The organism is Vibrio sp. 2304, assembly GCF_033339475.1.
Classification (GTDB): domain Bacteria; phylum Pseudomonadota; class Gammaproteobacteria; order Enterobacterales; family Vibrionaceae; genus Vibrio; species Vibrio alginolyticus.
Genome location: NZ_JAWOUQ010000007.1, coordinates 57,447 through 115,117, shown reverse-complemented (window position 1 = coordinate 115,117; position 57,671 = coordinate 57,447). Strand labels below are relative to the sequence as shown.

52 protein-coding genes and 2 pseudogenes (2 of these 54 cut by a window edge) are annotated in these 57,671 nt (G+C 41.7%); 18 read left to right on the top strand and 36 right to left on the bottom strand.

Features of this window, described 5'->3' with window-relative positions; translation table 11 throughout:
• A protein-coding gene (locus tag R7P64_RS15435; RefSeq protein ID WP_025634162.1) for a hypothetical protein crosses the window boundary here: on the top strand, positions 1 to 199 show its end. It extends 245 nt beyond the left edge of the window; only the last 199 of its 444 coding nucleotides appear in the window; its start codon lies off the left edge, out of view; its stop codon occupies positions 197 to 199.
• A 66-nt stretch (positions 200 to 265) separates the two neighbouring features.
• Here R7P64_RS15435 and R7P64_RS15430 read toward each other — a convergent pair whose 3' ends face one another.
• From R7P64_RS15430 to R7P64_RS15405, 6 genes are read right to left on the bottom strand one after another with little or no spacing between them, the layout of a single operon-like run.
• Positions 266 to 1,042 carry a prepilin peptidase gene (locus tag R7P64_RS15430; RefSeq protein ID WP_213899637.1) on the bottom strand — a complete coding sequence of 259 codons (777 nt, stop codon included), beginning with the start codon at positions 1,040 to 1,042 and terminating at the stop codon, positions 266 to 268.
• A gap of 2 nt (positions 1,043 to 1,044) precedes the next feature.
• Complete coding sequence (locus tag R7P64_RS15425) at positions 1,045 to 7,209, bottom strand: hypothetical protein (protein WP_025634159.1); 6,165 nt, start codon at positions 7,207 to 7,209, stop codon at positions 1,045 to 1,047.
• A gap of 9 nt (positions 7,210 to 7,218) precedes the next feature.
• Positions 7,219 to 8,703 carry a hypothetical protein gene (locus R7P64_RS15420; RefSeq protein ID WP_025767006.1) on the bottom strand — a complete coding sequence of 495 codons (1,485 nt, stop codon included), beginning with the start codon at positions 8,701 to 8,703 and terminating at the stop codon, positions 7,219 to 7,221.
• A gap of 2 nt (positions 8,704 to 8,705) precedes the next feature.
• Positions 8,706 to 9,827, bottom strand: a complete 1,122-nt coding sequence (locus R7P64_RS15415) for a hypothetical protein (protein ID WP_025634156.1) — start codon at positions 9,825 to 9,827, stop codon at positions 8,706 to 8,708.
• A complete protein-coding gene (locus R7P64_RS15410; protein ID WP_025767007.1) occupies positions 9,817 to 10,842 on the bottom strand; it encodes a hypothetical protein in 1,026 nt (341 codons plus the stop codon). The genes R7P64_RS15415 and R7P64_RS15410 overlap by 11 nt, the downstream gene beginning before the upstream one ends.
• On the bottom strand, positions 10,839 to 11,468 hold the full coding sequence (locus R7P64_RS15405) for a hypothetical protein (RefSeq protein ID WP_025767008.1): 630 nt from the start codon (positions 11,466 to 11,468) through the stop codon (positions 10,839 to 10,841). Before R7P64_RS15405 ends, R7P64_RS15410 begins: the two co-directional genes overlap by 4 nt.
• Before the next feature lie 72 nt (positions 11,469 to 11,540).
• Between R7P64_RS15405 and R7P64_RS15400 the strand changes: the two genes are divergently transcribed.
• The gene (locus R7P64_RS15400; protein WP_025634152.1) at positions 11,541 to 12,047 is read left to right on the top strand and encodes a hypothetical protein; all 507 of its coding nucleotides are present in this window, start codon (positions 11,541 to 11,543) and stop codon (positions 12,045 to 12,047) included.
• Positions 12,048 to 12,137: 90 nt separating this feature from the next.
• On the opposite strand, the gene R7P64_RS15395 is transcribed toward R7P64_RS15400, so the two are convergent.
• Genes R7P64_RS15395 through R7P64_RS15380 form a run of 4 tightly spaced genes read right to left on the bottom strand, consistent with a single transcriptional unit; the run spans position 12,138 to position 16,071 of the window.
• Entirely contained in the window at positions 12,138 to 13,445 is a 1,308-nt protein-coding gene (locus R7P64_RS15395) for a hypothetical protein (protein ID WP_025767009.1), read from the bottom strand.
• A 2-nt stretch (positions 13,446 to 13,447) separates the two neighbouring features.
• Positions 13,448 to 14,767: a toprim domain-containing protein gene (locus R7P64_RS15390; protein WP_213899638.1), complete on the bottom strand. Its 1,320-nt coding sequence runs from the start codon at positions 14,765 to 14,767 to the stop codon at positions 13,448 to 13,450.
• 1 nt (position 14,768) lies between these two features.
• On the bottom strand, positions 14,769 to 15,560 hold the full coding sequence (locus R7P64_RS15385; RefSeq protein ID WP_025634147.1) for a hypothetical protein: 792 nt from the start codon (positions 15,558 to 15,560) through the stop codon (positions 14,769 to 14,771).
• A complete protein-coding gene (locus tag R7P64_RS15380) occupies positions 15,553 to 16,071 on the bottom strand; it encodes a hypothetical protein (RefSeq protein WP_025767011.1) in 519 nt (172 codons plus the stop codon). The genes R7P64_RS15385 and R7P64_RS15380 overlap by 8 nt, the downstream gene beginning before the upstream one ends.
• Before the next feature lie 75 nt (positions 16,072 to 16,146).
• Here R7P64_RS15380 and R7P64_RS15375 point away from each other — a divergent pair, with 75 nt between their 5' ends.
• The 8 genes from R7P64_RS15375 to R7P64_RS15340 all read left to right on the top strand — a co-directional run bounded on the left by R7P64_RS15375 (position 16,147) and on the right by R7P64_RS15340 (position 23,675).
• On the top strand, positions 16,147 to 16,470 hold the full coding sequence (locus R7P64_RS15375; protein ID WP_025634145.1) for a hypothetical protein: 324 nt from the start codon (positions 16,147 to 16,149) through the stop codon (positions 16,468 to 16,470).
• 11 nt (positions 16,471 to 16,481) lie between these two features.
• Positions 16,482 to 17,630, top strand: a complete 1,149-nt coding sequence (locus R7P64_RS15370; protein ID WP_025767012.1) for a hypothetical protein — start codon at positions 16,482 to 16,484, stop codon at positions 17,628 to 17,630.
• 2 nt (positions 17,631 to 17,632) lie between these two features.
• The gene (locus R7P64_RS15365) at positions 17,633 to 18,253 is read left to right on the top strand and encodes a hypothetical protein (RefSeq protein ID WP_025767013.1); all 621 of its coding nucleotides are present in this window, start codon (positions 17,633 to 17,635) and stop codon (positions 18,251 to 18,253) included.
• Between the two features lie 8 nt (positions 18,254 to 18,261).
• Positions 18,262 to 20,820 (top strand): DotA/TraY family protein, encoded by a 2,559-nt coding sequence (locus R7P64_RS15360; RefSeq protein WP_086484014.1) that lies wholly within the window; start codon positions 18,262 to 18,264, stop codon positions 20,818 to 20,820.
• A gap of 13 nt (positions 20,821 to 20,833) precedes the next feature.
• The gene (locus R7P64_RS15355) at positions 20,834 to 21,832 is read left to right on the top strand and encodes a hypothetical protein (protein ID WP_083123145.1); all 999 of its coding nucleotides are present in this window, start codon (positions 20,834 to 20,836) and stop codon (positions 21,830 to 21,832) included.
• Entirely contained in the window at positions 21,825 to 22,838 is a 1,014-nt protein-coding gene (rdgC, locus tag R7P64_RS15350; RefSeq protein ID WP_025767016.1) for a recombination-associated protein RdgC, read from the top strand. The genes R7P64_RS15355 and rdgC overlap by 8 nt, the downstream gene beginning before the upstream one ends.
• Before the next feature lie 80 nt (positions 22,839 to 22,918).
• A complete protein-coding gene (locus tag R7P64_RS15345; RefSeq protein ID WP_213899640.1) occupies positions 22,919 to 23,314 on the top strand; it encodes a hypothetical protein in 396 nt (131 codons plus the stop codon).
• A gap of 10 nt (positions 23,315 to 23,324) precedes the next feature.
• Positions 23,325 to 23,675: a hypothetical protein gene (locus R7P64_RS15340; protein ID WP_042776347.1), complete on the top strand. Its 351-nt coding sequence runs from the start codon at positions 23,325 to 23,327 to the stop codon at positions 23,673 to 23,675.
• A gap of 539 nt (positions 23,676 to 24,214) precedes the next feature.
• Here R7P64_RS15340 and R7P64_RS15335 read toward each other — a convergent pair.
• The 13 genes from R7P64_RS15335 to R7P64_RS15275 all read right to left on the bottom strand — a co-directional run bounded on the left by R7P64_RS15335 (position 24,215) and on the right by R7P64_RS15275 (position 37,997).
• The gene (locus R7P64_RS15335) at positions 24,215 to 24,712 is read right to left on the bottom strand and encodes a hypothetical protein (RefSeq protein WP_025634132.1); all 498 of its coding nucleotides are present in this window, start codon (positions 24,710 to 24,712) and stop codon (positions 24,215 to 24,217) included.
• Positions 24,713 to 24,776: 64 nt separating this feature from the next.
• Entirely contained in the window at positions 24,777 to 26,192 is a 1,416-nt protein-coding gene (locus R7P64_RS15330) for a hypothetical protein (RefSeq protein ID WP_148299813.1), read from the bottom strand.
• Positions 26,193 to 26,303: 111 nt separating this feature from the next.
• A complete protein-coding gene (locus R7P64_RS15325; RefSeq protein ID WP_025767018.1) occupies positions 26,304 to 26,888 on the bottom strand; it encodes a hypothetical protein in 585 nt (194 codons plus the stop codon).
• Positions 26,889 to 26,990: 102 nt separating this feature from the next.
• On the bottom strand, positions 26,991 to 28,079 hold the full coding sequence (locus R7P64_RS15320) for a hypothetical protein (RefSeq protein ID WP_025767019.1): 1,089 nt from the start codon (positions 28,077 to 28,079) through the stop codon (positions 26,991 to 26,993).
• Positions 28,080 to 28,082: 3 nt separating this feature from the next.
• Entirely contained in the window at positions 28,083 to 29,906 is a 1,824-nt protein-coding gene (locus R7P64_RS15315) for a GspE/PulE family protein (RefSeq protein WP_025767020.1), read from the bottom strand.
• 7 nt (positions 29,907 to 29,913) lie between these two features.
• The gene (locus R7P64_RS15310; protein ID WP_069489435.1) at positions 29,914 to 30,654 is read right to left on the bottom strand and encodes a hypothetical protein; all 741 of its coding nucleotides are present in this window, start codon (positions 30,652 to 30,654) and stop codon (positions 29,914 to 29,916) included.
• Positions 30,644 to 32,206 carry a hypothetical protein gene (locus R7P64_RS15305; RefSeq protein WP_025767022.1) on the bottom strand — a complete coding sequence of 521 codons (1,563 nt, stop codon included), beginning with the start codon at positions 32,204 to 32,206 and terminating at the stop codon, positions 30,644 to 30,646. The genes R7P64_RS15310 and R7P64_RS15305 overlap by 11 nt, the downstream gene beginning before the upstream one ends.
• A 17-nt stretch (positions 32,207 to 32,223) precedes the next feature.
• Positions 32,224 to 33,861, bottom strand: a complete 1,638-nt coding sequence (locus R7P64_RS15300; RefSeq protein WP_025634122.1) for a hypothetical protein — start codon at positions 33,859 to 33,861, stop codon at positions 32,224 to 32,226.
• Positions 33,861 to 34,508 carry a hypothetical protein gene (locus R7P64_RS15295; RefSeq protein ID WP_025634121.1) on the bottom strand — a complete coding sequence of 216 codons (648 nt, stop codon included), beginning with the start codon at positions 34,506 to 34,508 and terminating at the stop codon, positions 33,861 to 33,863. Before R7P64_RS15295 ends, R7P64_RS15300 begins: the two co-directional genes overlap by 1 nt.
• 376 nt (positions 34,509 to 34,884) lie before the next feature.
• On the bottom strand, positions 34,885 to 36,027 hold the full coding sequence (locus R7P64_RS15290; protein ID WP_025634117.1) for an ATPase, T2SS/T4P/T4SS family: 1,143 nt from the start codon (positions 36,025 to 36,027) through the stop codon (positions 34,885 to 34,887).
• A gap of 8 nt (positions 36,028 to 36,035) precedes the next feature.
• Complete coding sequence (locus R7P64_RS15285; protein WP_025634116.1) at positions 36,036 to 36,965, bottom strand: type IV secretory system conjugative DNA transfer family protein; 930 nt, start codon at positions 36,963 to 36,965, stop codon at positions 36,036 to 36,038.
• The gene (locus R7P64_RS15280) at positions 36,962 to 37,486 is read right to left on the bottom strand and encodes a DotD/TraH family lipoprotein (protein WP_025634114.1); all 525 of its coding nucleotides are present in this window, start codon (positions 37,484 to 37,486) and stop codon (positions 36,962 to 36,964) included. The genes R7P64_RS15285 and R7P64_RS15280 overlap by 4 nt, the downstream gene beginning before the upstream one ends.
• Complete coding sequence (locus R7P64_RS15275; RefSeq protein WP_213899641.1) at positions 37,473 to 37,997, bottom strand: J domain-containing protein; 525 nt, start codon at positions 37,995 to 37,997, stop codon at positions 37,473 to 37,475. The genes R7P64_RS15280 and R7P64_RS15275 overlap by 14 nt, the downstream gene beginning before the upstream one ends.
• Before the next feature lie 344 nt (positions 37,998 to 38,341).
• Between R7P64_RS15275 and R7P64_RS15270 the strand changes: the two genes are divergently transcribed.
• Complete coding sequence (locus tag R7P64_RS15270) at positions 38,342 to 38,833, top strand: hypothetical protein (protein ID WP_213899642.1); 492 nt, start codon at positions 38,342 to 38,344, stop codon at positions 38,831 to 38,833.
• On the opposite strand, the gene R7P64_RS15265 is transcribed toward R7P64_RS15270, so the two are convergent.
• Both R7P64_RS15265 and R7P64_RS15260 read right to left on the bottom strand, forming a co-directional pair.
• Positions 38,830 to 39,267 carry a hypothetical protein gene (locus tag R7P64_RS15265; RefSeq protein WP_025634110.1) on the bottom strand — a complete coding sequence of 146 codons (438 nt, stop codon included), beginning with the start codon at positions 39,265 to 39,267 and terminating at the stop codon, positions 38,830 to 38,832. The two genes, R7P64_RS15270 and R7P64_RS15265, sit on opposite strands and share 4 nt — an antisense overlap.
• A 3-nt stretch (positions 39,268 to 39,270) precedes the next feature.
• Positions 39,271 to 39,633, bottom strand: a complete 363-nt coding sequence (locus R7P64_RS15260) for a hypothetical protein (RefSeq protein ID WP_025634109.1) — start codon at positions 39,631 to 39,633, stop codon at positions 39,271 to 39,273.
• Between the two features lie 178 nt (positions 39,634 to 39,811).
• On the opposite strand from R7P64_RS15260, the gene R7P64_RS15255 reads away from it, so the two are divergent.
• Positions 39,812 to 40,534 carry a hypothetical protein gene (locus tag R7P64_RS15255; protein ID WP_213899643.1) on the top strand — a complete coding sequence of 241 codons (723 nt, stop codon included), beginning with the start codon at positions 39,812 to 39,814 and terminating at the stop codon, positions 40,532 to 40,534.
• Here the strand turns inward: R7P64_RS15255 and R7P64_RS15250 are convergent.
• From R7P64_RS15250 to R7P64_RS15220, 7 genes are all read right to left on the bottom strand, one after another.
• A complete protein-coding gene (locus R7P64_RS15250; RefSeq protein WP_213899644.1) occupies positions 40,531 to 41,688 on the bottom strand; it encodes a tyrosine-type recombinase/integrase in 1,158 nt (385 codons plus the stop codon). The genes R7P64_RS15255 and R7P64_RS15250 overlap by 4 nt on opposite strands.
• Positions 41,689 to 41,996: 308 nt before the next feature.
• Complete coding sequence (locus R7P64_RS15245; RefSeq protein ID WP_025634104.1) at positions 41,997 to 42,413, bottom strand: hypothetical protein; 417 nt, start codon at positions 42,411 to 42,413, stop codon at positions 41,997 to 41,999.
• A 245-nt stretch (positions 42,414 to 42,658) separates the two neighbouring features.
• Positions 42,659 to 43,306: a hypothetical protein gene (locus tag R7P64_RS15240; RefSeq protein ID WP_042776360.1), complete on the bottom strand. Its 648-nt coding sequence runs from the start codon at positions 43,304 to 43,306 to the stop codon at positions 42,659 to 42,661.
• Positions 43,307 to 43,566: 260 nt separating this feature from the next.
• Positions 43,567 to 43,884 (bottom strand): hypothetical protein, encoded by a 318-nt coding sequence (locus tag R7P64_RS15235; protein WP_025634101.1) that lies wholly within the window; start codon positions 43,882 to 43,884, stop codon positions 43,567 to 43,569.
• A gap of 105 nt (positions 43,885 to 43,989) precedes the next feature.
• Positions 43,990 to 45,327, bottom strand: coding sequence for a hypothetical protein (locus tag R7P64_RS15230; protein WP_025634099.1), 1,338 nt, complete (start codon positions 45,325 to 45,327; stop codon positions 43,990 to 43,992).
• Positions 45,328 to 45,338: 11 nt separating this feature from the next.
• Positions 45,339 to 45,677 (bottom strand): hypothetical protein, encoded by a 339-nt coding sequence (locus tag R7P64_RS15225; protein WP_025634098.1) that lies wholly within the window; start codon positions 45,675 to 45,677, stop codon positions 45,339 to 45,341.
• Between the two features lie 11 nt (positions 45,678 to 45,688).
• Positions 45,689 to 46,237, bottom strand: coding sequence for a hypothetical protein (locus R7P64_RS15220; protein ID WP_025634097.1), 549 nt, complete (start codon positions 46,235 to 46,237; stop codon positions 45,689 to 45,691).
• A 753-nt stretch (positions 46,238 to 46,990) separates the two neighbouring features.
• Between R7P64_RS15220 and R7P64_RS15215 the strand changes: the two genes are divergently transcribed.
• The gene (locus R7P64_RS15215) at positions 46,991 to 47,275 is read left to right on the top strand and encodes a hypothetical protein (protein ID WP_138058896.1); all 285 of its coding nucleotides are present in this window, start codon (positions 46,991 to 46,993) and stop codon (positions 47,273 to 47,275) included.
• A gap of 86 nt (positions 47,276 to 47,361) precedes the next feature.
• Positions 47,362 to 47,724, top strand: a complete 363-nt coding sequence (locus R7P64_RS15210) for a hypothetical protein (RefSeq protein ID WP_318123683.1) — start codon at positions 47,362 to 47,364, stop codon at positions 47,722 to 47,724.
• Positions 47,725 to 48,618: 894 nt separating this feature from the next.
• Here the strand turns inward: R7P64_RS15210 and R7P64_RS15205 are convergent.
• Positions 48,619 to 49,131, bottom strand: a complete 513-nt coding sequence (locus R7P64_RS15205) for a hypothetical protein (protein WP_025634090.1) — start codon at positions 49,129 to 49,131, stop codon at positions 48,619 to 48,621.
• 239 nt (positions 49,132 to 49,370) lie between these two features.
• On the opposite strand from R7P64_RS15205, the gene R7P64_RS15200 reads away from it, so the two are divergent.
• Positions 49,371 to 52,388, top strand: coding sequence for a Tn3-like element IS3000 family transposase (locus tag R7P64_RS15200; RefSeq protein ID WP_213899645.1), 3,018 nt, complete (start codon positions 49,371 to 49,373; stop codon positions 52,386 to 52,388).
• Positions 52,389 to 52,838: 450 nt separating this feature from the next.
• Positions 52,839 to 53,288 (top strand): annotated as a pseudogene (locus R7P64_RS15190) (helix-turn-helix domain-containing protein); the annotation flags it as partial.
• A 428-nt stretch (positions 53,289 to 53,716) separates the two neighbouring features.
• On the opposite strand, the gene R7P64_RS15185 reads toward R7P64_RS15190, so the two are convergent.
• A complete protein-coding gene (locus R7P64_RS15185) occupies positions 53,717 to 54,373 on the bottom strand; it encodes a quinolone resistance pentapeptide repeat protein QnrVC1 (RefSeq protein ID WP_000415714.1) in 657 nt (218 codons plus the stop codon).
• Between the two features lie 325 nt (positions 54,374 to 54,698).
• Here R7P64_RS15185 and R7P64_RS15180 point away from each other — a divergent pair.
• Positions 54,699 to 55,931: pseudogene (locus R7P64_RS15180) on the top strand (transposase); the annotation flags it as partial.
• Between the two features lie 2 nt (positions 55,932 to 55,933).
• Positions 55,934 to 56,926, top strand: coding sequence for a TniB family NTP-binding protein (locus R7P64_RS15175; protein ID WP_001381192.1), 993 nt, complete (start codon positions 55,934 to 55,936; stop codon positions 56,924 to 56,926).
• On the opposite strand, the gene R7P64_RS15170 is transcribed toward R7P64_RS15175, so the two are convergent.
• Both R7P64_RS15170 and sul1 read right to left on the bottom strand, forming a co-directional pair.
• Positions 56,895 to 57,395: a GNAT family N-acetyltransferase gene (locus tag R7P64_RS15170; RefSeq protein ID WP_000376623.1), complete on the bottom strand. Its 501-nt coding sequence runs from the start codon at positions 57,393 to 57,395 to the stop codon at positions 56,895 to 56,897. The two genes, R7P64_RS15175 and R7P64_RS15170, sit on opposite strands and share 32 nt — an antisense overlap.
• Before the next feature lie 127 nt (positions 57,396 to 57,522).
• Positions 57,523 to 57,671 carry the final stretch of a sulfonamide-resistant dihydropteroate synthase Sul1 gene (gene sul1, locus R7P64_RS15165; protein ID WP_276441666.1) on the bottom strand. Its footprint extends 691 nt past the window's final position, so the window shows 149 of its 840 coding nt (coding positions 692-840); its start codon lies beyond the right edge, outside the window; it ends in the stop codon at positions 57,523 to 57,525.

Below are 57,671 nucleotides of genomic sequence, written 5' to 3'. Positions count from 1 at the left end.
GTTCGTCGGTTTGTTTCATGCTGCGAAATCTCGTGATAAAACTTCAACAACCACAATGGCACTGTCTAAGCTTACCAAAAAAAGGTTTGATTCCTTATGTAAGAGAGTAGCTAAGTCTTCAACGAATGATGAGTTTTTAAATCTGCTACTCGATTTAGCGGAGACAGAATATGGGTTGGATGAAAGTAACATGAGGTAGTGGTTTGGTAGGGCCCATATTACTATTCATATTAGAAAATAAAGCAGCTACGATAGCTGCTTTAATTTAAAAATTAATAGTTAAAAAACTGGGATTGTTGACTATGAATGCTATGTAAGAGCTTATCACTATATATGGCCCCAGTGGATACTGCCCTCTCGTTCCTCTTATATATGTTATGACGATGAACACAAACATAAAGAGTATTGTGAGCATTGTTATCTCTACGCCAGCCCAAGCCCCTATACCAGCCCCCAGCCTTAAATCACCATTTGCCATTCCAATATTTTTGTAAAGCACTTTATGCATAGTATTGAAAAGGTAAAGAAGCCCATACCCTAATAAAGCACCGCTAAGCGATTCTTCGGAAGATAGATAGCCATACTCTGTACAAGCCAGAACCAAACCAGACCATAAAATGAAATTTGTTAGTTTTTCTGGTAGAAATTGACTCGCTAGGTCAACCAAAAACGCCATTGCTGTTAGGCAAAAGAAAATGAGCATTAAAAGAAACTGCTCAAATGAAGTTGCTATTTGGTATAGAGTCACCGTTGAAGCGGCTACGGTAATTTCTAATACAAATACCTCTTTATAAGTTTGGTTGTTTCCCTTCAGGCCACCAGCAATGCAGGAGAAAGGTACCCAGTATCCAACACTTTTGCATAAGCTAGTGAAGTCAAACCGTCCTTCACGGTTACTTGGTTCTAAAGAGTATTCAGGATAATAGGTGATGAGATCATTTCTGATCTCATCTTCTTCAATTTGTGGCAGAAATCCAGCTATGACATAAGTGATCTTTGCAATGAGACTACCAGTAATTACCAGGAACAGATAAGAAATCATTGTTATCTTGTAATCTCCATAGTTTCTTGCTCTTTGGAGTTCATATCAGAACGCGAACCATCACCTCTTCGCAATGTTGCTCTCCATGGCTTATCTAAATCAATCTCCGTTTTTAAAGGAGTACTAATTTCAGTTAGATTCTCAAATGCTTTAGCTACGAAGTAGCTGTATGGCTCACGTTGATTCTTCTTCGCTGTTCGAGGCATTTCTTTTGCAGCTTGTATTTCACGTTCTGCTACCAAACCAGCTGCTGCAGATTTTAAACTTGAAATCTTTAAGGACTTTTGTGTCCCATCTAGTGGGTCTTCATACAGTAGATTTTGTCTACTACTAGGGTCATTCTCAATAATACCTTTCTCTTTAAGATCGTTAACTACCTTCCTTACTCCAGTTTCGTGCAGTCTGGTAGCAACTTTGTTGTAGTATTTAGATAGTTCACCTGTATTACCCACAGGGCTATTCCATATGCCGAAAAGAGCTTGCCTAAGCGTATCCTCAGGTATTTGACGTTTTTCAATAGCGTCCTTTAGACAAATTCGACTAAAGTATATAGGGTCATTAGCGCCCTTAATTGGGCTTGAAGGCGTGGTAAGATATTCATGTACCTTTGCGTGTAGCTTTTTATCAAGAGCAGAAAATTTCGTCACGTAGCCTTGCTCATTGCGTGTAGATTCGATCATCATCCCCACTCTAGCTTCAGTCGCCAACCAATTGCCTATTTCACTAGCTTTAGATGCATATTCTTGTTTAGCTAAGTTGTCTTCAGGTTTTTTTATTGATACCAATACTTCAAGTGCTTTTTGAGTTAGCTCTTTGGTATCTGATTCTGGAGATGTCTTTGATGCGTATAGGAAGGCTGCTTTCTTTTGTATAGCTGACTGTCCTTTGTCGCCTACAAGTTCATTAGCAAGTTTCACATAAGCTTTTACATCAGGATTATCATCGAAGTCGAAGTCATTAATATTGACCTTTGTTGTCTCCGAGAATGTTTTGGTTACAACCTGGATAGGCTCCTCTGATTGGTTAGTCACTTCTACTTTATGTGGTGTCTCAATTCTACTTGTAACGTCATGGACGTCTATGGCATTTTTGGCTGCACTCTCAGCTATGTTTGTAAGTAGTCCAGTAAGATGGGCCACACTCTCCTTATCTGAGGATTTGAGTGACTGAAGTACTTTTAAAAGTTCCTTTTCTATCTCACTTTGGTGTTGTCCATTTCTGGATTCATCCTTTATCTCGTTTGCAGGAGCTGTATTTTCTATGTCAGGGCTTGTTGTGTCTTTTGACGGTATCGCATCTGAGGATGTCTGTTCACTATTAGGGTTATAGGAAGAGGAAGTACCATCAAGGTCTGGTGCAACATCTAGGTTCGCATTAAAGTTTTGGTTCTCAGAAAGCGCAATTTCCTCAAACATTTCGACTTGCGCCTGGATTGAGTTTGCGGCTCGTTGTTCATTCCAAGCTTTCTGCTTAGATTTATCGAATATAGACGTTAATTGTTCTGTTGTTGGCACATTAACATCTGGAGCTTCTACGTCTACTAAAGGTAAATCGATTTCACTTCTAACATTCAAAGTAGAGGCTTCTACAGTGGTTGTTGATTTCCAATATTTCGAACTATCGGCCCAGGCACCTACCGTCGTAAAGCTTGAAATTCCAACAAAAGTATCTTTTGGTGTGAACTGGTCACTAAAGTTAATACTTGTAGCATTTAGTTCATCTAACACTAGCTGACTTAATGATTTTGCCCCAGTATTAGTTTTTATTACTTGTTCATCGCTGTTTGGTGGTCTTGTTGTAGAGTTGACAAGCACATCTGTCGTTCTATCAATCTTCTCCATAGATTGCTCAGCCAAGGAACGCTCGCCTACCCCTGTAGTTTTCTGATGCTTAAGATCCAGTCCATCGGACTTGGGGTCAACTTGACCCAATTCAATACTTACGTCATTGATTGTCGTATCTATACTGTGTCTTTCTGCTTGACTTACAGATGATGGCTGTTCGTTAGATACGGATTGGACTTCCACTTCTTGGTCAGCTAACTCAAACAAATCTATTGTGCCCTGGTTTTCAACATGTTCTGAGCCAGCAACACTAATGGTTTGCTCTTCCTCATCTATGCCGAAATCATCAAGACCCCATTCAACGTCTTCCATACCTGAAAAATCAGGCATATCGCTCTCTAATGGGTCGATTGTTGAGGGTTTAAACGATGGGGCGTCAAGTTCAGATAATTCATCCAACCAGTCATCTGCATTATCGAGTAATTCTGGGCTATCCGTTTCTGCCTCAACCTCAATGCTCTCTTCCAGGTTATGATTGCCGTGAGTGAGTTCATCGGACCAAGCGTCAGGGTTAGTCAGTTCTTGCTCGTGGTTTACAGGCTCGTTGTCTGTTTCTAGGTCAATAGCATCAACTATATTTTCTTTGAGCTGTTCTAACTGGGCTCCCTCTATTTCAGGTTCCAGTTCATTCATGTCAAGGTTAGCTAATGTGTCAATATCAAAGTTGAAATCATCGACAATGGGTTCTATTTCATGTGTGGTTTCAATAAGATCATGGTCCAAGCCTGTATATTGTTCTCTGAAATCAATATCGAAGCCACCATCGGCAGCAAGCTCTGCGAAGTTGGTACTATCTAAGGTTAATTCATTATCGTTATCTAAACCTTCTGTATGGGCGTTTTCGATGTTGTATAGCTCAATTAAGCTAAGAGTCTTTGTCGGCTCTCCAGTTGATGCATTAACCCAGCTACCCTCTTGGTTCAACATTATCGGGGTATCATTTGATATTGGGAGTTCGTACGTCCCCCAATCTGTTGAATCAATTTGTACTAAGCAGGTTTCTAGTTCTCGAGAAAGTTGACCAGGTTCCTCTTGCAGTGGTGCTTTTGGCTGCAATAGCGGTAAATCCACAGGGTCGATTGTTGTTGATATAGGCGTTTCACCATGCTTTGAAATATAGTAAACGGTTGTAGGTATGGTGAATTTAGTGCCATTCAATGCGTCAATTTTATTCTCTGCAAGAGCCAATGAATCGAACTCATAGTTACCGTTTACAGCTCCATTAGGTGCAAATGATTTAACTGTGTAAGGTTTTGACTGCCGCTCAGCGGGTTCGATATAGAAGTTTTGATCTGCACTAGAAAAAGCAGATGTATCGATATCAATAATGTTTGGTTGAGAGCTGATTCTGTCAAGCTCATAAGCAACTTCATTACTGTCAATTTCTAATTCAGTTACTGGTTCAAGTTCGTTTGTCGTCGTACAATTTATTTTGATTGTCTGATTTGAGTTTTCGAGCTTTGCTTGTATCGACCTTGGGTCCACTAATGTAGACATTACTTCCGATACGCTGAGGCCGAATTCTTCCTCAAATGTCCTTGAAGTAGTTCTGTCTGGCTTACCATCTGCATCAATATCTCGTAATACAAAGTTTTGATCAGTAAGCCACTGATAATTATTGTTACTAAAATATATTGATTCGACTACAGCGTTGATGTCTTGTGCAAGGTCTGCTCTGCTGTTGTATCTCGGTTGTTTCAGCCCTTTACTACCTCCGATAACAAGCTCACCATCTTCAGAAACTCTTATTGGTCTAGCAAATGTTCCCGTTTCATTCTCAACAAGCAAAACGACATCATGGGCCAATTGAATATCCCTAATATCGTTGTATGTATCTGCGGAAGTAAAAGGTACTTTTGATTCCTCGTCAAAGCATCTGTATGTTGAACCAACATATTCGAGAGCTTTGGTGTAAGCACTATCAAGGTTTTTTTCAGCTTGAGAAAACTTCTCATAAGCTATCTGAACTGCGTGTCCCTTTTCAATTTCTAGGTTTATTAAAATTTCTTTAGCGGTGTCTGCTTTCTCAATAGTTTGCCAATCTCCGTCGATGTGACGTTGTAGCGAATATGACACTATTCGTTCTATATTATGTTCATTAGGAGCTACGTTAGCTTCTTGAACAGGTAGCTCAGAGACTCGGTGATCTATTCGCTCTTGTTCTACGGATACTGCTTTTGGAGTTTCGAATTGCATTCCAACGGGAAAGCTAGTGGTTAGTAGGGTCCCATCGATGCCATATGCATCAAAGATATCAGTGAATTTATCTCTTTCTGCATCCAGAAATTTCCTGGGAGCGACATACTCTTTTGATGGTGTAGTATTGTTGCTTATTACCAGCTCTAACTGGTCTCCCATAACTTCTATAGCTTTATCATATTCAAAAATATCGAATAAATTATTGTAGTCTGTAGCCTTAATTGCAGTGGCTTCTGGAAGTACATCTAACTTTTCCCAATCAACGCTAAAGCTTTTTACCCCAAATTCGTCGTAAGCTTGAAGAGCGACCTTCGCGCCTGTATTCAAATTAAGAGCTCTAATCGAGTGTTCACTCGTAGGGGCTTTTAAAAAACAGTCATTATCTGAGGCGTTTAATAGGGGGTTGTTAGGGTAGTCCTGGCTGTACCGCTTTATTGCGTGAGAGATATTATTAGCAAACATCGCACAAACAACAGCAACATCTAAACCACGTTCCTTAGCGGCGATAAACAAAGACCCTCCATTAGCAAAGCCTTCACTCGTTATGATCGTTGTCTTAGGTGTAATATTGCCGAGTTGAACAAAATTGTTTTTCATGTCGTCATTCATGACTTCAAACATTTTGTTAGTGGGATTTTCTTTGTTCCAGGGAGAGCCATTATGGGCTAAGAACTGTAACCCTCTAGTCTCCTCCACATTAGGGCCCATTTGAATGCTAACCGCTGGTTGGTCGTATAAAGATGTTAGTCTCATCAGACCATGGAGTTCTGGATAGTTTAGTAAGGCCTCCAAATGTTTTTTTTGGATATAAGTGCCTTTTACGGAATCTTTAGTGAGTTCTGGTTTTTCGAAATTGGCATCAATTAAGGTTTTAACCTCGATCTCACGTTTAGCGTTAGCTTCAGCTATCTCTTGCATCTTCTGTTGATGCTTAAGCTCTGCTTCTTTTGCGGAGGCAGCTATTTTATCCGCTAGTTCTTTTTGACGAGTTTCGTGAGCAAGACGAGCTTGCTCAGCTGTTAGGTTTGCCTCGTTACCCAAAGGGGCACAAGGTAGACGTTCGCACCAGCCTTTGAAGTCAGGTTTAAAACTGATAAATGTAGAGTCTCGACCTATAAGCGAAATACCGACGGCAAGTGAGACCGTTGGCGTTATGTCACTCGGATTTTTGTCGTTGTAAAAAACCCTAATCCCAGCAGCAACCGACCATTCTGACTTTTTACCGCCTTTGTGGTGGAATTCCTTAGCGATACCTCCGACTTTTGCACCATTTTCACCAATAGTTGGAGAGTCAGCGTATGAGTTTAGGTCAATGTCAAAATCAACGCGCTTACCACTAGAGCTTGTGTACTTTTGACTATCTGCGTAACTTTGTATCTCACTTAAGTGCTCTTGAAACATATTTTTACCAAGAAGCTGCAGTGATTTAGTGTCTGCTTGATACGTTTCGCTCAACATTAGCTCATAAAGTTCAGCTTTGTGTTGATACATTTGAGCAGGATTAGCTAGTTCATTTTCATGAACCCCGTTATTTAGAGACTTTATGTTTTCTCTAACTAGCTTCTCTAATCTAAAAAGTGAAGAATGATCTATGTACCCAAGTTTAACTGCTTGGCTAGAGAACTCACTTAAAAGTGAATCTTGAGCTTTGTGAGTTTTATCTAAGATTGATGCTGAGTTGTGTTCTGGACTAAACCTACGTTGCCATGCTTCATATGCTTTGTTTTTAGCGGCCACATACTCAGGATTTTTATATACATCGTCTCCGGTAGCCCTGAGCTCACTTGCAATTTTTCCGAGCTTTTTACGCTCTTCAAAGAATTCAGAAATACCATTTTTTGAATAGACTTCAAATCCAGATGTTAGATGGATGGCCAATGCAGCGGCTTTAGCCCAATGAACTTCTGCAAATTCCCTCGAATAAGTTTCATTGAGACTTTTTGACTTTCCATTCACGTAATCGGAAAGCTTTAAACTAGCACCCATTGAGTTCTTGGAGCGTCCGAATGGATGTCCATAATCTCTCAAAATAGTTTTGTTACGGTCTTTTTTAGTGGCATAGACCGTGCCTCGGAGACTTGCTTCTAGTCTTTCTACAATGTTACTAGGTGTATTGTGATTCATAGTTCCCCCCTACTCGCTAGTTTCATGTTCAATTTGGATAGGTCTAACGAGTTGCCCAAGTGCATGAGGTTCGCTTTGTCTATAAATAGATTGTTTATACGTGAATTTTTTTAGTGCGCCTGACTCTGTGGCCGAATAAACCCATCCGAACACCATAAAGCCATTTTGTGCTGCAATCAGTGCAGTATTGGCAATGAATTCGCTAGAGATTTCTCCAATTATTAGGAACTGCATACCTGAAGAAGCGTACTGTGAGAGTAAACTATTGATATCACCTGAAAGGTTTGTGTGAACAAGATCTGTTAAGTAGATAGGAAATGAATCTTCATACGCTAGAAATGTATCTCCATTTTCTTCATTCAAATGCTCTCGTACGCTATTGATCATTCCACCAAGTGGATCTTGTTTAATACTCCCGAAGCTTAACTGAACAATTCCCTCTTGAATTTCAGGAGTGCTTGTCTGATTTGTCTCTATCTCAAACTCAGATGTGTACATCATGTCCAAAATTAGGGTATAGCCGCCAGGGATAGGGATTGAGTTTATTTTAATGCCGCATTCAAAGCTTTCATCAGTATGTTCTGATGTAAGCATTTCTATAACCGTGAAACCTGAATACGGGGTTTCATTTAAAGCTTTGGTAGGTATGCCGGATTCTTGCAAAAATAGCTTTAACCCCTGATACATACCTAGAGAAGTCCAATCAAAAGATTCAGTAACCATTTGATTTAGACAGACGACTCTATTGATAGAGTTATCTATAATATTGAAGTGGATCTTGTGTATCAGGTGCTTTTCCGCAAAAGAAAGAAATTCAATACACCCTTCGGCCTGATGTGGTAATTGGTCTTCATATAGCTTTTCATTAACTTTCGAGAATACACTGGAGTCTATCCTAGAAAGGTTACGAACAATCTCACTTTCAGGTGCTATGGCTATATAGTAGTTATTTGCCATGACTTGTTCTTGTATGGCGATCCCTGTACCGGGAGCCGATGATTCGGTGTCTGTTGTAGGTAATAAGCCAGCGCAATCAAGCCAAAAAACGATTTCGTTAGAGTGGTTTTTGCTACTAATATCGAGCTGTAGTTGATAGTAATCATTTTCGCTAGGCAAAAATATTATGGGTTTATTGTTTAGGTTTAGAACAATTGATTTACCATCAGTGCAATAGTCATAGAGGTCCTTATACTTGTAGGCTTCTTTGTTTATTTCTAGTTGATACAAGCCATTGAAGTAAGGTACTCCTGATTTCAAGATAGATAACTTTTCTTTACTCATATTTAGGTGAGGAAACTGAATGCATAGTTCTTCAAGCGTCATATTGTTAAGCAAACCTAAGTCAACGCTATCTTCAATGTATTGATCTAGTAAACCAATGTGCTTTGCGATTCCGAAGTGCGAAAGCTTGCTGGTCTCTTGATGGAATCCTAGAAGAAATTTAAAGTTTGTTGGTACGTTTTCACTTTCCATTAACTCAATAAAATTGCTCATCGTTAACCTCTTCCTAACCCAAGCATGTTGATGGTTGTGTTAATTGTATTTGTAATGTTTTCAACAGTTTTGTGCATGTTTTCCGCAGCTTTCTGGACAATCTTGCTAGTCTGCATACCTACTTCCTGAACGTTTTCTCCAGAAAGTAATTTAGTTGCAGTTTCAAGTGATTTTTTACATTGGGATAGCTTGTCTTGGCCTACGGCTTTGCCTAGTTGGTCAATCGCATTAGGACCAAGGTTGTCCAATCCCTTTTGAACTTTTGAAACACTTTTATTTAGGTCACTAGCTATCTTCTCGAAGTTTTTCTCAGCTTTTTTAAGTGTTGAAGCTGGTGCTCCTTCTGCAATCAGTCCTTTTAGGTCCAGGTAGGACTGTTGAAGATCTCTTGACCTATCAATGACACTGTTGATTTGTTTCAACCCTGGCTGTTCTCCTTTTAATTTGTTGTAGGAGTTTGTTAAGAAAGAAGGCCCACCTTGAGCTTTGGAGCCGTTATGGTTGAGGTTAAATAGGCCATAAGAGTTCCTATTTGTATTTATGTTTTGGTTGTACTGGTCGACCTTCTTGTTTTCTTTATTTTGTACACTATCCTGCTCCCTTCCGTTTTCCTTACTTGGTGGGGTAGTTTTTTTTCTATTATTTGGTTTCTCTTCATCCTGTTTAGGAACGTTTTCATTCTCAACATTACGTTCAATAGTTGCTGGTTGGTCTGGGGATGCAGTTTTTTGTTCTGGGGGTTCTTCTTTTGTTTTTATATGCTTTTCCTCAGCAGGTTCAGTATGCTTCAATACATGCTCTTCAGTTGAAGGTGATCCTTTTCCTACGGAGTGCTCAATAGCTGAATTTTTTAAGCTCGCAGCTACATTTGTAATACCACCAGCATCGATACCAGTACTTTCAATGTTAACGGTAGGTGAAAATGAATACCGTTTTATTGGTGTGTCAGGTGTTATTTCTGATATTGGAGTGAAGTTGATAGTTTCTGGTAAATTGGGAGCTACAGAAGAAGTGCTTAAGCTCTGTCCTTGGCTTGCGAATTCAAAGTCAGGTGTTTCAAGCCTAATAGACTCTAGCGGGATGCTGTTAATAAGGTCTGTTATTGAGTGTTTGTTATAGTCCATTTTCTGCTAACTCCGCTAAAATTTGAGTCTTAAGAGCAAGGTTGGCTTCTCTTGTAAGTAGTGATTCGTAGTAGGCCAAAAGGTATCTTGCTAATCGTGCTGATTGAATTGCATTCATCCGAGCAACACTTTCGCTGGTCGGCCTAGGAGACAGCCCATTAACTGTCTCTACAGGCATTCCTAAGGATTTCATATCGCTAAGCTCTTCCGTTCTGCCTTGCCATATATCTGACTGAATAGAGTTCATATCGCTCAATTGGGAGCGTTTTATATAACTCGATTTCATAGTGGCAATCGCTAAGTCACTTCGAAGGTATCTATTCAGTTTTCTAGTTAATCTGAGTTCATCGTCAGAACCTTTCATGTCTTTTGGGTGAGGGATCGTAGATTGATTTTGAGTTGTTAACAGACCAACTAACTGATCCATAGCTAAACGGTCTTCGTGCGATAACTCACTCAATACTGCTTGCCCAAAGGTGTCATTTAGAAGGATTGTGTATTCTTCGTGAAGGTTAGGTGCGCCAATAGGAGTTCTATGAGATATGCTGGACTTAAGTTTATCAAAAGTTTCTTCAGCTAGTTTTCCAGGAAGTACCTTCTCCCCCTCAATTACTAGTGAACTAGTTAGGCCATCATCATCAAAGAATAGACAGCCTTGTTCATCAAAATTAGCTACATACGCCCTCTCAACAAATTCACAAAGGCCTGGTGTAACTTCCATCTTTGATTGCATTAGCAAATTGTGTGTTTCAGAGTGACTACCTGATACAGTAGCTGTATGGAAAGCTTTGAGGTTGTCGTCGTTTTGGAATGATTTAATCGCGTTATTGATCTCGTTTGCCATTTCTTGAGACTTAGTCAGCGCTCTTTCAGCTGCTGTCATACCATCAGTGGCTGTTTGACTAGCTTTTTGACCTGTTTTGGCTGGATCTACAATCGTCCAAGCTAAGAATGCATGGCTTGTGTACGGAATGAATGCAACAATAGCCACCCCAATTGTAAAGAATTTCTTCATCTTTCCACCCCAATAGCATTGTCTAACGCTGGGTTAACCACTATTTCGTTATCTGGAATTAGATTGTGCTTGTAGGTTGTCTGGTTGATTATCTGGTTTTCAACACGATTACTTAGCATTGATTGCGTGTTAGGTACGGCCAATCCTGACGAAGGTTCGAAGAGATAGTCTGTTCTATCTAATAACAACGGAATCTGATGGGCATTCGGTGCATTGCTACTACGATGGTGTTCAACGGATCGCTTAATAACACTATGTAGTTCATTCAGCTGTGCAACTCTTAGCCATGTTTTAAAGTTTTCACTAGGTTCACTTTTATCAAGACGAATACCGTGCATCTCTATTATGGATAGAAGGGACTGTTGCTTTGGCTTGCTCCAATCAATTTCATGGGGGAGTTCGAGCGATGTTATATCCCCATCTTCATCAATAGAAACAATAGGAAGCTGGCAGTTAAACGTAGATGTTCCGTTAAGAGCATTAGCAGCCATGTAAGACGAAAGCATCAACTCATTCGTGTTCCAGTTAACTGCAAATTGAAGGTGTTGCTTTTCATTGATAGTTAGACCTAATGACCTACTAATTGAATCAAAAACATGGTCTTGTAGGCTATCTTCGAACCTCATGTTTGCCTCGTTGCGCGGGGGGTAATAGTTGTATAATATAGGACATTCATCAATTAAAAACAATGGTGTAAAATGGGTGACTATGAGGGAAATGCAGCCTGGATTGCTGCAGTTAGTGGGCGAGCAGACATAGAGCTATACTCTATCTTCAGCCTAGAAATTAAAGAAGTGTCGGAAGGTAGAATAGGACTTTCAAGGAGTATGTCTTCTATGATTGCTTATTCTATTGATTCAAAACACAACCACTATTTAGGTTGGCCACTAGGTGAAGTTTGGGATGCTGTAAAGAAAATTGAGTTTACCGGGTTCAAAGTAGAACCAACACCACTCTCTTTATCAAGTAGTCACGAATTGCAATTGCATTATGAAGTCGAAACGGAGGTGATTGTTTCTGAACGATCTCGCAGAGGGGTTCATAACATGACAAAGAGTGAGAATCGTCAACTTCATATGTGCCTACCTGTTACAGCAAGCGTTGGTAACAAGTTAGAATCTGCCTCTCTAATTACTCTAGTGCCATATGACGGTAATCATGAATCTGATGATGCGGATGCAATAGTAGTAACTCCCATAGATTAGACTTTTATTATATTGAATAAAAATTTGGCCCAAGATGGGCCAAATAAAGTTTCAGGGTTTGGGATGATATCTAAAGTTATTATCTAGTTACTAACTTTCCTTTCGTTTTAGTAGATCGAAAATTGTTCTATCACTTCTCATAACTCCGCGAATATAACCCCTTTCACTTGCTGGAGTGTCTTCGTCTCCCCAAACTAGGTAGGGAGTTCCACCTGCGAACATTAAATCGCCCAAAATCTTGAATTCCCTCATTTTAGTTTCACAACTCTTCGAAATGTTACTTGGAAAGTCTCTTAAGCTCTTAGTTGAAAAGAGTTCATTGTAAGCGGCTTTATTATCATCAGAGCAGTATCCATTAAGCACTAACTCACCAAAGCTATTAAGGGGCTCTTGGTGAGTACGATATATATACTGATCGACTGTAAAGTTATTCTCGAATGGGTAATCAATAATCCGTTTTCTAGGATAAGGCATGTAACGTACCTTTACACCCTCAGCATTTAAAGAAGGAATTAGAGTATGTAGCTGTTTACATACTGGACAACTAAAATCGGTAGCAACTGTCAAAGTTCCCTTATAAGGGACATCTGCATCATTTTCATAAACAATAAAGCTATCATCATCTATTGCTGGAAGAAGCATCGGAGCGTATGTAGGTCCTAACTTTTGACGCATATGAGGCTCGATGTTCTTTAATTCATCCATGATTGTGTTAGATGTTTTTTCGGAGCTTACGCTTGGAATAGATGACTGGGTTACGGGTTGTTGTTTGCTAGAATCAGAACTTTCTTGATGCTCAAGCTGTTCTTGTTTCGCCTCCATGGCCAACTTTCTTTTGATTAACGCCTGAACTCCTGGAGATTTACGTAAAATCTCGTTAATCTTTTCTTCATGAGAGCTGTTTAAGTTGGTGTTATGTTCAGAAGGTTCAGCTGGAATTGGTTGAGGCTTGGGCTTGGTGTCGCTCAATTTGACTGAAGCTTTATGACTGCTATCGGTGAAAGCAACTATTGCCTTCTCTTTGGTGATTATTGACTGTATCTCATCCTTATGTGCGCCGAATATACGACCAAGGATGTTATCGCCATTGGACAGATCAATCATTTTCCCCTTAATTGCAAAGTTAACATCGCTATCAACAATGAATGTCCCTTTATTTGTGAAGGCGGCATAAAGGTTAGTGTCTTCCATGATTTTAATTATTTTGTATGTGGTTACACTCATTTTTTCTTCAACGAGGTGTTCAATTGGCAAAGTACTCGATCCACTAACATAAACCTCACTTGTCGGATTACTTTTTATAGGTGCTTTATCAGTTTTATACTCAGCAAAAGCGTAGAAACTGGCTAAGGCCATTAATGATAGTGCTAAACCTTTCTTTTTATGGAATTTGATCATGATTACCTACTCATCGTTAAATTATCAAACAAGGTGTTGGCCATGTTGTTAGTGATAGTTAGTTCCGTCCCATCTACTTTATGGTTTACTTGTTGGGTGATTGGATTTTGACGCATCTCTATATGTTCTAAGAGAGAAGGGAAAAGACGCTTAGTGATAGAAAACTGAAACTTTAGAGCTTCTTTGTTCAGTTGTGAGTTAATGTAAAAAGCTGAGCTAAGGGAACTACAAAGAGTTGGGCTGGTAGAAGGCTTATATAGGCCAAGTTCATTTAAGCTTTGTAAGATCTGGATATCTGGGGAGCTGCGTTTTAAACCAGGCTGAACTAGTTCTTCAGTTGACAAAATAGGTCCACCAGCATCAGCTAGATACGTCTTTTTATCGCTCAAGCCCAAAGCACTTTTTGTAAATTCAGTTACCATTTCTACTTCTGAATGTTTGCTGTACACGGAACGATGATCAACGACATAAATAGCTGAGTGGGCTTGGTTTCTTTCTGTTAATGCCGCAAATCTTTCCATGTCTATAGCTACACAAAGCTCGCTTAGGGTATCTTCTACGGAGTTCTCTGCACTTGGATACCAATAATTCTCGGTCACACGCCCGTATGAAAGCTTTCCAGATTGATATAAGTCTTGAAGATTATTTGCGATATCACAGACAGGCGTATCGTAGTGTATTGCTACGTTCTGGTAGATGTTTAAGGTTGATGGCGGTTTCGTTGGAACTTCAACTAATTCAGACTCGGCTGACTTTAGAGAAGTGTTGTAAGTTAGGGCTTTAACGGAACTTTCATCATCTAAGAATGTAGCTACATTAAGAGTAGGTGTATCCATTAAATGGCTTGCAACCATTAACTTATGAATACTCGTTGGTCCAATACCCTGATTGATACCATAATTGGCTACTTTAAGATTTAATAGTCGTTCTGTATGTGCTTGTGCTACAACGTCTAGGTTTATTGGCCTAACCTTACTCAGTGCTGTTTTTATGCCTAAAGGTGATAACTCACTCAGATCGGCTTTCACAAGTGAACGACCATATTGATTTGCTATGGTTTGCAATTGGTAGGCGATGTACTCTCCTTGTTCGTCAGCATCTGTCATAGCGATAACATTGTCTGAGCGTTGAATTTGAGTAGACATATACTGGTATACGTCAGAGTTCCTTGGGGACCACTTTAGAGAAGGGTCTCCGACCTTAAAATCGAAAACTCTCCCCATAGTAAATCCGCAAGTAAACTCTTCTTGAATACCTAGTGCACCTAGAGCCAAGTTAACTTGCTTCGATTTAAGGCTGCTTTCAACAAGTATTAAATTCACATTACCACCCTTTTTTCACATCCCATTTTGGTTTGGTAGATTGGTTGGTATCTCTTGATGAACTAGGAAGGTTTTGTTCAGATTGAGGGTAAACGGCTTGTCTGCTTGTACCGTTTCTACAAGGTATTAAGTTACCTTCAGAGTCAAAGAAACTGTCTAACTCTGAGCATATTGGCAAAGTTGGGTCTTTCTCAGGGTCATAAGGTTCTGGGTCTGGTTCAGTTACCTCTCCTTCATCATCCTTACAGTATGTAATTCCATTTTGTGTATAACATTCTCTGTCTCCATGATCAGGGTCTTCTATGTCTATAATGTCACCGCCACCATTCCCATCAGACGCACATTCGTACGAAACCAGTTTTCCCTTGTCGTCATAGACAGGGCAAAACTTACTTTGCATCTCAATTTGATCATCGAAGATGCCTTCCATCAAATTATCTAGGTCGAGGTCTACACTATCTGGAATCGCATCAAGTACAGGGCCAAGTGCGTCGTCAATGCCTTGCTGCCCAATATCCTGAATGGTATCGCATAGAGCTCCTTGTAAACCATCGAGGCTAAACGAAGGTAGACCTGGCAAACTAAAAGAGAAATCACACCCTTGTGTCGGGTCTATATAAGCAAATGGGTTTCCCATCTTAGGATTGCTAGTATCTACGTCACATATACCAGCTGAAGGTGCTGGCAATGAGACTTTTTGTCGACATACCCTTGCTGCTTCACTCTTAAAGGGAGTGACAGTTGCAATGACTGAAGCTAGAAGTGCAAAACGAATAATTTTATTATTATCCATCCTTAGTATTCTCCTGAATTAATCTTTTGTGAGTTGCCAGTGCCAATCGAGTTGCATCGTCACTCAAATATTGCTTGTCGAATTCGATTAGAAAATTGAAGAGGTTTAATCTTGTGTGAAGAATTTTGGCAAACTTATACCGGTTTCGGTTTTCTATCCTTTGACTCGATAGAGTTTGGTTCGCGTGGATAGAGACGATGTAATTCCATTTGTGATCGTTTTGACTGAAAGCCCCCAGCCAACCAAAAGCAGCTAAAGACGTTTTTAGCGGTAAGCACCCCAAGATTACGAGTAATCGATCGGCTTGCTCTTGCACATCCTGATTCAATGGGAAATTTGCTAATTGAGGTAGGTTTTCAGCAATGCGATTAAGTTCTCTTAATGATGGAGACTGATCCTCAACAACCCAGCTTTCTCTGGCCTCAAAGGATGAAATGCTGCTCATTACTTTTGGCTCAACCTCTTGCCAGTATTCATCTATCCATTTTTTATCGAACGTTAGTCTAATCATAGGTGACTTTTGGGTTTTGCTGATGTTGTTTTTTATTGTAATATGACATTAGTTTCGAGTCTATTAGAGGTTGAAATGAAATTCAATAACTCAATTATCGGCCCATTGGTCGACCCACAAATGCATATCTTAAGAAACCACCCTGCCTCGAATCGCGAGGTTGGACTAAACGATGCAAAGTTTGAACATATGTGTCTGCAAATTGGTGTTTCAGAATACGCATTGAATACGGATAGGGCGTTGAAGACTGGTCATTCTATTGAACATACACAAGTGCCTGAACTCGACTTCTCCGAACTATTCAACGAAGCAACTCCATCTAAACCATCAAATGATGGAAACTCACCGTCTCAACCAACTCAAGACCTATCATTTGATATTGGTGGGTTTGATTTATAGAGAGCACGCTAATGTTTAAGAAAACGTTATTAAGTTTATCCCTCGCGGTCTTATTGCCAGGGAAAGCAAACGCCGTAATCTGTACAGACCCAACAGGCTTAGGTCAGATAATCAGCCAAAGTGCTCAAGATGCGATGTTATGGGCTGAAGAAAAGGGGTTAAAGATTTCTGAAATGACAATGACAGAACTAATGGAGGAATGGAAAGCATCTCAAGATACGATGCGCGAACTCGCATCAACACAGGCCATTTCTAACAGTGTTTCGGAAACTTCTAACCTTGAGCTTCAAGCAAAGATGGAACCCTCACCATTGATGTGTGATGGCATAGCAGCGGTGTCTGCACTTTATGAAGCTACAGATGACTTTTATTGCGAAGCCCAGACAAATAGCCTTGATTTTGCTGTGCAGCTTTCAGATGAAATTGAATGTGAAGGAGATAGATGTGAAACAGGGCTGCAATCATTAGCAGATGAGTCTGTATCACTTTTAGAGGGCGTTACGCATGGAGATACTGTTGAACTCGATTTATTAAATATAAAAGGTGTTTTACCCGGCATGGGTGAAGGTGGCTACTCCAAATCGACTGATGAGAAAGAGCGCACTGACACTATGCTTAAAGTACTTTTTAGCTCCGGTGAAATAAATAAAATGCCCCGCGGTGAGAATAACCAAGTTATCAATGAAAGCTCGGGTGCAGATGCAAAGATGGCTTACAACCGATGGCTTAAACGTCATCTAAGAACAACAGCTGGATTTAATACAGCTCTTAGAGTTAACGGGCTCACCAACCCTCGTGATGAAAATGGGCGCCCTATTCAATCTATTCTTGAGCAAATAAAGGCTGATATTGATTTCTATAACTCTCCTGAGCAAATAAAGCTCTACGGAAATGGTGGTGACAAGTCTTGTTATTCACGTAAAGCCGCAATGGTAAATACCCAGCGTGAAATGGATGATTGGTTAAACACGCCAGCTGGTCAAGCTTGCAAGGCTAATTTTACCACTGTGGAACAAGTCCAAAGAATGAACGCTCAAATTGATGCAAGGGTCCTTGCTCTGCTGGGTCATATACTGGATTCCCAGCTATCAAGCGAATTCAATTTAGGCTTACAAACTCAACTGCTAAATGAAATAGCTGGAAATGCAAGGAAATACTAATTATGGCTGTAGAGGTCACTGACGTTCTAGAGCGGTTTCTGACGCATGAATTTGTCATTTTAGTTGATGGAATAATCTTAGTAGCTCAGGGGCTGGGTTTATATCTATTTGTCCATGGTGTCTTTTTATGGCTTTCCCTCATGAGGATAAGAACGTCGTCCCCCATGGTGAGTCAAATGTATGGAAGCCCTCCCTCACCTAAATTGATAATGGCAGTTTTTATCGCTTCAGCATTTATGTGGAAATTTGGAGAAGGAATAGCTGCTTGGGGGAGTCTATTTTGGCATGGTTCAGGATTAGACTTTAGCACTCCCTATTCAGCGGCAATGTTTGATGACATAAGTCAGCGAGCTACTAACCTAGTCAATGTTTCTACCGTAGGAACGGGGATGCAAACTCGTTCTATTGCTATACGAGCTTGTTTTGCGGTCATGTCTATTTACGGAGTTATATCTTACTTCAGAGGTGTGATGGGAATAACTCTCTTAGCCAATCCACAGATGTCAGGACAAATTAAGTTTAGTCATATTGTTGTTCATATGGGGTTCGGAATTTTCCTTGTGTACATCGATTTCTTCTATCAATCACTGAGCAACACTATCACAGCTGCAACCATGAACTGAGGTCCCCTATGGCAACTTGTGCAGATTTTACTCTTACTTGTATAGAGGCTCATGTTCAGACAGGGTCGACAACAAACTTTTTAGCAATTTTATTCGGTGGTTGGGTACATCACCTTTTTGGTAATCAGAGTGTAGAAGCGACATTGACGCCTTTAATGGTCATGTTGGGGGGGCTCAATTTCTTAGCCCTACTCTATGGATCAATAAATGTCATATATAACTCTGGTCACATCATGATGAATGCTGCTGCTACAGGTCATGTCTTTGGGAAAATGTCACCATACGTTCCATTAAGAATTGCAATAGCGTTGGGGTCATTGGCACCTATGATTCATGCTGCTGGTTCTTTTGTATCGGTAGGACAAGCTTCTGGGATGTATGTAATCGTCCATGGTGCGGGAGCAGCTGATGTATCCTGGAAAGCTGGAGTAAATGATTATGTGAATCATACTGGAGCGCAAATAGCGTCTACGAATGTAGGAGAAGTGTTCTCAGTTGGAGAAACTATGGTTTCTATGCTTTCTTGTGCTGAGTTGTTTGAAAGCTCAAATGATAGAAAATTCACTTTAAAATCGATTAATTCAAATGGGACATCTAGCATATTCCCAACCGACTCATTTCCATCATTTTCACGAATCAGCTCAATGTACCCTAATTCAAGCGGGTCTTCTTCTCTTAATTATGTCGATGAGCCTATAGGAAAGAATGGGGCTGAAAATACTGGCGCTATTTTAGAATTTCGTGGAGGAGCCTGTGGTTCAATCAGGTTTGATTTCGCCCGTAAACCTACTGCTAGCTCATCAGTGGAGCAAAAGCTTGCATATTACTCGAACTACTATGGTACAGAGGCTACGTTCACTTTCATGTCAGAATTACACACGCTTGTATCGAGTATGTTATCGCGGCTGAAGAACGCAGATTTATCAAAATATGTAACGGCAATGCGAAGAAGTGATGACTCTTATTATCGTGAATATTTACTCAATGAATTAGGCTCTAAAGAGTTAGCTGAAAACCTATTCAAAGCGCACGTTGATTTAGCAATGTGTAAGTCTAAAGTTGTAGAGCGCGGTTATATGGGGGAGTTATCTCAGTCTTGGCAGGGTCAATATGAAGCAAGTCGCTGCGGTAGTTCTAAAGCGAATATCAGCATATCAGGCTCATCCTCGCTGGTCGAAGAGTTAACAGAAGGGGGCTGGATGATGGCTCCTCTAGCGTTTAGCCGTATGAATGGAATGATGCAATTAGCTTCATCTGGAGTAGGTTTTTCATTAGACAATGTAATGAGTACAAATATACCTGAAAGAACTAGTTTCTGCCGTTCTGTATTCTCATGGATTCCAAGTATAAACCTTTTCGATTCCTCTCTTGATGATGAAATAGATGAAGCAAACGAATGTAAGACGTATTGGCTGGCAAGCAATTTTCCAAAGTTCACTTGGAACTTAACTGAACAACTTGCAATGAGTGGAGACATAAAATCAGATTGGCCTGAGGCGCAGAAGTTGAATAACTGGTCCGCACTAATGGCCGTTCACTCGACAAATGAAAACGCAAAAGCAGCGGCGACTGGCAACGAGTCTGCAATAGTATCTGTTGCTTCCGGAATATTAAGCTCAGCTCTAAGCCTTGGTAATTATAATGGTAATCTGGCATCTGCAATAGAAACGCCAGGGATGAGCGGCATTGACTATGATGGAGCTCTATTCGACGTTACAGGGTCTACAAATGCTTTGGCGTTATTATCTACGTTAGGTGAAGCGCTTAAGAACATTTGGTACATCGTTGTATTGGCAACTGAAGGCGCAGATGTAATCAAAGGTGCCCTCGAGAGTTCTGCTTTGTCAGCTCCATTCGCTATACCTTTGGCCTTCTTCGTTAAAACAGTAGCCCCATTGGTTGTATCAAGCCTTCTAGGTGCTTTTATATTAGGAAATGTATTGCCCATGGTGCCAATAATTACATTCCTATTTGTTGTTACCGCTTTTTTCATCATTTGTGCCGAAGCTCTGGCAGGCATTGCCCTGGGCAGTGCTTTATTAGCTTCTGCTGCAGGTGAAGGGCTAATGGCTGTTCATGGTCTAAGAATGGCCGCTCTCTACGGAGCAATATTCCTGAGGCCGACTCTTCATGTAATTGGACTAATGCTGGGGTTTGCAATGTGTAACCTCAGCTTAGCTTTCCTTAATAGCGTTTGGTGGAAGTCAATTGGAGTTAATCTACCTTCCTCTTGGGACCTTTTTGATTTAGTTATGCTTACAGGAGGATATCCTATCGTTCTATTTGGTTTACTTACTTATTGTCTGAAAGCTCCGAACTTATTAGCCAACAATTTAATGTCTTGGGTTGCTACGGATGCTATTGGTCAATTTGGTGATTCTGAACAGTACCTATCAGCAACCAATGGTACCTTCAACAAAATGTCTGATGCTTTTAATGGTTCACTTCAGAAACAACAACCTCAACAGGATCAGCAAGGCAATGAAAATAATGGCAGTGGTAATAACGGAAATGGCACCAAAGGAAATGGTGAAAAGTCTGAACGACCACCAAGTGCAAGCAAATAGGACTATGTAATCTATGATACTTTCAACTGTTTTTAAAAGCGCTACAAGCAAAAAACCTAATGATTGGACATGGAATATGTTTAGACTGAGGTTTTGGACTGAGTGGGTTCATATAACCCCTATAGATAGAGCACTGGAGAGTATTCATAATGAATACAGGCTCCCTGGAGGCCTACTTAATGAAATAAAGTCTGCAAGAGATTATCAGCAATCTTTTGACCCTTTAACGTCCCTGCCTTATCTAGACTCATACACCGAAGTCAATAGAGAGTATCTACTGAAACATGGTTATAGCTTGGTTGAATCGAGTGTGCTTTCAGAGGCTAATGGAGGTATTCCTGATTTGCAGAAAGACAGAAATCGTTTGTTGGTTCTAAAACACGAGGAGCGTCCCAGTGATTCCAATGAGCAGCTAGCAAACGATATGCTTGAAATTAACCCTCATCTACCTCAGTTGACTGCCTCTGAATCAGCGAACCGTTTGATTTTAAAAAAAGGGGAAGATGGACGGTATGATTTAACCATTCAGCGTACCGAAGAGAAGCCAACTACGTACATGGAACTTGTTAGAGCTGTCCCGGCCCATATGAAAATGGTTCCGTTCATGGAGACCCCCGTACACTTCAATCTTGTACCTTTTGATGAGGTTGTTAAAGCTGGTTTCGACATGAATGATGAACAGGTTGAAGGCAAAGCCAGAAACCTACAGCTGTCTATTTGGCTAACGCTATTTTTTGTATTGGCTTTTTGCTTCTTTGCTGTAAACAGTGTTGCCAAATTCATTATTGTAACGATAGTAACCTCGGAGGTTCAATTTAGTTACCTAATGACATCCATGTATTTGACCTTGCTAAGTGCATTTACTTCCTTTATCTATTTTCATTACCTGCATTTATATTGGCAATATGACACCAATCGCTTTGGTTCTGTGTATTCATTTTTAGTTGCCATCAAAAAAGATCCTATGCGGTTACTGCCACTTTCCAATAAAGCCGAGGTAAATAATGTTTAAAACCTTTGTGATTTACAAGTTACCTGAAGACTTCAACTTGGAGCCAAATCTGCACTCTGAAATGTTTGAAAGGTTGAAGGCTAAACCTTTGACTGGTGCGATTAAGACTAAATATGGCTGGGCTGAGTTACTGCAATCAAATAAACCTTACATTAAGCTGGAAAACGATTATATTTTTCGTATAGAAAAGCGCTTTAGGTCTGTTGCATCTAGTACATTGGATGAAGCTGTCAGGCAGAAAATGATTCAGCTTGCACAAGATTCCCCCAGGACATGGGGAGTAAATGCCAAGGTTTCTTCACAAGATGTCAAGAATTTACGTGAAATGTGTGAAAACCTTCTTATACCGAAATCGCTTACACGTTTCAAAGATATCATTGTTTGGTTTAATACTGAGCTAAAGTTTCTTTTTATCGGTTCAAGTGGAAAAAAAGAAGTTGAAGCGATTATTGATTTATTCAGGCTTACATTCAAAACATTTCCTGCGAGCCCGCTAACAGTTAATAATGATGTTTCGAGTGTATTTACTAGTTGGCTTAGCAGCCTGGAGTTACCGCCTACGTTGGCAATTAAAAATGGTGATATTGCATTTGAGAATAGAGCGAACGGTGCGAACAAGGTGAGATACAGTAACCAGGATATTGAGTCAGATGAAATCAATGCTAATTTACTAGCGCAAAAGCGCCCACTTCAACTATCTTGCGAATGGAACGCCACTTTAGGGTTTACTGTTAATAACGAATTAAAGTTTTCTAAGATCAAGCAACTAGGGCTGTTAAAAGAGAAAATAAAAACGGCCAATAAGGAAATGGAGATCAATAATCCCGCCCAGGAGATGGAAGCAAAAAGAGTTAAAGATATGACCTCCTACACTTTAACTCGACTGTCAATATTGAACCTTATAAAAGAAATCTTACCTTCATTAAATAGCTCAACTGGATTCGCTGGTGGTGCGCAATCGAATACATCCGAGCTAATAGAGGGATTTGTTGAAAGCATTGATTGATGTATAAGGGCCATGATCTCGTGTTTATCGTGAAGAACGCCACGTAGATGAGCTGAAAACATTAAAGGGAAATGATGAAATTGAAAAGCATATTAACATTAGCTATCGCACTGCCTCTTTTGAGTGCTTGTGACCTTGTAGATGATTATAACGAAATGGTCAGTGAGCAAATGGCTGATATTACTATCTACATCTCACCTGTAGCTGAGCTACAGATTGATGATAGTGAAATTGGTTATGTTCATGGATTCGAAGAGTGCCCCTACGAGTCCGTAAATTGGTTGTTTGGGTACTCTCAATCAGTGGGAGGCAATAATTGCATCAAAATAGGTCCTGAAACAGAAAACATCCAAGTGCGAGTTATAAACGACCAAGTTAACTTAATTGAAACATGGAATGTATCTAGGGTTGGTGATGCCGTTTCACTAACTAGACCAAACGGCTTCAAAGTCCGTGAACCATCTAACCAGTCGTAGGGGGAGAAGGATGCCTAAGCCTCGCGGTAGGTTTATCGGCCACAAGCAGTTTGCAGTCGATCCCAATTGGGTTAAAAGCCAACAAGAGATTCGAGCTCTCAAAGAGCGAAAGCGTTTTGTTGAGTGGTCGAAAAACTGGATTACGGTAACTCGACTAAAAACAGAACGATTGTGGACTGATTCAGCTATCAAGAAGTGGCTTGGCGAGCCAAAAAAACAAGCAAAATACAAAGTATTTGCTGTGGAAGATGTTAGAAAAGCTGAACGGAAAAAAGCGTTTAAAGAGTGGTTAGCACCTCGACTAGATAAAAAGCTGGCAACTAATCCACACTTTAAAATCAAGAAGATTGGAACTGTATAACAACCAAGGGGAAAATATGGTTATGTATAGCACTCAAGCTATAGAGAACATTAGAAATGCTGTTTGCAGACTAAGTTCGCATAAGCTCAATCAGAGTATCAATGGCCTACGCGAAAAATTGCAGGATAAGTCAGCATAGTTTTGCAAGATAAGTTGACAAAAAAACCATTGAAACACTAGATGTTGTACGCACTGGTAATAGAATTAGCACATATAGGTTTTATGTCGTTAATTCTGCAATTTATGCAAACTATTACTGCAAAAATTAAGAAAGTCATTACTATCGGAGGACAATAGACTTTGATCGGAAATGTGCCTTTTCAAGCGATTCTTAGACTGTAAAAAGCAAAGGTTTGATCATTTTTGAGGCGTATTGGTACCAGAAACACTGTGGAAATGACAATAAAGATTGATCAATCTCTAGCAAACTATTGGAAAGAACTGATTAAGGGCAACCTGTCAGACCTAGTCACATCGAGATAAAGAAACTCACAGATTGCATTCAGACTAATTCAGATAATGGCTCTTTTTTCATTGTCTTAATCGAGGTTCATTGTCTTCAAAAGCCTGTTTACTGCATAGTAGATGTAAAGCCCTAGTTGACTCCCTAAAAAGAACCACCACCAGACCAAGTACAAATCAATTACATCGAATTTACCAAACAATACCTGCTCGAAATCTAACATTGATTCTGTAAGTGGTCTTTGTGCACCCGGCAAGCCTAGCCTATCAAATGGTACATCACTAAACTCAAGATAACTTAGTAACCAAACGGGCATATATAGAAACACTTCTGTATCAGCAATTGAAACTGCTATAGCACGTAGATACTCATATCCTTTGTATAGTATTAGAAGGCCACCAAGGCCGATTAGATAGTGATTGGGTTTAAGGAGTTTCTCTGTTACGTATGATAAAGGGATTAGGACCGTCCTTACGAGCTTGCCCATTACGTAGTGAACGACTCCTGTAGTTACATAAAAAAGTAGAGCCGGAGTACGAAGAATTCCAAAGAAGATAGCAAGAAGTAGGTTCATAGGGCATACCTTAAGCTTAGTCTATAATATATTATAGTTTGGTATGCCCTGGAAGGGAAGATATTTAAGGGTAATAGCAATAGATAGTTGCTAGTGCTCGGTTTTCTCTAGGTGTTTCCCAAAGTTTAGTTTTGAAATTATACGAGTAAAGGCGGACAAGAAATTGTGAGCCAGATGCATTTTTTGTAACACCGATTCGGTTTAATGAATAGTCAGATACGACTACACCGTTCGCTGAGTGGTAACGCTTACTATCTTGCCAGTCTACAACAATTCTATTTGCCGCATAACCTGCACCATCACCACAATTTACACCTTTAATTGCACCAACTCCGTTTATTGTAGCGGAACCTTGGTGAACATATTTACTTGTTAGGTTTGAGAGAGCTACACCCCCTCTCGATGTCAAACGAATGTCTCTTGTTCGAGAAACGCCATTTGGGTCAAAAAACATTGAGGGGTCATTGAAATCAACAACGGCTCCAGGGACATAAAGAGAGCCATTCTCGAGAGTTGATATGTTTGAACCAGTACCGATTGCCAAGCCCCCTGCGAAATTATTCATTTGCGATGAATTGGTTTGGTTGATTCTATTCCGTACTGTAGCTTGGTCTATTGTTGCTGAGCCTATACTAGCTGTATTTATATCGCCGTTATTGATGTCAGCTCTATTAATATCAGCACGATCAATGTCAGCGTTATCGTAATCAAGGTCAGTGCCGCGAACACTAGTTAAGTTTGCCGAATTGGAGCGTAACGTGTCAATAGTTCCGGAGTTCGCGTCTATGGAATTGACGTTGATGTTGTTGAGGTTGCTGGTTCCATTCAAATCGAGTCTAAATACAGGGTTTTCTCGGTCCACAATGCTAGATACTTCAAGGCGGTCCATATTATCGACATCCTGTCCATTCCAGTCGATTGTAGCTAACGGTGAGTTTGTACCATGGATACTCAGGTCATCAGAGAAGCTTGTGCCCCAAGTGATATCCATAGTAATGATACCTGTATCAAAGTCGCAATCCACTTGCGAGATAGAGGTGCCTGAATTTAGGTTTGCCAAACCTCCACCAGCAATCCGGGCTATAGTACATGAACGTTTGACTCCGTTTTCACCAGAGAAGTCAAATCCCCGAGTTTCAGCAGTATTTGAGACAGTTAATTTGAGTTCGACCTGGGTTCCATCATTTGTAACTTCAGTTTTGTATTGCATGTTATCCCCAATTCTAGGGGAATCTTCGAAGTCACAGAATAGGAACTCAGATGTTTGGGTACCACCACAGGTGTTTGGCTTCAACCACATTGTTCCAATGTGCTCAGCACCGTTTTGGAAGGGTTGGCCCGGCTGATTCCATTGGGCTAATGCGCCACTTTGTCTTGAGGCATTCTTGATAGCATGAAGCAGCGTTGCTATACGCTGCCCTTGAAGTTGGTCTACTTGAGATTCGTATTGATCACTTTTCATCATGAGGTAAGTGGACATGATGATACTTAAAGCGACAGTAGAGGCCAATATGCCAAGTTGAAGGAAAAAGCCTCTTTGTCTTTTGATTGAGGTTCTAGGCAGCATATTGGCCACTCTTAGTAATAATGATTAACGGTTGATGAATGTGATTGCTACTTCATCGCCAGATGCACACTGTGTTTTAAGAGTGTCATTGCCATCAATTCGCGTACCTTCAACCTGGATCTCAACGAAATTTTGGAATACACGGCCAACCAGGAGGTTGCACTGATCTGTTTCTACGTTAGAGAATGTGAAAGTGTAGAACTTCCCTGTACCTGTGGACGTAATGCCATCACGGTTAGTAGCAGTATCAACGCTTCCACAGGTCAAACCGTTGTCAGAGAATGGAGTTGTAAATTCATCTTGAGTTGCACTTAACCAACTGGATGGCCAGATGTTCTTGTCGTAACAATCTGTATTGTCAACAGATGCGTAAGAACCGAAACCACCGACTGTTCGTCTAAGTTCGTCTGAAGCTTGTAGTAAAGCTTTCTCTGCATCATCGACAAGTTTTTCAGCCCCGGAGTCTCCCATGGTAGTTGCATAACCAACAACCATTACCCCCAAGAATGCCAAAACAAGCTGGAGTTCTGTAGATAGAAATACACCACGTCGCTTTGCGTGAATACGGTTAAGTTTATTTGGATTATTACGTTTAGGTTTGAATAACATAGCTATTTTTCCTTGTTAAAAGCTATTGGATTTTATACATGATTGATATATATCAATCAAGTGGAATATCAGTGTTACAACTTGTTAATAGAACTATCAAGGTTAATTAAGGTTTTGGCCAATTGTAGAAATGGAGAGACCTACTATCGCGTTTACACTTAACACAGCCATCATGCAGCCTAGCATGATCCCTGTCGTAAGCTTTTTCACGAGCGTTTCAGTGTTAGCAAATACTTCTTCGGTGATATCGTCTAGTTTATTTGTAAAGTCTGAGGTTGTAGCATATGACTCAATCTCAATTCTTGGTTCTCTACTAAAGAAATCACAAGCGAGAGCTTGCCCCTCACTCTTTCCTCCAATCATGCTTAGACGCATTTTTTGACACCAATGTTTTACATATGGCGTTGAGTGGGAACCTACCAGCTTTAGTGCCTCTGAAGAAGGCATCCCCACTTTCAAAAGGGCGTTGAATGTTTGCAGAGTTATAGCAGAGTTAATCGCGTCAACAACATTCCAAGGTGGTAATTTAGTTAATCTCCGATGTATTTGATTGGGTAAACTCCAAACTACCCATACTCCGTAAATTACAAGAAATGCAGTAACAAATGGGCTTATCTCGTATACAGTTTTTGTAAACTCTCTTGCAAAACTCATCATTGGAGTTGGTTTTATATTTAGTCCTTTGAACAACACTGCATAGATGTATAAATGAGCAAGGCTACAAATAAGCATGATTAAACCAACACCTATGATAGGACCGACTATCCCTAAAAAACCAGCCCCCCTCATCTGTTGTTTACGCTGCAGCTGACTGACACAAATACGTATTACCTTATAGGCAGCTGTTTTTTTCTCAATTGCGTAGGCAACACCAATCGTAGTTTTATCAAAGAATGGAGCGAGCATATAAGAGATAACTGGTTTGTACCTATACCGGTCAGCCAGGTATTTCACAAATTTTGTTTCTGGAGATTTTGGTTGTTGGGATTTATAGGCCTCATAGAGGGAGTCCAATACATTTAAGATGGAATCACCATCTGCTAAACGTGATGCAATTTTCTCTAGAAGTTGAGACTTTCTCTTTGAGCCCACACGATAGTTTGTAGACTTTAGCTTTAAGGTATCAATGAAGTCATCACTAAGGTATTGACTCTTTATTTTGAGCAATTTTTGGTTAATATCGTTTTCCATTAATTAAACCTCTGGGTGGTAGAGAGAAACATTTAGCTCTTCACGAACCAATCGAGAGACCGCAAGTTGATCGATTTCACGTTCTATCATCTCAGGGTCCAATATCCCTTTGCACATTTTATAAATCGCGTGCTCTAACTTAGTAAAACCACCAGTGTTTAGCCAATGAGCTTTAGCCAAATCATCTTCGTTTTTAGCCCATAGGTTTCTGATTGTTTGATCTGGCGCCAAGACTTCAGCTACAGGTGTTCGTCCAACACGGCCATCTACAGAATAATTACACTCTTTACACCCACCTTGCTTTGCGAAACGTATGTTCGGCAGGTACTCAAGTAACTCTAGGGAAGATAAGCTTTGTATTAATGAATAAACTAATGGAGAGTTATTCGGAAGCTCATCATAACTTCGACTACAGGACGGGCACACGGTTCGTACTAAAGACTGAGCAATGATGACAGTTAGGGTGTTTGATGATTGATAGACTGATCTAGCTACACCGAAACCGTCCAAGCGACCTGGTACATCACAAGAAGATGCGGCATGTATTGTTGAGAAACATACATGGCCAGTTCGGGCAGATTCAATTGCAAATTTTGCTGAATTGTAGCAACGTATTTCTCCTGTACCCATGATATCTGGGTCTAGTCGCATGAAGCTTTCGGAAATTCGTTCAAACTGCTTGGTTAATGTGTTCATTTCATTATCAGAAGCGCTAGAGTTATCTTCTAAGTTAACTTGTGAAACGCCCTCTAAGTTCATCTCGATAGGGTTTTCGGCAGTAACAAACTTCCGAGTAGATTTGTACAGGTCTTGTAAGTAATCGATAACTGAATACATGGACTGGGTCTTACCAGAACCTGTAACACCAGCAAACAGTATATTTCCTTGTTTTTTACTGGAGTGTTTTTTAATCAACAGCGTTTGAACTGGGTGATATCCAGCTTTATCTAGCTTTCTTATAGAGGATTTCTCCCCTTTACTGGTAATCCTGCATACTAGATCTCCACCGCCCTCAGTTTCTCTTGGTGCAAATTCAACACGCATTTCAATTTGAGTATCGTTATACGTGTAGATAAATTTACCAGATTGAGGTTCTTTCCAGCTTAGGTTATTACCTTGGATGCTAGAGCCGGATGCTTCATCCCCACCGATGATGTTGTAAGCAACATCAACAGTCTCGTAAAGCCTATCGTATGTATATTCTTTGAAATCAATTAAATCGCCATCTACACGTATACGTACTAACGTGTTGCCAGGTATATTAGATACTTCAAAGTGAATGTCTGACGTTGCAGGGTGTGATTCTAAAACAGACGCAGTGATCGCTTTAAAACTTCTGCCCTCATCATCTTTAGATTGGTTTTCTTCAGAGCCCATGAAGATGACATCAGCAAGTAATAGGATTAGGTCTTCTGAGCACTTAAGATTAATGACTTTTGTATGAGTATGATCGGTATATCCCAAATCATCTCTGATAGTCGCTCGAACTTGTGTGATTGACTTTGAAAAGTCTTCTGTCATTAATACGGTAAGGTAGTTGTATCCTTCTTCCACACCTTGAATATGGCCATCCGAAATAAGGAATTTTTTACCATAAGCTGGATGTAACACTTTGTGCTTGTCAATGATACCACCTAAGGCCCAAGGAAGTTGTTCTCTAGTGTCGTATGTTAAGTCGTTAAAGAAGTGTGAACTAGAGCTACTACGACTACCAAAGTACTTTATTAAATCACCAGAAATTGAATCTGACAAAATGTCGTATTCGTTTGCGCTGGATTCTACAATGCTGGTTGCAGGTCTATACTCTGCTAAGTTAGTACTAGTCATGAAATTCTCACTTGAACATTAAACCTTGAGAGGGAGAGTCATTAATTAATGTAGGCGCCGGGGCTCCAAACATACTTGATTCTGAAAGCTCCCCAATCTTCTGCTCGATAATACGGTCTCGGAATGTTTGCGCTTTCTTAAAGCGGTCAATTGCTTCGTCAGAGGTTTTAACCGTGATATGTCGTGCTCTTGATTTGTCCATTTTGTGAGTTGAATAATCGAAAGGCATGACTACAGCGCCTTGAAATGACAGTGAATCTACATACCAGTCCCCAAAGCTCTCCCCTTCTTTTAAAGTTTGGATAGCCCCCTTATGCCAAAACTCACCTTTCAACTGACCAGCTATCTCATAAATATCTGTAACGAAGATTTGTTTTTCCATTTCGTTTAGCAGAGCATTAACTTCAGCTTCTCGTTGAGCTCTACGTTTTGTCCTAGTCTCCTCCTGGAATTTTGCTAAACGCTCTTCATCCGATGCCTTCTCTTTTTTCGGTTCAGACCCACCGTTTAGTAATTTGTTATTTTCTATCAAAAGCTGCTGATACTGATTGTCAAGCATTAACATCTTATTAGCATGCTCTTTTTGGGCTCGTATCAACTCATTTTGCGAGAGTGATTTGTTTTCCTCTATAGAGAGGCTTCGTTGTTTTTGGATGTCTTGGTAAGTCTGCCCGGATTGATCATTTGCAAAAGTTGTAAAGCTCAACAATTGGGTCGCGATGCATAGGGTAATAGTATTAATTTTCACGTAATGAAACCTCTTTGTCTTGTTGATTAAGAATGCTACTTTCGTGTATGTACTGCATCTTAAGAACGATCTCTTCTGTTTCCAGATTTATCGAAATGCTCTGTATAATCATGCTTTTAAATTTGTCGATATCGTTAGCTAGTTGGTCCAAATAGTTAAATGCCCAACCAAACCCACTTAACGAAAGTTGTACATTCACAACGGTGTAATCTATTTGTGGGTTTCTTACTTCAGTGGAATATGTTTCGTTTTTAAAAGGGATCTCCCTTTCTGTTTTGCGGTTTGCTGAAATCGCTCCGTACAGTCTTCCATGTGTCTTCTCTGCTTGTTGCTGAATGAAGGTTAGTAAGTCTAGGTAGTGGCCGTGAGTTTCCTTTATGAAGATAAAAGCGTCACTTTCATCAAAATAATGGTCTGGTTTAGGAAGCGGTACTATTTGAGACGTAGTAATCTCTTCTCCAGAGAGTGAATAAGTGATAGTTCCATCGAATTCGATGTTGTCTCTAAAATTGGCAACCGTTGTCCCTCCGTTTTTCCACAAAACGGTCGTCTCATGAAAAAACTCTTGGTCTGCTGGTTTGTCTACTGTTGATGAGTCTCTAGTAATGATTCCTTTGGTAACGAGATCGACAGTCATTGGGAACCATCCACCAACATCAACAGGAAGAGAGTTAATATAGGCTTTAAGGTTCAAAATGACCTTTTTAGGATCTGATGCGGTTAAACGTTGAGTAAGCCATTTTGCTTCCTCTTTAGTTGCATTTGCCTTGTCTATTCTCTCGATTTTTTTATGATTCAAATCGTTTTCAGCTTGCTTAGCTAGAGTACTGCTTGATGCTTTCTTCACCATTGAATCTATGTCAGGAATTACATACTCTTGCTTGGAGTTAGATTTAAATATCTGCACACCTATCAAAAATATAATTCCAAGAGCCACAAATACGATGTGGGATGGTTTTATCTTTGATAGAGGGTTTGTGTTGAGTAGCTGCTCAATTGTTTGAATTTGAGCGAACTTTTCATTAGGTACAGCTTCACATATGACGTCATATGAGTGCTGTTGGTACTCTGAACGTGACTCTTCAAATAGTTCTGAGATATTTTCTGTTATCTCATTAGGGACTACATAGCGTAATTTTACGTGATGAAGATCGTACATTTGATAATGGTCGAAGATCTGTTGGATAACTTCTTCCACCGTTTCAAATACCAAATCATTCTCACCACCAGCTGGGCACTTATCAATTACCAAAAGATACCAATATTTACCGGATGGTAGCTTTTGTATGAAGAAAGCATTCGGGTGATCGACACAAATAGCGCGAGCGACGATTGCCGCCGCGCTGTAGTATTTTGTCGTTATGCTTTGAGCGAAACCGATTGTTGATTTTGGTGCATCATCAATTGTTGACCCTTCAACAATTACTGCATTTGTAGCGTCGTATTTGTTAACCAGATTTTTGATATGGATGGTCTTATCGGATTCTGAAACCTCGTACCAATCTAAACCGATGTAGTGCCTATCAAATCCAAGTTCTTCTAGTGACTGCATAAAAGGACCTAATTGGGTTAAACTTTTTCGATATGAGGCGTGATAATTACTAGCATCACTGAGCGTGTTTTAGCATTAGAGTCATTGCCACCAAACATCCATAGCAAATCGCCTAGAACTGACTGGTTTTGGCCATTGTCAATCACTTGCTCGAACCCAGTCATAACCATTGTTTCGCCTGAACGGATATTTCTAGCGCTAACCATGGCAGTAACAGTTCTGTCTGTTAGTTGAAGTTGTGTATTACCAACTTCTAGTGGGTCAATTGCATTTAAGGTACTTACATCAGTTACGATACGGACAGCAATTGTTCCATCTGAGTTAACACGTGGTGAAGCTAAGAAAACAATACCGTTTGTTGTTGTATCTGTGCTTGCAGATTGTGTTACAACATCACCAGATACACTTTGGTCGATTTTATCCGCATATTTCTTTTCATTTACGAACTGGACTGGAATAACATCATTGTTTGGTACAGTTGTCGTAATTGACTTTTTAAGCGAAAGAGATTTAGTCCCCTGAAGAGCCTTCAATGCCATTTCAGTGCCTTTGAAGCTACCATCACCGATACTCAGCCCTAAACCACCTAACTTAGCTGCATCACCAACTGGAACTCCATCGATTTTAAGTTCGAAGTCATTCTTAGCGTATTTAATAGATTGCTCAATGCCGTAATTTGATTCGTCTGTAGTGATCAGTTCCCATAGCTCTATATCGAGCCTGATCATCTTTCCAGCAGTAGAATTTGACTCATCAATAAAGTTCTCAACAATTCGCAGCTTTCGAGGTGTGTCAGTTACAGCAACCATACTTAGTGCAGGTAACACTTCTACTTTTGCATCTTCAGAAGCAATGGATTTAATCCCCTTGAGGAGTTGGTCCATTGGTTTCCCTAGGTCACGGTCAAATGAATATGAGTGAGAACTCGAAGTTTGAGAGCTTGTCCCCTCGCCTTGCTGACCACCGCTAGTAGACGAATTGATACTTGATTTTAAAGTTGTACTACCAGCATATTGGTCGATCCGAAAGTGTCTAGTTTCTTGTCGGTAAAAGGATACACGACCATCAGATTGGTATTTCCACCATAGGTTGGTTTTTGCTGCGATAGCATCCAACACTTGCTTTAAAGCAACGTGCTTTTCAAAGTTCAGGGAAATAGACACTTTTGCGCCATCTAATAGTGACCCTTTGTTCGTATCTGTATAAAGTGCCGAAACGTCTAAATCATCACCAGTAGAATCACTTGTACCACCGCTTGCTTTGGAACTTCCAGAGTCTTGGTTAAGATACTTGATAGCGTCGCTAGTAAAGCTAATGTAAACCCCATACGAGGCATACTTATTGTTCAAATAGTCAATCGTGTCGCTAAGGGGTTTAGAGCGATATGACATGAATTTACTCGGGGTAAGAAAAATCTCTGGAAGGTCTTGCCTTTCTTTTAACTTGAAAGGTTCCCCAAGAATAACGTAATTATTGTCTTCGCTGTAGACGCTCTGATCTATACCGGGTTTAAGTCTGTGTTTTTGAATCGTCTCAGTGGCAGCGTCTGCCTGTGCTGTCGCAACTCTATTGGCATCTTTACCAGGAGTACTACAACCACTGACAAGCGCGATAATGGTTAGTGTGAGAGCTTTAAGTTTCAATGTGTTGTTCATTACTGGTAAGTCCCTTTTTCAGTAGAACCGCCTTTTAGGATATGAGCAGCACCAATTTCAGGGCTGTAACTAATCCACAATGGTTCTTTTGTTTTTAACGTCTCCTTAAGCACTCTATCTAAGACTCCGTCTCTTCCTGTTAGGTCACCAATCAATACCGAACGTGATTTAACAGGGAAGTCGTATTTAGAGCCCCAAATAATGTCGATATTGGACTTTGTATTCCAAACCTCAAAGTTCTCTTTAAGTGACAGTTTAGGGTCTAATGTCCAGAGTTTTGGTGTTCGTGTCTGAAGGTACGTAAGGTGTTCACGATTTTTGGATGCAGCCAACACTCGTTCTTGTTCATTTAGAACAATATAAATACCGGAATTTAGTTCCTGTATCTTAGCAACAGCACTGCGCCAATTAGGTGAAGGTACCCAGGCTAATTGGTGGGAAGAGATGCCTGGTCCAATATTTACCCGCCAACCAGCTGGTGCTAAAGCATTCAGTATTTCGTGAGCAGGTAATTTATTTTGGTAACCGACTTTAGATTGGATGTCGTTTAAACCATAAGCTGTATCTGACTCGTATTCAGTAAATACAACCCCCGCTTGCGCGCTACTCATCACGAGTAAAGGTAAAATTAATCTTAATTTCATCATAGTAACCCCTATTATTTTGATAAATATACGTCATTTTCGGATAACAAACAATAAACGAAGCTGTAAGGTAACCTACGAATAAGAACAATTTCTTATCGGTTATCTGGCTTCCAAATTTCGTTTTTTCGATATGGCAAGTTGTTGCCTTGGTTGTATTTTGACAGGAGGTGTATAAAAAACTCTAATGGTGTCCTTTTGGTAAGAGAGATTAAAGACATTAATACATAGAAAACACACATGGCTTTAAGGTAGTTCCAGCTGAACATTATTGGCAATGTCAAAACCGGGACGATTGTAGACCCGTCCATAAGTAGGAAAAGTGGTCTTTTCATCGCATTTTGTACCGCTTTTCTATCCAGCTTCGGTTTATATTCCATTATTCTGATTCCATAAGGAGATATTCTGGCCCAATTTCACTGTTGTGATATAGGTTTGCGATTTGTTGAGAAAAGGTAAGCTCTTGTTCCTTTAGGTGCCTTCTTACTACTACAGATATCTCTGTGTCAGATTTACACTTCAGCATTTCTTCTCTGATTTCTTCAGTTAGATATAGGGTTTCTCTAACAGCAATCCTTTCACCGTCGAGAGTTCTAACTAGTATCTGAGCGACAATGCCAGAGAGTTGACTAATAAAACCAGCTAATACAGCCAGCTTATTTTCTCCATCTATCATATTGTAGATGCGGCTCATCGCTGTCTCGCAAGAGTTTGCATGTATTGTAGCCATCAAGAAGTTGCCAGTGTTAGAAGCGTTAAATGCGTTTTCGATTGATTCTTTACTTCGTATTTCGCCCTGAACGATGATATCTGGACGAAGACGAAGAGCAGCTTCAAGGCCTTGATTAAAACTTTGAACATCGGAGTCTGTTTCAACTGAACCTACTTCATGAACTGAAATACTGTTACCAGGAGCAATCTTTACTCCCTCATAATTAATTTCAGGTGGGTCCTCAAAAACTAAGATATGCTTACCAAGGCTGGGAGTTTTTAGCACTGAAGTTACAATTCCGGCCATAGTAGTTGTTTTGCCTGTGCCTACCCCTCCCACAAACATAAGAATACCTTTACGGTTATGCTTTACAAGATTGACTAGCTCCGGCTCTATACCCAAAGATTCTGCGTCCTTTGGTGTTTTAGGGTTCAACCTACCAACCATCTTATAGGTCTTTCCATATTCAAGTGACCTTGAGGTAATAGCTGCAATGCGGAAACTCCTAATCTGAGATTGATCATTGGGGTTTTTGGTAACGAATGCAAAAAACGTAGGAGTAGCTGCATTAACATTGTTAATCAGCGATTTTTTGGTGCCGAGCATATATTCAAGAATATTACGGCATGCGTTAGGTTGCATTTGTTTATCAGTGATTTCCCTGATTTGCCCGTTTACATCGATTCTGATTCGATAGTTACAGTCTATTAAAATGTCTGAAGCACCGTACTCAATTGCTTTCCATATGACAGTTTCGATATCTACTTGTGTCATTTCGCTTGAAACAGGTATTAATGGAATATCATTCATGGTAGGTGTCACTCTTCAACGAGAATGGATTTAATTTGGTCGTGAGTAAGGCCTTCAGTTTCTACTTTAGAAACAGCATCCCTACGTACAGAGCCCCTAGGGTCTTTTATTACTGGTGAAGAATAGAGATCAGAGTTTGTCTGCCAAACTGCCTCACCACTCAAAGATATGAACTGAGTGCCTAAACCTAATTGGTCTCCTTGTACCGTAATTCCTACATTTTCAATAATCATATCTGGCTTTTCTATATATCCGGACTCAACTAAATTCACGTAACGGATCATGGCTGTTGCGTCAATAAAAGCATTAATTACACGAGTTCTCATCTCAGCAATTGCTTGTTCTGAGCCCATGGCCCATCCCTCATCAAGAGCTGAGTTGAAGATCTCCAATTCTTCTGAATTTCTAGGTAAAAGTTCGTCAATTAATGTGGTCGGCGTAAGTGAATTTTTGTCGTAGAGATAGTCAGACCAATGCGGTTTCCTCAACACAGGCTTAGGTTGTTCTCTCAATCGATAGACAAGATTATCGGTCCTGATAATCGTAGCTTTTGTGTCTCGCGTTATCGCGGCATGAGCTTCTACTTTGTCTACCATACCTGGACGAAGGTACTTGGCTTCACCTGAACTTAGATTTGCAGAAGCGTTAATGAGATGCTCGAAAGGTAGCAAGCGGTCAAAGAGGTGAGACTTGCTATCCACTACATCTGTTAAGCGCTCCATCGTAGCTATATAACCATTCGCACTGCCAACTTCTTCAGCTCTTTCGCGGATCGACTCAATTCTGAGTGCCTCTTCACCATCGCTTACTAGTTGTTGTCTAACCTTTACATCTTTTAGTTCACTTAAGCTGTAATAGGTGCGCTTAGATTCATCTGCCAAAGTGGTAACACTGAAAAATAGACTAGCAATTAAACAAATAGCAGTATTGGTTCTCACGCTTTTGTCTCCAAGTATTTAACGACAATCGTCTTAAGTCGGTTATCGACCATGATGTCTACCTGGGCACCCTTTTCAGAGTCAATAATCTTTATTGCGTCGTTTATTGGTTGATCCTTCAGTTTAATACTTACAAACACGCCACCAGGTGGTTTTTGGCCATAAGTAAATACTCGATCAGAACCATAACCTACTGTCTCAGCAATACCTTTTACGGCAGTTTCGACTTCACAATCACAATTCCAGTCAACAACCTTTTCAAAACCAGGTAACACCATTGTAGAGAGCATGCGCTCCTGCCTTCTCTGCTCAGGGCCTTTAAGTGCTTGTGCATGTGCACTTCTCGTTTTTGCTAACAATCGGAGCTCGTCAAGCATTTCAACTGCATATGGCTCAAGATCGCCAAAAGCCCTTTCTTCAGGGCTCTTTTCTAAGTGCCTTAAATCTTTGACTTCATTAGTTGCGCACCCAAGAAGTAGAGTAGAAGCGAATGCTATGCTAGAAAGCTTAAAGACGTTCATTTTGTTTCCTCTTCGTTGCATTGATGCAAAGTGTTTTAGCTGTATTCAGATTTGAAACAGTGATGATTGATTCATCCGTACTGATGTTTTGGTTAATGTCTGGGTGGTAATACCTAACTTTTTGATGGAAGGCTTTCTTGATTTCAGAAATATTGAGGGACGTAATAGGTAGCCCTAATAATTTGAAAGCCTGAACTTCTTCTTCAGAGAAGTTAAATGGGTTTTGTTCATTCAGAGTCGGAGAACTGTGAGATCTACTGGCATTAGAGGGTCTTTCTATCTGAGAGGAAATTGAGTTTGTATAACCAAACCCACGTATCTTCGCTTGTGCTTCCTTTCTTCTAACCGATTGTTGTTGTTGCCGTTGCATAAAGTACAAATATGCGATGCCAAATAAGGCACTCGTGAAAACACCGAATGTATAACTCGCGGACAAATAATATGTAGCAGCGAAAGAAGTGATGAGTATGGAAGCCAAACCCAATATTTTTTCTTTAATTAGTTCGAACACAATAAGATGTCTAATAGCAAATAATAGCATAAATCTATGCCATTTTTGTCTAAAATACAATAGCGAAAGCTGCTAGCATAGGCTTATTATTGAGTCAAATGTTAGTTTAAATTTGCTAGTCTCAGAAGTGATATCGGTTCAATAGACTAATTACTCAACAAATTGTAGAAATATTTGCGTAATGCGACCTACAAATAGGGATATAGCTCACACATATGCAACAAATGATGAAAATTTATTTAAGTTTCACTCTTCATGGGTGAAAATTAGACATAACGGCAGTTAATGTTTAGATACAAGTCACATGATTATTTGCGTCTATTCTCAAAAATAAGAAAGTATTAATGGATAAGAATCATTACAGCGAACTGTTCTCCGACATATTCGCTACAAAACAGAATGAAGGTGGTGCGGCATATTTAATCAATCGTGAGGCTAATCTTGAATTAGTTTCACGGTTAGGTATTAATCATCGTGACGTTAGGCTTAATTCAAAAGAAAGCTATGTTTCAGACCCTAGCGCTAGGCTTTTAGAGAAAAAGTTAAAGGTAGCTCGAGGTTGGCTAGACGCAGAACATGAAATTATTAGCCAAACTCAACTTCTAACAATTAGAGCCAACAATGTTTCGGCGCTTATTGTTTCTCCTGGCTTTACTAAACAGTCAAAGCACTTTCTCTCTAAGATAGTTTCATCTACACCTATGAGCGGATATCAATTTTTGTTTGATGAAATCACTTTCGAAGAGCAGTCCTATTACTTACGTAAAATGGAAGAGTTCTTGGAAATTGAAAGAGCATGTCTTGATGATGAGGCATTTATGGAAGGGCTCTACTAGCGAGAAAAGTCGAAGTCATTATCAGGACGCTGTTGTTTGATACCAATGGCGTCCTTTTCATTTACTGGTCCAGTTATACAAGATTCTAGCCTCTGATTTATTGTTTGTTGACTAGGTTCAAGTACATTAGCTTTCTCAACACTCTTCAAGCTAATATGGTCAAATCTCCTGCCAAACTTTGTCTCAAATTCATTCAGAAAGAAATTGATATCTTGTACAGCATTTGGATTAACTTGCCATTTTGTTAGCAAACTTGGCAAATTTGTAAAACTGGTATTATCGAATTCACTTCTTCGAGCTGGTGGTATTGCACTTAGTCTGATTTGTAGAATGGTGCCGATCATTCTATTTTGTAGTTGGAGAATATCTTGTTGTTTTTGAAAGTTCTGACTTGAGAACTTTTCAACTGACACTTTGAGTTTTTCTAAATCCATTTTTTAGCCTAACTCAAGCTGTGCAAAGGCAAGTGGTCTAACAGATGACTGAAGAATAGCCTTCTTGAACCAGGTCATTGTCATATGATAGTCATAGTTACAAGACACGATTTTTTCAGCGTAGTGGTCATGAGGATAATTCATAGCGATTGACTTAAGGATTTCATAGTCAAATATTTCTAACTTTAGATCTTCAAATCGTTGATCTAAAGAGTTTTTAATTTCAGGTAGAGGTAGCTCATCACCGCTTTGAATTTTCTTTATGATTTTCTTGTCATTTTCAAGAACATTTAAGAGCAAGTACTCTGAAATAGAAAGCACATAGCTTGTAAAATTTGGTAATGTCTTTAGAGAGATTGGGTTCATATATTTTTTGTTTTAAGCTTGTGCCCATCGGTTCTATTGATGGCAAAGGTAACTCCTCTTTGCTTCACCAGGAACCAATCCAGTCTTTATAAATCTTGCTTATGTATCAATATAAGATATACATAAACAAGGGTATTTGCCATTTTTTTGACAACTAACGTACTACTTTGGGGGCGATATGAGTGTAAATTCATGGGAATTTCAACCAGACAACGAGTTTTCTGACATAACAGATGATCTGAATCATCAGGATGTAGTATCAGAAAAAACCTCAGATCGAATTGTTAATGTACACGATAAACACCTAAGCCCACAAAGTACAACTTTGCAAAGCAATGATGTCTGTTTGAACGCCTTTAATCAACAAAAGCAGGACGTTCGTCTATCTGAAGTTGGCGGCAAGTCACAATCAGTGCAACCTTCTGCCACAAAATCAAACGCTTACTTCCACCCAAATAGTCAAATTAATCTCTATAACAAGTCATTAAATTGTGCAGCGGTGATTCGATTAGGAAACATAGCTAACAACCTAATTTCAATTGTTGTAGACATTTGCCCAGAACATAACGGTCGCTCAAGTGATTGGAACAACAAAATCTCAGTTGCCTTTTCTCACACTGAACTTATTCAAGCTTATTCCCTATTTCTTCAAAACCTTAAATGCCTTGATTTCAAGTTAAAGTTTCACCAACAACAAACTGGGCCATTGTCTATAGGATTTAAAGAGAGCTCGATTTATGTAAGCACAATCATCTCCGGTAAAACAATAAGCCTTACAGGAAACATCGCCCAAAAGATAAAGTTTATGGCCCAATTAGAAGTGGCTACAAAACACTACTTCGCTACTGCGTTTCCAGATTTGGACCAAGAACGAATTCTGCGTCAGGTAGCTTTGATTTAGTGTTTTTGTAGTTCGATATTAGAAGCTTCTAGGTGACCAGTAGCTCTCAGATATCTTTTAACAGTACCCATATTTGTCCAATCACCAATAGACATAAGGTCGACTGCATTCATCTTATGAACGACATGCCCATCAACTACCGCTCCACAACGTGCCGAATGCCCTGACCAACAACGACCATTAAATACACTTTGTCGTTCATATGCTTTTCGGAACAATCTAAGTACGGATACACCATTCATAGGTTTTAATGGGTCCTTAAGCTGTCCATTCTTCAGAATCCAACCAAAAATATAATATTCCTGATCTTCGACTGGTCTTGAAGGGGTTACATGGTTGTAAAGCTCTACTCCATTTTCTACAAGTTCAATATATTTCTTTACGATCCCTGCATACCTGCCAATGATAGACTTTTTGGGTGGCGCTGCAGATGTCTTAGATTTTGTCCTCACTATAGTGACAGTGTCACTAGAAATGATGACGTTTTTACGTTTTAAAGTAAAGATCTCTTCTTCACGAAGAGCAGTAGAGTATGCAATGGTCATGTATGCTAGGTCTTTGAAAAGCTTTGGCCCAGCTTGTTCAAGTGTCCCAACTATTTCGATCTGCCTGTTCAAATCGCTTGCTCTGAATGGTGAAGCAACTTTTTGCTCTACCTTTGATAAATCAGATTCTGCCATATCCTTTTTTACACCCCTGAAAAAGTCTTTTATAAGCTTGTCTTCAGTAACGTTGGCGAATCCTAGTTGATTCAAAAATATGGCTATGAGGTTCTTTCGGCTCATTAGTGTCGCATAAGACACTTTCTGTTCATTTTTAAGGTGTAGTATCCAGTAGTAAAACATTCTTGGATGTATAGGAAATGCGTAGGCTAATTCAATATACTCAGTAAATCTTATCCAAGAGCGAACAGCGGAAAACATGTTTTTTTGTGTTGCCTTCGAAAAACCACCACGTGTAGCCTCGAATATGGCCATGTTATCTAGAATTGTCTTTAGGTTTGGGTGATCAGGGTCAATTGCACCGTCAAGTTCAGGCAAAGGGATTTTAAATCGTGAAAGATTTTCTTTTTCTTTGTTATTGCCTAGTTCTAATGCCTTAATCTTTTCTAATCCGGATGCAGGAATTGGTAAATTTTGCTTAGTAATCTCCACGTTCACCTCCAAAAATAAAGTGTTACGCTGTCACCTGTAACGCTAACCTTAACGGCCAAAAAGTGTAATATAACTCAAATTATACTACACTTTATAATCATGTCTATTTATACAGTGCTATTTGTTTGTTGAGTTTATATGAATTATTCGAAGATTAGCTTAACGAAAACAAAGCGAGGTACTAAAGTAAAACCCACATAATAACCCATGGTTCTACATAGTCTGCTAGACTGCGTAAGGGAATATTACTTGAATATAGATAAAAAAAAGGCAACATTTAAAGTTGCCTTGTGCTGTTAGGTTTGAAATCAGTTGCTTACTGAAGTCAATTGACCATTGGATAAGTCTTCCAGTGGTGGATAATCAGGAAGTCCATAGTCAGATCGTAACCAAGTTAATTTCTGGTAGGTTTGTTCAATCCACTCTGGCTTTAGCTGTTGAACTTCTATGATCTTCTTCTTGTAACTCGGATCTGTTTTAGCTGGTAGGTATTCTAAATAGAAACTGTCGCATTTTTCCATTAAGCTAGAACGCTCTAAATCTACCACCGTCAGGCAGTCAACAAAGTCTTTGTACGCTTCGTTGTCGGAAATGCCTTGAACAACTGCTGGCCCGGTAGTTTTGAGATATTCTTTGTATAGTTTTGCACCGACGACTCCAGAGCCAGATACAGCAACGATAGCTATAATAGACCAGGGAAAGGTGCTTTTAAGTGAGTCGAACATATTATATCCGTTTTATTGTTAGTATTAGTATTAAGGTGGGGATTGTTTTGGAATATTCAATGCATGAAATACAATAATTGTATTTCATGACTAGTTATATCTAGTTTTAAATATTTATTGTTCATTAAAAAGGCTGGTTATAAAACACCCACCAGCCCTTTCAATTTGATATTTAACCTGGGTATGCTAGAACAATGTCTATGTTAAACTTAATATCTGAAAGATTTAAACGGGTCAAAATATACTCAGTCATACTCGCAAAGTCGGCTTAAAATATTTGATTTACCAAATATACAAGGCTCTTTACGGAGGTGGTAAAATTTGGGTCTCCCAGATATTTCATCATATATTTCTTCTACATTTAAAGTCTCAATTATATCAATAGAGTCTGGATTTAACACTAAATGAGAACGGCCATGATACCCACCGTCTACAAATTGGCCACTCTCAAAATCCTTTAAGATATCGATACCGTTTTCACGCAAAATATGACAACGTTTCCGTTCATTCAAATCAATTAGGTCATTGTGTATTCGATTTTCAGGTGGTTTTGCAAGTTCTGAGTACCATTCTTTACCCCTCTTAGTTGATATCCACACTGGTAATTTATCCCAATGTTGCTGTAGATATTTGGGGTGCATAGAAATGGATTTACCAATAGTTACTACTTTAGCTTGTTCCTTTATTGCGCACACATATACGGTAGGTTTACCTACCTGCCTCGCTTTATAGTCAGCGTGATAGCATGCTCCTTTCAGATTAGAAACGAAGTAAAATCCATTAGCATCATTACAGCCTTCGCCTGTACCTAGCATGCCTAACTCAAATTTATCAAACTCCTTAGCTCGTGTACCATGAAAGATGAGCTCTCTTTCCATTGTTCTTTCTAACATGCCGCTTCTCATCAGGTTATAAGTCTTAAATTGTATTATCTAAAAACTAAACAAAATTGAGCTATTACTTTTGTTGACCTCTAAACAGATCAACTAGTCCTCTCAACACAACGCCACTAATGATCAATCCTAATAGTAAACTAATTACTATTCCGTAGGGGTTTGTTGCGAAAAATGAAAAAAACTCAGGTAGTTGAGGGAAAGGTAATGCTGCAACAGTGGCCATAAATTAATCCTTCTTTAAACAGTTAGGTTATGATTTAAGGAAGCTCGAGATCTTCTTCGGTAACCCAATCCAAGTGAGTATCTTTAGATATCAATAGTGTGCCTTCAAGCCAATTTACACCTAATATCTTTTCATCATGTGAAGCGTAAAACTCCGAAAGTTTATCGACTATGTTTGTAACATTCGATATTTCTACATTTTGTAAAGGTAGCCAAAACCAGCGATTTTTTGACTCAAGTAGTGCTCTTTTCGAGTTCCAATCCAGCCCCCATAATAAATGCTCTTGATTACCATTCACGAGCCGACAGTGCATCGCTGCCTTGATCCCCAATTTTTCAAGAAAGAACAACATACTTCCTACTTTGCGTAAAAAAAAACCATATTGACACATACTAAGATGTTACCAAGTATGTATCAATTATCTTTTGTTTTTATATGGTTATGATCAAGCTTGTATCTATATGTGGCTGGCCAGCCAGGTCTTGGTAGGCACAAATTGGTCTGACACCACATTGCCATTATTTATACAGATGGGCAATACGAAGTCAGTACCACTTCCTTTTGCAAACTCCCGTACTTCTCTTAAGGTATCTTTGCTATTGCTAACTGGTACTAGTAAAGAGTGGCTAAGTTCCCTTGTTCCACGCAACTTAATATTGGGTATTGAAAAACCTCGATGTAACAGCTCCTTTGTTTTAATGATTTGCACAGAACTGAATGACTTTACGTATTGGAGTTGTGCGGTTACTAGTTCGTTATATACTGTTTTTAACTTAAACTTTGCTAGCAAATAGTCGTCTGTCAAGTTACTGAGCTGATACAAAGCCTTTTTAATAATTAATGTAATTTCTGGGTTATTCAACGATGGCATCGCCAACTCTCGGTCATAGGCGTTTATTACAGCGATTTTTGGATAATGGTCCATTTCACCGACATCTGTTTCAAACTTATCCCTATCGCTTAAAATCATGTTTGTGAGTTTATCGTGTCGCTCTGTCATACCTTTAGAGCATAAAATTAAGAATCTGTTTGATGGCTTAGTTTCGCAGCTAACTAATATTGGGAGTTCATTTTTGTGGTTTGGCACAGGGATATACACCTTTCTAATATCAGAATCCTCTAATATTTCATGTGTACCACTGCCTTCCAGAAAGCTGGCTATCTTCTTCAACATCTGGCTCACGATATCATTCCTTTGTTCAATTATTATTCTACGTTTTGACATTCGTTCATCATACTCTTCTTGTTTAGACTCGATATGCCTAGTCAATTGGTCCCTGTTTAAATATGGTAGAAAATCATTGAAAGTACATTTCACGCTCATGGTGCCAGGGCGTAGCCCTAGTTTAGTTTCAATTCTGGTTGCTAACTTTTTTCCTAGCATACGGGATTTATTGGGCCCTAAATGATTGTTCAAATGACAACCTAGCTCTGAGTTCAATTTGCTAATATTGCCATTCCCTATAAGGGTCAATAGGATCTCTAAATTCCTAGATCTGGCAAGCTTGTCAATTGGGAGGTTATCATCAATTGTTGGGTCTACATTTATGGTAGAAATGGCCTCATCAAGTTGTCCAATAGGCATACCGAGCTTTGTTTCTATGTTTCTAGCTAGTCTGTGACTGATGTTCTTCTGAGGCTTGGATCTGTGGCTGAGATAACTGGCCAAGTGAGGCATATCTAAATGTCTACATAAGTTCTGAATCTTACGGTTGTAGTCTTGGTTGACTATACGCATAAGGTTTTGGTGTCGATTCTCGTGATAGATTTCAGTAGTGTCGAATTTGATATCCATTCAATCACCAATCAATAACGTATTGTGGAAATGGTGTCTTCTATCAAATCTCGTTCTATATCGCTTTCAGCTTGATTTAAATACTTCTCGAGAATATCAATATTAAGTGTACTCAAGTGTCTTCTGTAAAGCTTGCGTCTCAATTCTTTGCGTTCAGCATAAATTGGGTATAGCCCCTGGATAAGGATACCAAGAAGAAGAATTACTATATAAAGCAGATTAAAAGACTCTAATTGAGAGAATCGCCATGCAGCTAAACCTACAATTGTTAGAGAAAATGCCAATATAACTATTCTTCTGGTGAACTGCCCCCATTCTGGTGAAAATACAGAGTCTTTGTAATGCATCATATTATTACCTCCTAGATGTATAAGAAATTGTCCATTGTCCATGTGTCTGGATGTGTTGAAGGGAGTGATTGAGATTCGAATATTGCATCAATGGTTGACCAACCTAGCTCAACTCCGTCCTCAAAATGGGTAGAAAATGCAATGTACATCCAACTTGCGACAGTAAATCGTGCTGCTGCTGTAAATTCAATCTTCAACAAATCGAGTTCGCTTGAGGTACTTACCATGTAAGTATTGGTACTTCTAACGCGATAACACCCTGATAACCTGTCAAGTAGTGGTGTTAGGTTAGGTTCTTTCTTGGCGAGCTTAATCATATCTTTCAAAGACAAAATACAATTGAGCTCTTTTAAACCAACCCTAGTCCATTCTTTAACTTTGCAAATTTGTTCAATTCTGTTTCTTTCGAAAGAGATCCAGAGAGGATCATACCTTCCCATACTTTCAATTAATTTATAGGTTGAAAGTAATTCTTCTAAACTAGCAGAGCATGCCCTTTCGATGTTCGTTGATGTATTGCGCTTAGCAGTACATCTTGTTTTAGTTACTGCGCTTTCCAATCTTGAGTCTCCTAGTTCAAATATTCTCAGTTACAACACTTTTATCGCGAGGATTTGTCTTACGCCGTTATCTGATCGCGATGTCAGTTCAATATTTTCGAATGTCGGTACTGGAAGTCTGTGTATAGCCGCCTCTATTAGTTTCAAGCCGAAAAGGTACTTACCACTAGTAATTGAGTTAATATGATGGTTTGTCATTTTTTCTAAATGACTGACTATCAAATGTTCTAGTTGATATAGAGTATCAAGCACCTGCAGATCTAGGTTTATCAGGTCGTCATAGTTCTGGAGTGTCATCAACGTGTGTCGATATGGATCTAGAGCACACCTGTACGCATGCTTTTTAAGTAGATATGGATGTATAGGTTTTGGCCACATGACGACTATCTGTTATATCTGCTTTGTACGTTCTAGCCAGCTAGCTAGTGATAGTAGACCACATACCTTGGCCACCACCTCGAAATTGTCTTTGTATGCTCCGCTATTAAAGAAAATCAGGCAAATCAAAGCAGTACAAGATAGTGCTATCAGTAAATACTTTGTTCTAAACATTAGCTTTTCCTCAACCATTCTTAGGCAGTCTAGACTAAACATTGAATAATAGATGTCATTCGCGTATAAAAAACAATACTAATGTTACCATATATTTTTATACGTATGTTAGGAAAACCTCATGCTGAGCTAGTTGATAATTTGATCAACTTAGTTTCCATATGAGCTTTGGTACAAATATTAACGAAGAGTATGATTGATATGATAAAAATTGATAAAGATGAAGTTTTGACAGTCTCCATTGTCTCGCAAAGGCTTAAAGGCATCATTCCTGAGGATTATAAATGGCCAAATGTACCGGAGGGATATCAATTGGAGTTTATTGTCCATCCCGATGGCACTTTAATCATGGATCTTTTAAATCCTGATAGAGGAATGTTTATTTCAGAAGCCGAAAATGTTCACTTTGAAACACCCCGTACAGTGAAGAACGCCCCCCTTACATGGCAAGACCTAGAAAAGGCTGGTGTTCCTTTTATGTCATGACCTAACTACAACTTGATAGAGCTTTCACAAACAACCTCGTTAAGCACCAAATCAGAATAAATCCCCCTCTATAATAGGAATACTGCATGAAATCTGCGATCCGTCTTAGTCTAAAAGTAATATTGTTTTCGATTACTGTCATAGTGTCGATAATTGGAGGAAAAATTAGTCAGCACCTCGCTCATATCAAAGATTCCAGAATGCATACGATCGATACCTGGAACAGGCAACATCCTGAGAACTTACATGTCTCTAGAACATTTATTAATGAATGCCTTAATCGAAAAATGGTAAAGGATACTAGTTCGGACGAACCTTTCTTTGTAAAAGAGGTTTATGGACTGTATGAATGTGGTATTGAAGTCGGAGCGGATGACCTTGTGGAGAAAATCAAAGAGTCAGACAACTCCTTGAGTACATTTGCTTGGCCATTATCAGCTTTGACTTAATACTTCGTTTTCAAATATTGAGGTCTAAATCGGACCTCATTTGAACCACTATCGAACAAAAATTAGTCAACTATACACGGTATCCACCACACTTTAAGGTACTCATTGGTGCCTCTCCCCCACCGCTTCGCTCCATCCGCACGTGCTGTAACTATAAGGTCGGCTTCGCCGCCTCTTGAGCATTCTCCCCCCTGGGAGAACCAGCGGCTTCGCCGCTTCTTAGATTGGTAAATACTATTCATATCGATTTATTTCTATCTTTATCTATCCATATCTATGTTTGGCTACGCCAAACTTTTTTCCAGGGGGTCTTAGCAGTGGCGAAGCCACCAAGGAGTAGAAATATTTAGGGCGAAGCCCTTATTCGTTAGCGTCGAAGACGCGAAAGGGAGCTTGATTCTTTGCGAGCGAAGCTCGCTTCATTCGAGTTAAAGCGAGTGAGGTAGTTAAGGTTATTGGTGTCGTAACAGCGGCTTGTGGTGTAGTTTAGGTGGTGGATACCGTGTATATTTATGGTTTGAAGTCCCCGTAGATTTGGGAGAGAAATAAAGTTTCATACTAAATGTTCAAGTAAGCCTGTCAGTACCGTTCTAAATGTCACGCTGACATAAATAAAGATTCATACCAATTGGTACTACCATGTTTCAATCTCACAACAATTGACTATAAAAGTATCATACTGGTTGTCTGACCATCCGCTGGAACACGTATCTGGACAAAAATGTTTTAGAGCTGTGTATTAAAACGTTTTTGTCAGATTAGAAAAAGCATCTTGAAACCTTAAACGCTTGCTATTATTGCATGTGTTCGCAAGATGGTTGTGATATGCTAAGAGATGCATCATGTAGGATTAGAACATAGCTAAAAATTAGTTATTGACGCCATAGTCGTTTGTTAAAGGTCGGTTTTCGCATCTTCCAGAGCCTGTTTTTGAATATTTGCAATAACTTCCTCGGTTAACCCATACTTTGCTGCGACAGTCATTGTGATTGGGTTTAGGATGTCCTCAACCTCATTGAACAACTCTATTGATTTTTCCAACCCTGTAATCATCTTATTACGCCCAGACGCGTTCATAAAATCCATAGCTTTAGCTTGGAAATAACTATGAGCCAAGAAGTTACGTTCCTTGAGTGCCTTAGCTAGCAACGATTCTGTAGTCGCTTGAAGTACGTTTAAAGATTTTAGATGTCCTATTAGTCTACCCATCGTCTTATCACTAACTTCCTGATCAAAGCTATCAAACTTAGCCTCCCACTCCTCTTGGGTGTGCTTAGACTTTGCCTCTCTTTCGTATAAATCACAAAAGATGAGCAACTGAATAATCGATTGCTCCACACATTGAGCACGATACATCGCTAAACCGTAATATGCGTAAACTTCTTTACAATGTTCTGATTTGTCCATAATAATTTTTTTTCGTTTGGGTCATATTTTCTCCACCTAACAAGGGGTTTTGCGCCCATCCCCCCGAAAATGACCTTAGCCTTTAACTTTGGTTGATGGGGTTCTAGGGATTTTCCGTCCAAAAACGACAAAGTGCTCTGGAGGCCCCGCCGTCTGTGGCCTCCAGAGGGGTATTACTTTTTTCGAGATCCCTATTTGGGCTCTGTTTGAGTAAGATTTAGTCTTTTTGGGCTAAATCCATGGCATTCGAAGAACGTGTCCAAATCTTGTCCGAGGCAGAACAAGATGAGTTATATGGACCCCCCGCTTTCACCTCCGCCGACCAACGCTTCTTTTTCTCGCTGAACGATAAGGAACTGGCGATCGCTAAAAGCCTCCGTCATCGGGGCCAGCGTTACATGCTGGTGGTACTGCTGGGCTATTTCAAAGCCAAGCCGGTGGTGCTGAATCCCGGCTTTCATCAGATCAAGCAGGACCTCAAATACGTTTATCAAACCGTTCTACCAGGCCCAGGCTGTAGACCCTTTAATCTCACGCCAAAAGAGAAAGAACGGATTTACCAACGTGTTTTCCAGCTCTGCAACTACCAGCGCTGGAATGTCAAAGACCATGGAGCGGCGTTGAGAGATTACTTATCCCAGCAAGCCAGAGCCTGGACAGCGCCTAGGCACCTCTTCGATGCGGCCATTGAATATTGTTCGGGGCAGAAGATCGCAATCCCTGCCTACAGCACGCTGCAAAAGATCATCAGTCAGGTGGTGGGAGACGAACAGGAACACATGGCCGCGCACCTTGAGCGTGCAATGTCACGCGGTCTTAAGCAAGCACTGGCGGAGCTCGTGAACGGCACAGGTCCACTGCCGTTCCGACAGTTGCGACAATCGGCTCGTAACTTCACCGGAACCGAGTTGGAGAAAGAACTGATTGTCTATCGCCATATCCAGCATTGGATGCCGGAAGTGGATCTGCTGTTGAGCACGCTATCACTGTCGCAGAAAAATCTGCAACACCTGGCAGAGAAAGTCGACTACTACGGTGCCAAACTGAAACGTCAAACCGTAGGCAGCCAATGGCTGTATTTATTGTGCTATCTTCAAACGCGATGGCAGCAAGCGCTGGAACGTATTGCCGATGGCTTTGTGCATCATGTCAGACAGACCAAACAGAAGGCAAAGGATTATGCGCAGGAAGCGGTGTTTAAGGATTGGCAAAAAGCAGCTAAAAATGTCAGCAAGGCAGCTGAAGTACTGCACCTGTTCATTGATGACAGCATTGATCTGCAACTACCGTTTGCAACAGTAAGACAGCAAGCACTGAGCCTGCTGACCAAAAGGGATCTGGAATCTGTATGTCTCTTCCTGAACGAGCAGCGACGATCGGTCGATGAAGCCATGTGGCAGTACTGCGACGAGAAAGAAAGTCTGCGGAAAGGTTTGCTGCGAGAGTTGTTCCTATGTCTGCGCTTCGAAGGCTGCGACGGCACCCAGCACTTAGCGGCCGCCTTGGCGAAAACACAAAACGAACTCAACGGCCAGGACGCTCAGTTGCAAACTGCCGACACCAGACTCCTTTCCAAAAAATCACGTGAATTCCTGCTGGATGGTGAAGGGAATATCCTGATCGATCGTTATGAGTGGTTCCTCTATCAACAGATTCCTGATCGCCTGAATGGCCAGCTGACGCTGCCTGATATCACTAAATACCGGGCACTCGACGCCGACCTGATCGACGGGGAACATTGGCGAAAAAACAAATATACGCTGCTTCAACAGAGCCATTTTACAAAATTAGCGGAGGAGCCTGAAAAGCTGATCAAACAGATGGCCATGGAATTGGATACCCGTTTGTACGAAGTCGGCGAATATCTTGAACAGGAAGACAACCGGAATATCATCTTGCGTAATCCGCAGGGTAAACGCTTCTGGCGCCTGCCTTCGGCCAGCAAACATCATCTGGTCAACAATCCCTTCTTCCAGCAAATTCCCACAACGGGGATTGCGGATGTACTGCGCATGGTTGATCGTGACACCGGTTTCATTGACTGCTTCGCTCATGTGCTGGGTTCCCAATCCAGAAGCCGTTCCCATGAATATGACCTGTTGGCAATTCTGGTCGGCAATGCAACCAATCAAGGCATTTACGGCATGGCACAGATCTCTGATCGTACCTATGATCAGCTCAGCACTATCCAGGCGAACTATCTTCGCCTGGAAACATTGAATGCTGCTAACGACAACATCAATAACGCGACAGCCAAGCTACCCATCTTCCGGTACTACAACATCCAGGAAGATGTGATCCACGCCAGTGCCGATGGTCAAAAGTTCGAAGCCCGGCGCGAGACCTTCAAAACCCGTTATTCGTCGAAGTACTTTGGCACTCAAAAAGGTGTTTCTGCCATGACCTTGATCGCCAATCACGCTGCGATCAACGCCAGAGTGATCGGCGCCAACGAACATGAATCGCACTACATCTTTGATTTGTTGATGAGCAATACGTCAGACATCATTCCGGATGTGCTCTCAACCGATACCCATGGGGTGAACCATGTGAACTTCGCGTTACTGGATCTGTTCGGATACCAGTTTGCCCCACGCTATGCCCAGGTTGGCAAAGTGATCAATGACATGTTTGATGTCAAGGAAGACAAAGAACACCGAATTCAGCTGTGCTTAAAAAAGCCAATCAATACCCATCGTATTGCGCAGCACTGGGATACCATCCAACGGATTGCAGTATCACTTAAGCAGCGGAAAACAACGCAAGCCACCTTGGTGAGAAAGCTCTCGGAGTACAAGCGCAATCACCCGCTGCTGGAAGCCCTGACGGAATACAATCGCCTGGTGAAAGCGAATTATCTACTGTGCTACATCGATGATGCCAGTTTAAGAAACTATGTTCAGCGCGCGCTGAACCGGGGAGAGGCCTATCACCAACTGCGTCGGGCCGTGAGCAGCGTCAATGGGGATCAGTTCCGGGGCAGTTCAGACGAAGAAATCCAGCTATGGAATGAGTGCGCTCGCCTGGTCACCAATGCCATCGTTTACTTCAACTCCAGGATACTCAGCCAGCTGTTGACCAGCTTCGAATACCAAGGAGATACCAAGAGAATAGATATCGTCAAACAGGCATCCCCTGTGGCCTGGCACAACATTAACCTCAAGGGGACTTACCACTTCGAATTGAGCGAAAAATTGCCAGATCTGGAGGAGCTTATGCGCTCAATCGAGGGATATTTACCCGTCAGCGAAAAGTAATACCCCTCTGGAGGCCACGGACGGCGCGGCCTCCAGAGCACTTTGTCGTTTTTGGACGGAAAATCCCTAGAACCCCGGTATGGCTGGCCAGCTCCTTTTGGGTGATTTGGTTCGGCTGCATGAACTGCGTTTCCAGGACTTCGCCTGGCGCCTTCGGCTTGCGCTTCATGTTCATGGTTCACCTCCTGGCTGTCGCCTATCAATGCGTGTAAGTGTAACCGACTTGGTTAACCTGTCAAGATGGGGTGTTTTGATTCGCGCCGCCTTCCGGGTGCGAACTAGCGAAGTCTGTTCGTTTCTGGAAGGTGGTGTCATTTTCAGAAGACGACTGCACCAGTTGATTGGGCGTAATGGCTGTTGTGCAGCCAGCTCCTGACAGTTCAATATCAGAAGTGATCTGCACCAATCTCGACTATGCTCAATACTCGTGTGCACCAAAGCGAGGTGAGCATGGCGACGGACACCCCACGGATTCCAGAACAAGGCGTGGCCACTCTGCCTGATGAGGCTTGGGAGCGTGCGCGCCGTCGTGCGGAGATCATCAGTCCGTTGGCGCAGTCGGAGACGGTCGGGCACGAAGCGGCCGATATGGCGGCTCAGGCGCTGGGCTTGTCTCGGCGCCAGGTATACGTTCTGATCCGGCGTGCCCGGCAAGGCAGCGGCCTCGTGACGGATCTGGTGCCCGGCCAGTCCGGTGGAGGTAAAGGTAAGGGGCGCTTGCCGGAACCGGTCGAGCGCGTCATCCACGAGCTACTGCAAAAGCGGTTCCTGACCAAGCAGAAGCGCAGCCTAGCGGCCTTTCACCGCGAAGTCACTCAGGTGTGCAAGGCTCAAAAACTGCGAGTGCCGGCGCGCAATACCGTGGCCTTACGGATCGCTAGCCTTGACCCGCGCTATATCCATAGTTGGATATAGTAAATGACAAACCTCATGAGCCAACTGAAAAATCAGCTGAATATCGTCATTCTTTACTCGTTCACTTAATGAAATAGCAACTTCGTTAGTATCTGGGTAGTACGCCAAATGTGGAGAGTGGTCATTAATTTCTATACCACAATAACTCCATTGATTAACCATCTCTCCAAATAACTCTTCAGCGAGACTTATTAGCTCTTTAGCTACAGAATCTAGTTCTAGAATAATTTAACCCTCACCATAATAGATTAATTGTAATACTCTTTACTGCTAACGCCCGCTTAAGTGGTGAGCAACGCTACCACAACACTCAATTATTACACCGTAAATACAAAAGCCAATTCAAACTAAAACCGCCAAACGTTGCGAATCCGTCTTAAAGCGTTTGTTATGTGCGTAGCCGAATCTTGCGCTTAGTCAGGAACAATGATTACCCCTAATTGCTCCAGTAACTGTTCCTGTTGCCACGAGCATATTTTTACACCCGTAAGATCAATCTTTCGAGGATCTAAACCATAAAGCTCTGAATGGCTTAAATCACAGCCTTGTACTCTAAACTGTTCCCAGCAGTCTTCCGAAAAAACACCACGGCTTAAATCTGATTCTTTAAATGAAGCGCCTCGAAGATTTGCACCAATCCATCTATTTTCGAACAGGTCACATTTTTCAATAAGCTGCTGCTCAAAATTGGCATAGGATAAGTTACAACCTGTTATGTATGCAGAACAAAAGTACATTTTATTCGAAACCTGATTTACAAAACTAACTTGACTAAAATTTGCTCCTTTAAGATCACAATCTCTCAGTTCAATACCAAAGCAATTTGCCCCCTTAAAATGGGACATTGAAAGCTGACAGTTTTTAAATGAAGCATCTCGAAGATCAGCATAAGAAAAATCGCACCCTTCCAATGCCCCCTGCTCTATGAAAGTACAGTTAATGAACTGTGTATCTCGGAGGTTTGAGCGCTTAAAATTACAATGTATAAAAGTACAATTGCTAAAGATATGTTCTTGCAAGTCCTGATGTGAGAAGTTCACTTGATTATATAATTGCTTTGATTTTTCCATGCTGTGGCTCCAAAAAACATTTGATTTGAAGACTATCATTTACCTGAAAGTTCTCAACAAAAACAAAACCAATAAAAACAGAAACTTAAAACACCCCGTTTTAGCCAAAATAAGGCATCAAAACGGCATTTTAAAGGGGGCTAATTCGAAACGACCGATGCGGCCAGCCAGAAGAAAGTTTTAGTGAATCTGGCTTGCTTTAGAGAAAGCACATAACAGCGTATTAGTAGGCATGCTCGTTTTGTCGCTTTGGCTTGCTTACTAAAAATTAATGTATGACTCTGAATACTAAAGATTTAATCAAAAAAAACAAGCTAACCTTTAGGTCATCCGCCGGCGGGAAGGCCAGGATGCCGCTCGTGACCTACAAGGTGTGGGCGGCGAGCCTCCTGCCGTGACCGCGCCGCTGGAGCAGGTGCAGATAGACCATACGGTCATCGACCTGATCGTGGTCGATGACCGCGACCGGCAACCTATTGGCCGCCCGTACCTGACCCTCGCCATCGACGTGTTCACCCGCTGCGTGCTCGGCATGGTCGTCACGCTGGAAGCGCCGTCTGCCGTTTCGGTTGGCCTGTGCCTCGTGCATGTCGCCTGCGACAAGCGCCCTTGGCTGGAAGGACTGAACGTGGAAATGGATTGGCAGATGAGCGGCAAGCCCTTGCTGCTCTACCTAGACAACGCGGCCGAGTTCAAGAGCGAGGCCCTGCGCCGGGGTTGCGAGCAGCATGGCATCCGGCTGGACTATCGCCCGCTGGGACAGCCGCACTATGGCGGCATCGTGGAACGGATCATCGGCACGGCGATGCAGATGATTCACGACGAACTGCCGGGAACGACCTTCTCCAACCCTGACCAGCGCGGCGACTACGATTCCGAAAACAAGGCCGCCCTGACGCTGCGCGAGCTAGAGCGCTGGCTCACATTGGCGGTCGGCACCTACCACGGTTCGGTGCACAACGGCCTGCTCCAACCGCCGGCCGCGCGCTGGGCCGAGGCCGTGGCGCGTGTCGGCGTACCGGCCGTCGTCACACGCGCTACTTCGTTCCTGGTCGATTTTCTGCCGATCCTCCGGCGCACGCTGACCCGCACCGGCTTTGTCATCGACCACATCCACTACTACGCCGATGCGCTCAAGCCGTGGATTGCGCGGCGTGAACGCTGGCCGTCCTTTCTGATCCGGCGCGATCCGCGCGACATCAGCCGTATCTGGGTCCTGGAACCGGAGGGACAGCATTACCTGGAAATTCCCTACCGTACCTTGTCGCATCCGGCTGTCACCCTCTGGGAACAACGGCAGGCGCTGGCGAAACTGCGGCAGCAAGGGCGCGAACAGGTGGATGAGTCGGCGCTGTTCCGCATGATCGGCCAGATGCGTGAGATTGTGACCAGCGCGCAGAAGGCCACACGCAAGGCGCGGCGTGACGCGGATCGCCGCCAGCACCTCAAGACATCAGCTCGGCCGGACAAGCCCGTTCCGCCGGATACGGATATTGCCGACCCGCAGGCAGACAACTTGCCACCCGCCAAACCGTTCGACCAGATTGAGGAGTGGTAGCCGTGGACGAATATCCCATCATCGACCTGTCCCACCTGCTGCCGGCGGCCCAGGGCTTGGCCCGTCTTCCGGCGGACGAGCGCATCCAGCGCCTTCGCGCCGACCGCTGGATCGGCTATCCGCGCGCAGTCGAGGCGCTGAACCGGCTGGAAGCCCTTTATGCGTGGCCAAACAAGCAACGCATGCCCAACCTGCTGCTGGTTGGCCCGACCAACAATGGCAAGTCGATGATCGTCGAGAAGTTCCGCCGCACCCACCCGGCCAGCTCCGACGCCGACCAGGAGCACATCCCGGTGTTGGTCGTGCAGATGCCGTCCGAGCCGTCCGTGATCCGCTTCTACGTCGCGCTGCTCGCCGCGATGGGCGCGCCGCTGCGCCCACGCCCACGGTTGCCGGAAATGGAGCAACTGGCTCTGGCACTGCTGCGCAAGGTCGGCGTGCGCATGCTGGTGATCGACGAGCTGCACAACGTGCTGGCCGGCAACAGCGTCAACCGCCGGGAATTCCTCAACCTGCTGCGCTTCCTCGGCAACGAACTGCGCATCCCGTTGGTTGGGGTAGGCACGCGCGACGCCTACCTAGCCATCCGCTCCGATGACCAGTTGGAAAATCGCTTCGAGCCGATGATGCTGCCGGTATGGGAGGCCAACGACGATTGCTGCTCACTGCTGGCCAGCTTCGCCGCTTCGCTCCCGCTGCGCCGGCCTTCCCCAATTGCCACGCTGGACATGGCTCGCTACCTGCTCACACGCAGCGAGGGCACCATAGGGGAACTGGCGCACTTGCTGATGGCGGCGGCCATCGTCGCCGTGGAGAGCGGCGAGGAAGCGATCAACCATCGCACACTCAGCATGGCCTGTCGACAACCTCTCGCGCAACCAAGACATCGCGGTCGGACTGCAAGTGATCTTGAAGCCACGGGCCCGTCCCACCCCGACATGGACCTCGATGCCCGAACGGACGTTAGATTTCGAGTTCTAGGCGTTCTGCGATGAAGGTTGGATCCCAGCCGGGATTGAAAGTGTCGACGTGGGTGAATCCGAGCCGCTCGTATAGGCCACGCAGGTTCGGGTGGCAGTCGAGCCGCAGCTTGGCGCACCCCTGCGTTCGCGCGGCATGGCGGCAAGCCTCGATCAGCGCGGAGCTGACACCCCGGCCCGCATGTGTCCGTCGCACCGCGAGCTTGTGCAGATATGCGGCCTCCCCCTTGAGGGCGTCGGGCCAGAACTCGGGATCCTCGGCCGACAAGGTGCAACAGCCGACGATGCCGTCGCTGCAACTCGCGACTAGGAGCTCGGATCTCAGGACGAAGGTCTCCGCGAATGTCCGGTCGATCCGCGCGACGTCCCAGGCGGGCGTTCCCTTGGCGGACATCCACGCCGCAGCGTCGTGCATCAGCCGCACAACCTCGTCGATATCACCCGAGCAGGCGACCCGAACGTTCGGAGGCTCCTCGCTGTCCATTCGCTCCCCTGGCGCGGTATGAACCGCCGCCTCATAGTGCAGTTTGATCCTGACGAGCCCAGCATGTCTGCGCCCACCTTCGCGGAACCTGACCAGGGTCCGCTAGCGGGCGGCCGGAAGGTGAATGCTAGGCATGATCTAACCCTCGGTCTCTGGCGTCGCGACTGCGAAATTTCGCGAGGGTTTCCGAGAAGGTGATTGCGCTTCGCAGATCTCCAGGCGCGTGGGTGCGGACGTAGTCAGCGCCATTGCCGATCGCGTGAAGTTCCGCCGCAA

Bases quoted from the DNA above. Each gene is read 5' to 3' on its own strand.
- R7P64_RS15430 (WP_213899637.1), bottom strand. From the start codon at position 1,042: ATGATTTCTTATCTGTTCCTGGTAATTACTGGTAGTCTCATTGCAAAG.
- R7P64_RS15425 (WP_025634159.1), bottom strand. From the start codon at position 7,209: ATGAATCACAATACACCTAGTAACATTGTAGAAAGACTAGAAGCAAGT.
- R7P64_RS15420 (WP_025767006.1), bottom strand. From the start codon at position 8,703: ATGAGCAATTTTATTGAGTTAATGGAAAGTGAAAACGTACCAACAAAC.
- R7P64_RS15415 (WP_025634156.1), bottom strand. From the start codon at position 9,827: ATGGACTATAACAAACACTCAATAACAGACCTTATTAACAGCATCCCG.
- R7P64_RS15410 (WP_025767007.1), bottom strand. From the start codon at position 10,842: ATGAAGAAATTCTTTACAATTGGGGTGGCTATTGTTGCATTCATTCCG.
- R7P64_RS15405 (WP_025767008.1), bottom strand. From the start codon at position 11,468: ATGAGGTTCGAAGATAGCCTACAAGACCATGTTTTTGATTCAATTAGT.
- R7P64_RS15400 (WP_025634152.1), top strand. From the start codon at position 11,541: ATGGGTGACTATGAGGGAAATGCAGCCTGGATTGCTGCAGTTAGTGGG.
- R7P64_RS15395 (WP_025767009.1), bottom strand. From the start codon at position 13,445: ATGATCAAATTCCATAAAAAGAAAGGTTTAGCACTATCATTAATGGCC.
- R7P64_RS15385 (WP_025634147.1), bottom strand. From the start codon at position 15,560: ATGGATAATAATAAAATTATTCGTTTTGCACTTCTAGCTTCAGTCATT.
- R7P64_RS15380 (WP_025767011.1), bottom strand. From the start codon at position 16,071: ATGATTAGACTAACGTTCGATAAAAAATGGATAGATGAATACTGGCAA.
- R7P64_RS15375 (WP_025634145.1), top strand. From the start codon at position 16,147: ATGAAATTCAATAACTCAATTATCGGCCCATTGGTCGACCCACAAATG.
- R7P64_RS15370 (WP_025767012.1), top strand. From the start codon at position 16,482: ATGTTTAAGAAAACGTTATTAAGTTTATCCCTCGCGGTCTTATTGCCA.
- R7P64_RS15365 (WP_025767013.1), top strand. From the start codon at position 17,633: ATGGCTGTAGAGGTCACTGACGTTCTAGAGCGGTTTCTGACGCATGAA.
- R7P64_RS15360 (WP_086484014.1), top strand. From the start codon at position 18,262: ATGGCAACTTGTGCAGATTTTACTCTTACTTGTATAGAGGCTCATGTT.
- R7P64_RS15355 (WP_083123145.1), top strand. From the start codon at position 20,834: ATGATACTTTCAACTGTTTTTAAAAGCGCTACAAGCAAAAAACCTAAT.
- rdgC (WP_025767016.1), top strand. From the start codon at position 21,825: ATGTTTAAAACCTTTGTGATTTACAAGTTACCTGAAGACTTCAACTTG.
- R7P64_RS15340 (WP_042776347.1), top strand. From the start codon at position 23,325: ATGCCTAAGCCTCGCGGTAGGTTTATCGGCCACAAGCAGTTTGCAGTC.
- R7P64_RS15335 (WP_025634132.1), bottom strand. From the start codon at position 24,712: ATGAACCTACTTCTTGCTATCTTCTTTGGAATTCTTCGTACTCCGGCT.
- R7P64_RS15330 (WP_148299813.1), bottom strand. From the start codon at position 26,192: ATGTCCACTTACCTCATGATGAAAAGTGATCAATACGAATCTCAAGTA.
- R7P64_RS15325 (WP_025767018.1), bottom strand. From the start codon at position 26,888: ATGTTATTCAAACCTAAACGTAATAATCCAAATAAACTTAACCGTATT.
- R7P64_RS15320 (WP_025767019.1), bottom strand. From the start codon at position 28,079: ATGGAAAACGATATTAACCAAAAATTGCTCAAAATAAAGAGTCAATAC.
- R7P64_RS15315 (WP_025767020.1), bottom strand. From the start codon at position 29,906: ATGACTAGTACTAACTTAGCAGAGTATAGACCTGCAACCAGCATTGTA.
- R7P64_RS15305 (WP_025767022.1), bottom strand. From the start codon at position 32,206: ATGCAGTCACTAGAAGAACTTGGATTTGATAGGCACTACATCGGTTTA.
- R7P64_RS15300 (WP_025634122.1), bottom strand. From the start codon at position 33,861: ATGAACAACACATTGAAACTTAAAGCTCTCACACTAACCATTATCGCG.
- R7P64_RS15295 (WP_025634121.1), bottom strand. From the start codon at position 34,508: ATGATGAAATTAAGATTAATTTTACCTTTACTCGTGATGAGTAGCGCG.
- R7P64_RS15290 (WP_025634117.1), bottom strand. From the start codon at position 36,027: ATGAATGATATTCCATTAATACCTGTTTCAAGCGAAATGACACAAGTA.
- R7P64_RS15280 (WP_025634114.1), bottom strand. From the start codon at position 37,486: ATGAACGTCTTTAAGCTTTCTAGCATAGCATTCGCTTCTACTCTACTT.
- R7P64_RS15270 (WP_213899642.1), top strand. From the start codon at position 38,342: ATGGATAAGAATCATTACAGCGAACTGTTCTCCGACATATTCGCTACA.
- R7P64_RS15265 (WP_025634110.1), bottom strand. From the start codon at position 39,267: ATGGATTTAGAAAAACTCAAAGTGTCAGTTGAAAAGTTCTCAAGTCAG.
- R7P64_RS15260 (WP_025634109.1), bottom strand. From the start codon at position 39,633: ATGAACCCAATCTCTCTAAAGACATTACCAAATTTTACAAGCTATGTG.
- R7P64_RS15255 (WP_213899643.1), top strand. From the start codon at position 39,812: ATGAGTGTAAATTCATGGGAATTTCAACCAGACAACGAGTTTTCTGAC.
- R7P64_RS15245 (WP_025634104.1), bottom strand. From the start codon at position 42,413: ATGTTCGACTCACTTAAAAGCACCTTTCCCTGGTCTATTATAGCTATC.
- R7P64_RS15240 (WP_042776360.1), bottom strand. From the start codon at position 43,306: ATGTTAGAAAGAACAATGGAAAGAGAGCTCATCTTTCATGGTACACGA.
- R7P64_RS15235 (WP_025634101.1), bottom strand. From the start codon at position 43,884: ATGTTGTTCTTTCTTGAAAAATTGGGGATCAAGGCAGCGATGCACTGT.
- R7P64_RS15230 (WP_025634099.1), bottom strand. From the start codon at position 45,327: ATGGATATCAAATTCGACACTACTGAAATCTATCACGAGAATCGACAC.
- R7P64_RS15225 (WP_025634098.1), bottom strand. From the start codon at position 45,677: ATGATGCATTACAAAGACTCTGTATTTTCACCAGAATGGGGGCAGTTC.
- R7P64_RS15215 (WP_138058896.1), top strand. From the start codon at position 46,991: ATGATAAAAATTGATAAAGATGAAGTTTTGACAGTCTCCATTGTCTCG.
- R7P64_RS15210 (WP_318123683.1), top strand. From the start codon at position 47,362: ATGAAATCTGCGATCCGTCTTAGTCTAAAAGTAATATTGTTTTCGATT.
- R7P64_RS15205 (WP_025634090.1), bottom strand. From the start codon at position 49,131: ATGGACAAATCAGAACATTGTAAAGAAGTTTACGCATATTACGGTTTA.
- R7P64_RS15200 (WP_213899645.1), top strand. From the start codon at position 49,371: ATGGCATTCGAAGAACGTGTCCAAATCTTGTCCGAGGCAGAACAAGAT.
- R7P64_RS15185 (WP_000415714.1), bottom strand. From the start codon at position 54,373: ATGGAAAAATCAAAGCAATTATATAATCAAGTGAACTTCTCACATCAG.
- R7P64_RS15170 (WP_000376623.1), bottom strand. From the start codon at position 57,395: ATGGACAGCGAGGAGCCTCCGAACGTTCGGGTCGCCTGCTCGGGTGAT.